The following is a 50,083-nucleotide window of genomic DNA, read 5'->3' as shown; positions in this document are numbered from 1 at the left end:
TGCGGTGTCGGTGCCGGACGAGGTGGCGCTGGTGTTCGGTGCGTCCTCGTGGACGTACGCGGAGCTGGACGCGCGGGTGAACCGGCTGGCGCGGTTGTTCGTGGCGCGGGGTGCCGGTCCGGAGCGGGTGGTGGCGCTGGGTCTGCCGCGTTCGCTGGAGATGGTGGCGTCGCTGTTCGCGGTGCTGCGCAGCGGTGCGGCGTACCTGCCGCTGGAGCTGGACTACCCGGTGGACCGGCTGGCCTTCATGGTCGAGGACACCGCCCCGGTCTGCCTGGTGACCAGCTCCGCCGCCGTGGACCGGATGCCCGAGGCTCCCGGTGTCGAGCGCCTGCTGCTGGACTCCCCGGAGACCGAGGCCGAGCTCGCCGCCCTTCCGGCGACCCCGCTCGGCCTCACCGTCGACATGGACTCCGCCGCGTACGTGATCTTCACCTCGGGTTCCACCGGGCGTCCGAAGGGTGTCGTGACGCCGTACCGGGGTCTGACCAACATGCAGTTGAACCACCGGCAGGAGATCTTCGACCCGGTGGTGGCCTCGGCCGGCGGCCGGCGTCTGCGGATCGCCCACACGGTGTCGTTCTCCTTCGACATGTCGTGGGAGGAGCTGCTCTGGCTGGTCGAGGGCCACGAGGTGCACGTCCTGGACGAGGCCCTGCGCCGCGACGCCGAGGCCCTCGCGGCCTACTGCGCCGAGCACGCGGTGGACGTCATCAACGTGACGCCGTCGTACGCCCAGGCGCTCGTCGACCGGGGACTCCTGGACGAGGGGCGGCACCGCCCGGTGCTGGTCCTGCTGGGCGGCGAGGCGGTGGCCGAGACCCTGTGGTCGAAGCTGCGCGACACCCCCGGCGTGATGGGCTACAACCTGTACGGTCCGACCGAGTACACCATCAACACCCTGGGCGGCGGCACGCTCGACTCCGCGACCGCCACGGTGGGCCGGCCGATCTGGAACACCGTCGCGCACGTCCTGGACGGCCACCTGCGGCCCGTCCCGGTCGGTGTGCCGGGTGAGCTGTACGTCTCCGGCGTGGGCCTGGCCCGCGGCTACCTGAAGCGCCCCGGTCTGACGGCGGAGCGGTTCGTCGCGGACCCGTTCGGCGAGCCGGGCGGGCGGATGTACCGCACCGGTGACGTGGTGCGCTGGCGGGCCGACGGCCTGCTGGACTTCCTGGGCCGGGCGGACGACCAGGTGAAGATCCGCGGATACCGGGTCGAGCCCGGTGAGATCGAGGACGCCCTCGCGGCCCACGAGGACGTCGCCCAGGCGGCGGTGGTGGTCCGTGAGGACACCCCCGGCGTGAAGCGCCTCGCCGCCTACCTGGTGCCAGGTGAGGGTACCCTTATCGAGGCCACCGAGATCCGGCGTATGCTGGCGTCCCGGCTGCCCGAGTACATGGTGCCGTCGGCGTTCGTCGTCCTCGACGCGCTGCCGCTGACCGTCAACGGCAAGCTCGACCGCAAGGCCCTGCCGGAGCCCGGTGCCGAGGACTACACGTCGTCGGGATCGCAGCGCGAACCCCGGTACCCGAGCGAGAAGGCGGTGCACACGGCGTTCGCACAGGTGCTCGGCATGCCCGCGCTCGGCATCGACGAGAACTTCTTCGACCTCGGCGGCCACTCTCTGCTCGCGATGTCGCTGCTCCAGCGGCTGCGTGCCGAGTTCGAGGGTCACATCGGTCTGGCCGACCTGCTCGCCAGGCCGACCGTCGCGGCCCTGGCCGACTTCCTGGTGGACCGGCTGGTCCACGACGCCCTCGGAGCGGAACCGGGTGACGGTACCGCCTGCTCCGGCTGACCGTCCCTTCCCCTTCCCACGACTCACTAGGAGAACCAGATGAGCGCCACCAACCCCTTCGAGGACGACGACGCCCGCTACCTCGTGCTCGTCAACGAGGAGAACCAGCACTCCCTGTGGCCCGCGTTCGCCGAGGTCCCGGCCGGCTGGACCACCGTCCACGGCGAGGACACCCGCCAGGCGTGCACCGAGTACATCGACGCCAACTGGACGGACCTGCGTCCGGCGAGCCTGATAGCCCGGACCGAGGCCGCGGCCTCCTGACCGCCCCGGGAGGGGACGGCCGCGTGCCGTCCCCTCCCGTCCCGTTCCCCCCGCAGACACCCGACGGATGGCCATCGCGTGAGCACCCATCAGCCAGAACCCGCCGCCGGCCCGTCCGACGGCCTGACCGCCGAGCAACTCGCCGACGAGGAACTGGAGCCCGGTGCCCTCTCGGCCGAACGCCGCCGCCGGGCCCGGGCCCTGCTCCGGGGCTCCCTGAAGCCCCACCGGGTCACGGTGGCCGCCGCCATGACCGCCGCGGCGATCCGCCAGCTCGCCCTGCTCGCCGTGCCCTGGTGCGTCCAGAAGGCGCTCGACGAGGGCCTGGAGAAGCACGACAGCGGCGCCCTGATGAGCTGGGCCGGCGCCACCGCGCTCGCCGCCCTCGTCCAGTTCGCCGGCCTCTACGGCTGGCAGTACTGGGCCGGCTACGCCGACGCCAAGGTCGGCGCCGACCTGCGCGCCCGCCTCCTGCACCACCTCTCCGGCCTGGACCGGGCCGCCCTCGCCTCGCGCGGCCACGGCGACCTCGCCATGCGCGCCACCCGCGACACCGACCTCGTCCGCGAGTGGGTGCACGGCCTGGCCGTCTGGGTCGTCCTCGGTGTCACCTTCCTCACCGTGCTGCCCCTCATCGCGGCGCTCGACCTCAGCCTGCTGCTGGTCACCCTCGGCACCCTGCCCTTCCTGGTCTGGGTCAACCTGCACTTCCCGCGCCGCTTCGCCGCGGCCAGCGGCGAGCTCGCCAAGGCCCACGGCGACCGCGCCGACGCCGTCGCCGACCTGCTCCAGATCGGCACCGGCCTGCGCGGCACCGGCGGTCACCGCCCGCTGGTCCACCGGCACCACGGCGCCAGCGCCGAGGTCACCGAACGGACGGTCATCGCCGCCCGCATCGAGGCCAGCTGGGCGGCCGTCGGGCCGTTCGTCCCCCGCCTCGCCGTCGCCGCCGGCGTCGGCTTCGGCGGACTCGCCGTCCTCGACGGCCGGCTGACCATCGGCGGACTCACCGCCTTCACCAGTTGGATGGCCATCGTCACCCTCGCCACCCGCGTCCTGGTCGACCGCCTCCTGGAGCGCGGCCAGGCCGACGTCGCCGCCGCCCGCATCGACGAGGCCCTCTCCATCCGCCCCGTCGTCGCCGAGCCGCCCGCCGGGAAGGCCCTCGACCTGCCGGCGCACGGCACCCTGGCGTTCACCGGCGTCACCGCCGTCCGGGACGGCCGCACCGTCCTCGGGCCGGTCGACCTCACCGTCCGGCACGGCGAGTTCGTCGCCGTCTCCGGGGCCACCGGATCCGGCAAGAGCACGCTGCTGCGCCTCGCCGTCCGCCTCGACGACCCCGACGGCGGCACCGTCGCCTACGGCGGCACCGCCCTGCGCGAGGCCCGCCTCGACCAGGTCCGCGAGCGCATCTCCTACGTCGCCCAGCGGCCGGTGCTGCTCTCCGGCACCGTCGCCGACAACCTGCGGCTCGGCCGCGACATCGACCCGGAGACCCTGTACGAGGCGTGCCGCACCGCCGGCATCCACGACCAGCTGACCGCCATGCCCGACGGCTACGAGACCGAACTCGGCGAGGGCGGCACCGCCCTGTCCGGCGGCCAGGTCCAGCGCCTGGCCATCGCCCGCGCCCTGCTCGGCGACCCCGCCGTCCTGCTGCTGGACGACTCCACGTCGGCGCTGGATACCACCACCGAGAAGATCGTCCTCGACCGGCTGCGCACCTGGGCCGGCCAGGACCGCACCGTCCTGTTCGCCACCCACCGCACCGCCGTCCTGGACACCGCCGACCGCGTCGTGACCCTGGAGTCCCCGCGCGGCAGCGCCCCGGACGAGGACGGCGCCGCCCCGGAAGGCCCCGCCGCCGTGACCACCCCGGACGCCATGGAGGTGGCTCGTGGCTGAACAGCCCCTGCTCAAGGACGAGGCCGACGAGCGCGCGGTGCTCCGCCGCGCCTGGCCCTACCTGCGCCCGCACCGCGGCCGCCTCGGCATCGCCCTCGGCGTCGGCCTGGCGGACTCCGCCGCGCTGGTCGCCGTCGCCCCGCTCATCGGCCTGGCTGCCCGCGCCCTGCTCGACCGCGACCGCGGCGGCCTCGGCCTCGCCGTCGCCCTGCTGGCCGGGCTCGGCCTCGCCCAGCTGGTACTGGCCCGGGTCGGCGAACTGCTGCTGATCAAGGGCGGCGAGGACGTCGTCCGCACCCTGCGCGAGCAGGCGGTGGAGAACCTGGCCACCGCCCCCCTGCGCTTCCTGGAGACCCACCGCAGCGGGGAACTCCTGCGCCGGGCCACCGGCGAGGTCGCCGCGCTCGCCGCGTTCGTCCGCATGCACCTGCGCAACCTGGTCTCCTCGGTGGCCACCCTGGCCTTCACCCTGGTGCTGCTGGCGAGCTACTCGTGGCTGCTGCTGCTCGTCCAGATCGCCGTGTTCCTGCCGCTGACCCTGCTGGTGACCCGCTGGTTCCAGCGCGACGCCGCCTCCGCGTTCGGCGGCAAGGCGACCGCCGAGGCGACGGTCGCCGCCACCTTCTCCGAGACGCTGACCGCCCGGGAGGCCCTCCAGACCTCCCGCGGCCTGGCGGGCTGGACGAAGCGCTTCGACCGCGAGAACCGGCACGCGGTGCACGCCGCCCGCCGCGCCCTGCGGGTGGAGAACCGGATCGACCTGGTCAGCCTGATCGAGGGCGTCGCCCTCGTGGTGCTGCTGATGGTCGGCGGCTGGATGGTCACCCGGGACACCGCGAGCGTCGTCACCGTGGTGGTCTTCGTCGTCGCCAGCCGCAACCTGTTCGACTCCTTCGCCGACATCTCCCAGCTCGTCGGCGAGGTGCAGACCGCCCGCACCGGCCTCGCCCGGCTGCTGGACCTGCTGGCCGCCACCACCCCGGACCGCCGCCCCGCCCGGGCGGAGGGCCTGGCCACCCGCGGCGACCTGCGCTGCACCGCCGTCGAGTTCGGCTACCGCGCCGAGGGCCTGGACCTCCACGGCCTGACGCTGGACTTCCCGCAGGGCAGCCGCACCGGCGTCGTCGGTGAGACCGGCTCCGGCAAGACCACGCTCTCCAAGCTGCTCTGCGGCCTCTACCGGCCCGACGGCGGCTCGGTGACCTTCGCCGGCACCGACCTCACCGACATCCCGGAGGAGCAGCTGCGCCGCCGGATCGTCCTGGTGCCGCAGGAGGTCCGCCTGGTCTCCGGCACCATCGCCGACAACCTCGCCCTGGTCCAGGGCGAGCCCGACCGGGCGCGCATCGAGCGGACCGTGGACGAACTGGGCCTGCGGGAGTGGCTGGAGGACCTGCCCGGCGGCCTGGACGCCGAGGTGGGCCAGCGCGGCGGCAACCTCTCGGCGGGGGAGCGCCAGATCCTGGGTGTGGTCCGGGCGGTCCTGGCGGACCCGGCGGTCCTGGTCCTCGACGAGGCGACCGCGGACATCGACCCGGTGACCGCCGCCCGCCTGGAGCACGCGCTCGACGAACTGCGCTCCGACTGCACCCTGGTGGTGATCGCCCACCGGCCGGCCACCATCGCCCGACTGCCCCGGGTGGTCCGGTTGGACGGTGGTCGCCTGACGGGTGACGAAACGGCAGGTGGGAGCGTCGAATCCGGTACCCCGACTGGTCTCGGAGTTCGAGGTTAGGCTAACCTAATCAAATGATCGCCCCGTGCCGCCGTCCCGGCTCCCCCCGGAACGGCGGCACGGGCCTGTCCGGGCCTGCAGACACCTCGACGGAATGGGCTGACCGATGAACACCGACACGGCACCGCCGCGCATGCGGATCGTCCGCCATCCGCTCAAGTACCGCCTGCTGGAGGTCAAGCAGGTCGTCCGGGTCACGCCGGGCACCGTGCGGGTCACCTTCGCCGGCGACGCACTCGACGGCTTCTGCGAGCAGGCCCCCACCGACCACGTGAAGCTCTGCTTCGCCTTCGAGGGCGACGACCTCCCGGTCGAGCCGATCGTCGAGAACGACACCTGGATGGACGCCCCCGAGGGCATGTCCGAGCCGCTGACCCGCGACTACACCATCCGCTCCTACCGCCGCGAGGCCAAGGAGCTGGACATCGACATGGTCCTGCACGGGACCGGCGTCGGTTCCAGCTGGGCCGCCGCCGCCGAACCCGGCATGAGGCTCGGCGTGTTCGGCCCCCGCGGTTCGGAGGAGATCCCCTTCGTCCACGACTGGTACCTCCTCGGCGCCGACGAGACCGCGCTGCCCGCGCTCGCCCGCTGGCTGGAGATGCTCCCCGCCGGCGTCAAGGTCCTCGCCTTCGCCGAGGTCCCCGGCCCCGAGCACGAGCAGCTCCTGACCACCGACACCGACGCCACCGTCACCTGGGTGCACCGCGGTGACGCCCGGTCCGGCAGCACCGACCTGCTGGAGCAGGCCATCCGCGCCGCCCGGCTGCCCGAGGGCATGGGCTTCGCCTGGGTCGCCGGCGAGGCCAACACCCTCAAGCCGATCCGCCGCTACCTGCGCAACGAGTGCGGCCTGACCAAGAACCAGGTCGACGTGGACGGCTACTGGAAGCGCGGGGTGGCCAACCACGACCACCACGAGGACGACCACCAGCCGCACGCATGAGCACCGACACACTCGACAAGCCGGCCCCGACCCGAACGGCCTCCGCGCCGCGCGGCCGGGCCGGCACCGCGCGCCGCACCGCCTGGCTGTTCGGGGCGCTCCTGCTGCTCGCGCTCCTCGCCCTCGCCGGCATCGCCGTCGGCGCCCGCTCGGTGGCCCCCGGCCAGGTCCTGCACGTCCTGCTGCACCACGAGCCCACCTCCGAGGACTGGATCGTGGTCCACCACTCCCGCATCCCCCGGACGCTGCTGGGCATCGCCGTCGGCGCCGCCCTCGGCATCGCCGGGGCCATGATGCAGGCGCTCACCCGCAACCCGCTCGCCGACCCCGGCCTGCTCGGCATCAACGGCGGCGCCGCAGCCGCCGTCGCCGCCGGCACCGCCCTGTTCGACCTGCGCTCCTTCGGGTCCTTCGTCTGGTTCGCCCTCGCCGGGGCGGCGGTCGCCGCCCTCGTCGTGCAGATCCTCGGCGGCGGAGGACGCGCCTCGGCCACCCCGGCCCGGCTCGCCCTCGCAGGCACCGCCGTCACGGCGGTGCTCACCGCCTTCGTCAACGGCCTGATCCTGCTCGACCCGCTCACCCTCAACCGCTTCCGGTTCTGGCAGGTCGGCACCCTCGCGGGCGTCGACTCCACGGTGCTCGGCCAGGTCGTCCCCTTCCTCGCGGCCGGCGCGGTGCTCGCCCTCTTCCTCGGTCGGCCGCTGAACGCCCTGGCGCTCGGCGACGACGCCGGGCACGCACTCGGCGCCAACCCCACCCGCACCCGCATGCTCAGCCTGCTCGCGATCACCCTGCTGTGCGGGGCCGCGACCGCCGCGGTCGGCCCGATCGCCTTCATCGGCCTCGCCGTCCCGCACCTCGCCCGCCACATCTGCGGGCCGGACCAGCGCTGGATCATGCTGCTGTCGGCCGTCCTCGCCCCGGTACTGCTGCTCGCCTCGGACATCATCGGCCGGCTCGCCCTGCACCCCGCCGAACTCCAGGTCGGCGTCGTCACCGCCTTCATCGGGGCCCCGCTCTTCATCGCCCTGGTACGCGGCCGGAGGATCGCCCAACTGTGAACAGCCCCACCACGGTCGAGCAGACCGCCGCGCCCGAGAAGAGCCGGACCACCCGGCCGCCGGGGGCCGGGCGGCCCGCCGTCCCGCTCCACGCCGTCCGGCTGCCCGGCGGCCTCTCGCTGCGCTGGCACGCCCGCGCCACCGTCGTCGGCCTGCTGATCCTCGCCGCGCTCTGCGGCGTGGTCGTCTGGTCGCTGACCGCCGGTGACTACCCGCTGCCCGTCTCCGACGTGGTCGACGTGCTCACCGGCGGCGGACGGCGTGCCGACCGCTACATCGTGATGGAGGTGCGGCTGCCCCGGCTGCTCACCGCGCTGCTGGTCGGCGCGGCCCTGGGCCTCGCGGGCGCCCTCTTCCAGACGCTCGCCCGCAACCCCCTCGGCAGCCCCGACGTCATCGGCTTCACCGTCGGCTCCGCCACCGGCGCCCTCGCGGTGATCCTGGTGATCGGCGGCAGCGCCGCGACCGTCGCCGGCGGCGCCGTGGTGGGCGGCATGCTCACCTCCGTCGCGGTCTACCTGCTGGCCCGGCGCGGCGGCACCCAGGGCTACCGCCTGGTCCTCGTCGGCATCGGCGTCAGCTCGCTGCTCTCCTCGCTCAACGCCTACCTGATCGCCCGGGCCTCCTTCAGCGACGCCCAGAGCGCCGCGGTCTGGCTCACCGGCAGCCTCAACGCGCGCGGCTGGGAGCACTGCGGGCCGATGGCCGTCGCGCTCGCCCTGCTGCTGCCCGCCGCCGTCCTGCTCGGGCGCCCGCTGCGGATGCTGGAGATGGGCGACGACGCGGCCTCCTCGCTCGGCGTCCGGACCGAGGGCGCCCGGGTCTGGCTCGTGCTGATCGGCGTCGGTCTGACCGCCGCGGCCACCGCCGCCGCCGGCCCGATCCCGTTCGTCGCCCTGATCGCCCCGCAGGCCGTCCGCCGCCTCACCCGGGCCACCGGGCCCAACCTGCTCGGCTCCACCCTCCTCGGGGCCCTGCTCCTGGCCGTCAGCGACCTCGCGGCCCAGCGCCTGCTGGCGCCCACCCAGCTCCCGGTCGGCGTCCTGACCGGCGTCGTGGGCGGCTGCTACCTGGTCTGGCTGATCCTCGGCCAGTGGCGCGCCAAGCGCGGCTGACCCCGGCCGGAACGTGAACGGCCCGCTCCCCGACCGCGTCGGGGAGCGGGCCGTTCGTCATGAACTCAGCCGCCGAGCAAGGCCCGCGTCTCGTCGCTCACCTCGGGCAGCGCGCCCCGGTCCGCCCAGGTCCAGTCGTCGTGCTCGGTGAGGACGACCGGCTCGTGCTTCCCGACGGTGACGGCGAAGGTGAACTGGCGGGTCGTCACTCCGCCGCCGGAGGAGTAGTCGAAGGCTCCGGCGTAGCCGGTGACCTCGGCCACGTCGAGGCCGGTCTCCTCCAGGACCTCCCGCTCCAGCGCCCGCCCCAGCTCCTCGCCCGGCTCCACACCGCCGCCGGGCAGCTCCCACAGGCCGCCGAGGAAGTCCTCGGGCCTGCGCCGCAGCAGCAGCACCCGGCCGTCCCCGTCGGTGATCACCGCACCGACGACGAACTTCCCGATGCCGGCGCTCGCGGCGTCGGCCAGCAGCCCGGGGACGAAGCCGGGTTCGGCGGTGAAGAGGGAGGTCACAGCAGCTCCTCGTGGTGGTCGATCACCTTGCGGACCGCGCGGACGTGCCGCTCGGCCGGGGGAGGATCCTCCTCACGATGCCAGACCGGCAGCTTGATCGTGTGCCGTTCGCGACCTCGCCCGCGGTGGTCCGGACAAACGCGGCGGGCCCGGTGGAGTGGTCCACCGGGCCCGCCGTCGTCGGGGTGCCGGGCTCAGATCTCCCGGGTGAAGACCCGGGAGTGGCGGGCCGGGTCGAGGCCGGCCGCCCACTCGGCGGGGGCCGCCGCTGCGGTGATCTCCCGGAAGCCGTGGCGCAGGAACAGCTCGCCGCCGCCGGTGGTGGCGGTCACCAGGGCGCGCAGGCCCCGGCGGCGGGCCTCGGCGAGGACGGCCGTCACCAGGAGCGAGCCGAGGCCCGCGCCCTGACGGCCGGTCCGCACACAGAGGTTGTGCAGCAGCCCGGTCGACGGCCGGCCGGCCTCGGGCGCCAGCGCGCGCAGCGCGACGCACGCGTCGAGCCGGCCGGGCGCCGCCCCGTCCTCGGCGCGGACCATCAGGAAGGTGTCGCCGGCCCGCCGGTAGGCGTCCGGCGTGCGCTCGCGCAGCGCCCCGGAGCGCATGAACGGGACGGAGAGCGCGTAGAGCGCCGGCGCGTCCGTGCCCGCGGCGCGGACCGCCCGCAGGACCGCGGACGGGCGCAGCGTCGCTGTCACCGGGCCGTACCGCGGCGTACGGGGGCCAGCGGGACGACCAGCGGGGTGCCGGTCTGCGGGTCCTCGATGATCTGGCAGGGCAGGTCGAAGACCTGCTCGACCAGCTCGGCGGTGACGATCTCGGCGGGCACGCCCTCGGCGACCACCGCGCCGTCGCGCATGGCGATCAGGTGCGTGGCGTACCGGGTGGCCTGGTTGAGGTCGTGGAGGACCGCGACCAGGGTGCGGCCCTGCTCCTGGTGCAGGCGCGCGCACAGGTCGAGCACCTCGACCTGGTGGGCGATGTCCAGGAACGTGGTCGGCTCGTCGAGCAGCAGCAGCGGGGTCTGCTGGGCGATGGCCATGGCGAGCCAGACGCGCTGGCGCTGGCCGCCGGAGAGCTCGTCGACGAAGCGGTCGGCGAGGGTGTCCACGTTGGTCGCCGCCATGGACTCGGCGACGATCCGCTCGTCCTCCTTCGACCACTGCCGGAACAGCCCCTGGTGGGGGTAGCGGCCGCGGGCCACCAGGTCGGCGACGGTGATGCCGTCGGGCGCGGTGGAGCTCTGCGGCAGCAGGCCGAGCCGGCGGGCCAGCTCCTTGGCCGGCAGGGCCCCGATCTGCTCGCCGTCCAGGAGCACCCGCCCGGAGGCGGGCTTGAGCAGCCGGGCGAACGCCCGCAGCAGGGTGGACTTGCCGCACGCGTTGGGGCCGACGATCACCGTGAACGAGTTGTCGGGCACCGCCACCGACAGGTCGGTGGCGATCGCCCGGTCGCCGTACCGCAGCGTCACCTTCTCGGTGTGCAGCCGCTCGCCGGTGGTGGTCACTTCTCCTCCAGAAGGTCGGCGGTGCTCAGCACGACGGCGCACTTCTCGGCGGCCCAGCGCAGGGCTTCGGTGTGCTTCTCGGCGGAGAAGTCGGCGACGGCGTCGCCCACCACGAAGGCCTGGACGTCACGGCTCCATGCGTCGGCGGCGGTCATCATGACGCCGATGTGGGCGTAGACGCCGACGATCACCAGCTGGTCGCGGCCGGACTTCTCCAGCAGGCCGGCCAGCTCGGTGCGGGCGAACGCGCTGTACTTCCACTTGAGCAGCATGACGTCCTGCCCGGCGGGCGCGACGACGGCCGGCACGCCCTGCGCCTGCTCGTCGGCCGGCAGCCCCGGGCCCCAGAAGTCCAGCTGGAGGCCGCGCTCCTCGGGGGTCTGGCCGCCGCGCTGGTGGGAGTAGATCACCGGCATGCCCAGCGTGCGGGCCCACTCCAGGATCCGGGCCGTGTTGGCCAGGGCGGGGGCCAGCGGGGGGCCCTCGGCGGGGAACGCGCCGAGGAAGTAGTTCTGCAGGTCGTGGACGAGGACGGCGGCCCGCGCCGGGTCGACCTGCCACGGCACCTTGCGGGGCGGGAGGTCCGCGGGGCCGGGCAGTTCGTAGGGGGCGATGGCAGGCAGTGCCATTCGAGGAGCGCCTTTCTGGGCTAGCGGGAGGTGGTGCGGAGGTCCTTCTTGCTGACCTTGCCGACGCCGGTGCTGGGGAAGGCGTCGACGAACTCGACGCGGTCCGGCACCTTGTAGCCGGCGAGCCCGGCCGCGCGGACGAAGCTCTTGAGGTCGAGCGCGCGGGGCCGCTCGGCCTCGGGCCGCAGGATCACGTACGCGCAGCTGCGCTCGCCCAGGTACTCGTCCGGGACGGCGACGACCGACACGTCGTGGACCGCGGGGTGGGCGAGCAGGACGTTCTCGACCTCCTCGGCGGCGACCTTCTCGCCGCCCCGGTTGATCTGGTCCTTGGCCCGGCCCTCGACGACCAGGTGGCCGGTGGGAGTGCGGCGGACGAGGTCCCCGGTGCGGTAGAAGCCGTCGGCGGTGAAGGACCGTGCGTTGTGCTCGGGCGCCCGCCAGTAGCCGCGGATGGTGTACGGGCCGCGGGTCAGCAGGTGGCCCGTCGTCCCCTCGGGCACGTCGACGTCCTCGTCGTCGACGATCCGGATCTCGTCGTCGGGCGAGATCGGGCGGCCCTGGGTGGTGAGGAGGGTCTCCTCGGTGTCCTCGGGGCGGGTGTAGTTGACCAGGCCCTCGGCCATCCCGAAGACCTGCTGGAGCCGGCAGCCGAGCGCCGGGCCCAGCCGGCGGGCGGCCTGCTCGCTGAGCTTGGCGCCGCCGACCTGGATGAGTTCGAGGCTGGACAGGTCGTGGCCGCTGCCCGGGGCGGCCTGCGCCCAGGCGAGGGCCAGCGGGGGCACCACACCGGTGATCGTGACGCCCTCGCGGGCGATCAGGGCGAGCGCGGTGCCCGGGCTCGGCTCGGGCGCCAGCACGACGCGGCCGCCGGCGTGGAACGTGCCGAGCGTGCCCGGCGAGCTGAGCGGGAAGTTGTGGGCGGCGGGCAGCGCGCAGAGGTACACCGTGGCGGGTGACAGCTCGCAGATGACGGCCGACTCGCGCACGCTGTACAGGTAGTCGTCGTGGCTGCGGGGGATCAGCTTGGGCAGCCCGGTGCTGCCGCCGGACAGCTGGAGGAAGGCGAGGTCGCCGGCGTGCGGCGGGTCGGCCGGCGCGGTCGGGGCGTCGGCGCGCAGCTCGGCGAGCGGGGTGAACCGTCCGGGATCGCCGACGACGAAGACCTCCCCGAGACCGGGCACCGCCGCGCACACCTCGGCGGCCAGTTCGCGGTGGTCGAAGCCCTCGTGGCGGTCGGCGACGAAGAGGGCCTTGGCCTCGGCGAACTCGCAGAAGTACGAGATCTCGGCCCGGCGGTGCGCCGGGAGGGCCATTACCGGGACCACGCCGGCCCGCATCGCGCCGAAGAACACCTCGAAGAACTCGGCCACGTTGGGGAGCTGGAGGACCACCCGGTCGCCCTTGCGAAGCCCGCGGGCGAGCATCCCGGCGGCGATCCGGCCGGCGCGCGCGTCCAGTTCGGCGTAGCTCCAGTGCCGGTCGCCGTCGGTGACGGCGATCCGGTCCGGGGTCGCGGCGGCGTGCCGGCCGATCACGGTGTCCAGCGTCTCACCGGTCCAGTACCCGGCCGCCCGGTAGCGGTCGGCGGCGTCCTGGGGGTAGAGGCTCATTCGGCGTTCTCCAGTCCGACGGCGTGCAGGAAGGTCCGGAACTTCGCGGCCGTCTCGGCCAGTTCGTGTTCCGGGACGGACGCGGCGACGACCCCGGCACCGGCGAACAGCCGCAGCAGGTCGCCGTCCGCCTCGGCGCAGCGCAGGGTGACGACCCATTCGCCGTCGCCCGAGGCGTCGCCCCAGCCGACCACGCCCGTGTAGAGGCCGCGGTCGAAGGGTTCCAGTGTGCCGATCAGGTCCCGGGCCCGGTCGGTCGGGGTGCCGCACACGGCCGGGGTGGGGTGCAGGGCCAGCGCGAGGTCCAGGGCGCTGGTGGAGGGGTCGCGCAGCGTCCCGGTGACGGTGGTGGACAGGTGCCACATGGCCGCGGTGCGGATCAGGGACGGCCGCTCGGGGACGACGAGGTCGTCGCAGTGGGGTGCGAGCGCGCGCCGGACGGCGTCGACCACGAAGGCGTGCTCGGCGAGGTCCTTGGGGGAGCGGGCGAGCTCCTCGGCGCGGCGCCGGTCCTCCACCGGGTCGGTGCTGCGGGCGGCGGACCCGGCGAGCGGGTTCGACACGACGTGCCGGCCCCGGCGGGAGAGCAGCAGTTCGGGGCTGGCCCCGACCAGGGTGGCGGTCCCGCCGGCCGGTACGGCGAAGGTGTAGCCGTTCGGGTCGCGGTCGAGCAGCCGGCCGACCATGGCGGGGATGTCGGTGCCGCCGGGGGTGGTGAGTTCCAGGGTGCGGGCGAGGACGACCTTGGCGAGGTCGGGGTCCGCGTTCATGAGCCGCACGGCGCGGGCGACCGCGTCCCGGTAGCCCTCGGGCGCGGGGACGGGGCGCCGGGTCCACGCGCTCTCCGCGGTCCGGGCCGGCCCGGGGGCGGCGGTGAGGCCGGCGCGTATCGGGGCGGCGCGGTGCACCTGCTCGGGGATGAACAGTTGGGCGGGCCGTCCGGGTGAGAAGGGGATCGCCCCGACGACCAGCGGGTCGCGGCCCTCGGCCCGGGCCGCCGCCAGCAGCCGGCCGGCCTCGGCGGGGTCGGGTACGGGCCGGTGCACGCCTTCGGCGAGCAGGGTCCGGGTGGGGCCGGCGAGGAAGGCCCGGTCGGCACCCGGCCGGTAGGAGGCCAGAAGCTCACTGCCGTCCACCGGGGTCGCGACAGGGGACCGGGCTTCGGAAGCCGTGGTCATGGTGCTCCGTTCTGCCGGTGCCGGGGGCACCGGGTGGTGGGACTCGAAGGGGGCGGGCGATTCCGGGATCGCCCGGTTCGGGGTCAGGCCCGCAGCGTGGCGCCGCCGTCGACGTAGAGGTCGTGCATCGTGACGTGCCGCGCGCGGTCCCCGGCGAGGAAGAGGACCGCCTCGGCGATGTCCTCGGGCGTCGCGATCCGGCGGAGCGGGATCCCGGCCCGGTAGCTGGCGAGGTCGCCTTCGATGACCCGGCGCTCGCTCTCGTCGTCGGTCCACAGCGCCCGCTGCATCGGGGTGTCGGTCGAGCCGGGCGAGACGAGGTTGCAGCGCACGCCGGAGCCGGCGAGCTCCAGGCCCAGGCAGCGCATGAACATCGTGGTGGCCGCCTTGGAGGCCGCGTACGCCGCCATGTTCATCCGGGGCACGCCGGCGGCGTTGGACCCGACGGTGACGATGCTGCCCCGGCCGCGGTCGGCCATCCGGCGGCCGACGGACCGGCAGGTGTGGAACACCCCGGTGGTGTTGACGGCGAAGGTGTGCTGCCAGTCCTCGTCGCTGATGCCCAGTGCGGGGCCGGCGTGCAGCACGCCCGCGACGTTGACCAGGATGTCGAGCGGTCCGTGCTCCTGCTCCGCAAGGTCCACCAGCTTCTCGACCGCGTCCGCGTCGGTGACGTCGAGCCGGTGCACCGAGGGGTCGGACGGGGAGCGGTCGCTCGCGACGACCCGGGCCCCGCGGTCGGCGAGCATGCGGGCGACGGCGGCTCCGATGCCCTGGGCGGCGCCGGTGACCAGGGCGGTCCGGCCGGCGAACTCGTCGGTGGATATCGAGGTCATCGGTCACCCCACCGTCGTGGCGGCCGACTTGCCGGTGTCCCGGCCGGTGCGGCGCGGTCTGGGGACACGGCTGGTGGTGGGTGGCATGGACCTTCTCCCTGGGGCGGAGCGCGGCGGCTGTCGGACGGGCTTGCGAAGCGGTGAGGTAAGGTTAGCCTAACCGCATCGGGGGTACGTCGGGGACCGTCCCACACGTCCTGAGGTACGGCTCCCCGGGCTCAGCTCCGCTCCACTGTTCTTCCGGCTCCCGCCAGGGCCGACGGCGACCCCGTCCACCCGGCCGGGGGCCCGCCCGCCGCCTGACGGAGCGTGACCTCCGGCGCGACGCCGGGTGCGACCGCGCGACGTCCGGCGCGGTGGGACGGCCGCCGGGCGCGGCCCGTGCGGCGCCGCCGACCGGCTGACATCCGTGCGGGTCGGGCGGCGGCTGCCCCGGGCCGCTGCGACCATGACCCGCATGGCATCCAGGGCAGCGGGCGCAGGGACGTCCCAGAAGTCGTCGAAGGCCGGGACCGTGCTGCTGACGCTCGCGGCCGGACAGTTCCTGATGGCGCTCGACAGTTCGGTCATGAACGTCTCGATCGCCACGGTCGCCGAGGACGTCGGCACGACGGTGAGCGGGATCCAGGGCGCCATCACGGCCTACACGCTGGTGATGGCGATGTTCATGATCCCCGGGGGCAAGGTCGGCGCGCTCATCGGCCGCAAGCGGGCGTTCCTGATCGGCAGCGTCATCTACGGCTGTGGCTCCCTGACGACCGCCGTCGCCCCGAACCTGCCGGTGCTCCTGCTCGGCTGGTCCTTCCTCGAAGGGGTCGGGGCGGCGCTCATCCTGCCCGCGATCGTGGCGCTGGTCGCCGGCAACTTCGGCGTCGAACGCCGCCCCGCCGCCTACGGGCTCGTCGCGGCGGCCGGGGCCGCGGCAATCGCCGTCGGGCCGCTCATCGGCGGCCTCGCCACGACGTACTTCTCCTGGCGCTGGGTTTTCGCCGGGGAGGTCGTCATCGTGGTCGGCATCCTCGTGCTCGCCCGCCGCATCGCGGACGCGCCCACCGCCGGGCGTGAGCGGATCGACCTGGTCGGCGCCGCGCTCTCCGCCCTCGGCCTGGGCGTCTTCGTCTACGGCGTGCTCCGGTCGAGCACGTGGGGCTGGTTCCTGCCGAAGCCCGACGCGCCCGCGTGGCTCGGGATCTCCCTCGTCGTCTGGCTGATGCTCGCCGGCCTGCTCCTGATCCGGCTCTTCCTGTCCTGGGAGGCCCGCCTGGTGGAGCGGGGCGCGGAGCCGCTGGTGGATCCGGCCCTGCTGCGCAACCGGCAGCTCACCGGCGGTCTGACGATGTTCTTCTTCCAGTACCTCGTCCAGATGGGCGTGTTCTTCGTCGTCCCGCTCTACCTGTCGGTCGCCCTCGGCCTGTCCGCGCTGAAGACCGGCGCCCGCATCCTGCCGCTGTCGCTGACCCTGCTGGCCGCCGCGATCCTGATCCCGCGGCTGCTCCCGGACGTCTCGCCGCGGCGGGTGGTGCGGCTCGGGGTCCTCGCGCTCTTCGCGGGAGCGGTGGCGCTGCTGGCCGCGCTCGATGCCGATGCGGGTGCGGAGATCGTGACCGTGCCGCTCCTGCTGATCGGGCTCGGCATGGGGGCGCTGGCGTCCCAGCTCGGGTCGGTCACCGTGTCCGCCGTGCCGGACGAGCAGAGCGCGGAGGTCGGCGGCGTCCAGAACGCCGTCACCAACCTGGGGGCCTCGATCGGCACGGCCCTGGCCGGGTCGATCCTGATCGGCGCGCTCACGTCGTCGTTCGTCGCCCACATCGAGCAGAATCCGGCCTTCCCGGCCGACGTCCGGAGCCAGGCGGTGGTGAATCTGGAGAGCGGCGTGCCCTTCCTGTCGGATGCCCAGCTCACGACCGTCCTCGCCGACACGGGCGCCACCTCCGAGGCCACCCGGGCGGCGTTGGACGCGAACGAGGCGGCGCGGCTGGACGGCCTCCGCGCCGCGCTGGCCGTCCTGGCGTTCGCCGCGCTTCTCGCGCTGTACTTCACCCGGCGGATCCCGGTGACCCAGCCGGGCGCGCCGAAGGCGTCCCACGGCGCGGCCTGATCTCCCGGCGTCCGGAGGTCCCGGCTGTCCGGGGTCCCGGCGGCTTGACATACCGGCCCGACGACCCGGCGGTTCGGGCGGGACGCCGGGAGGGGCCGCGCGTCAGCCGGCGTCGCTCCCGGCGGCCGGCTGCGAGGGCGCCGGCCGGTTCTGCGCGGTCGGCCACTTGAGCTCGATCTCGATTTCGATCTCGCCGTCACCGACCTCCACCTCGACCTCGCTCCGCAGCTCGTCGGGGATGCGCAGGGTGAGCGTCCCGGGGCCGAGTTCGAGCTCGGCGTTGCCGCCGTGCTTCAGCGCGGCCGCGAGTGCGGTGAGCAGACCGGCGGCTTCGAGACGGGTCAGCGAACGCTTCTGTTCGAACTTGAGGTCCTTCACGGATCTCTCCCGTCCGGCGGTGCGGTGCCGAGGGAGCGTCGCCGGTCGCGGCGTCCGGAGGGGCACCTCCTCCCTCCAGCCTGCGCGCCCCCGGCGGCCGGTGCCACCTCGGGCCGGCCGCGTCAGCCGCCCCGGACCTCGGGTCCCGGTCCCGGCCCCGGTCCGGGCTCCGGCTCGGGCGGTCGGGGCCGGGCGAAGGCGAGGGCGAGGATCTCGCGCCAGTTCGGCGCGGGCCGGGCGGGCGGCGGGCCGGGGCGGTGGCGCGGTACCAGGACCCGCAGCGCGCCCGGGCGGATGCCGCAGACGACGGGGGCGGGCAGGAGCAGCGCCTCCCCGTCGACGGCGACCGGGAGGAGGTCCGCGTCCGACTCGACGACGACCCGGTGGCAGGTCAGCACCCGCAGTCCCGCCGCCCTGCCGCTGCGGAGCGCGACCTCGGCCGCCTGGGCCGCGTTGGTCACCCGGATCCCGACGACACCGAGCACGCCGAGGTCCAGTCGTGGCCGCCGGCCGCCGGTGACCGGTTCGGTGCCCGCGTAGGGGTTGTTGCTGACCAGGAGCGCCTGCTGGGCGTCCAGCCGCCCGCTCTCGGTGCGGGCGTCGACGCGGTGACCGGCGAAGCCGAGCAGCAGGTCGGGCAGCGCGTCCAGGGCCGCGCCCGCCTTGGCGTCGCGGTACTCGGGGCGCTGCACGATCTCCGCGTAGACGCCGAACGAGGCCGTGTTGACGAAGGCGCGGCCGCCCACCGTCCCCAGGTCGACGCGCAGTTCCTCCCCGTCGGTCAGCGCGTCGAGGCAGCGGGCCGGGTCGGTGCGGTCCAGGCCGAGGTCCATCGCGAAGTGGTTCCGCGTCCCGGCCGAGACGACCAGGAACGGCAGGCCGTGTTCGGCGGCGACCTCGGCCACCCTGGCCTGGGTGCCGTCGCCGCCCGCCACTCCGAGCAGGTCCGCCCCCTCCGCCACCGCCCGGCGGGCCAGCGCGGCGACGTCGACCGGCACCGAGGTGTCCAGGAGGACCACCCGGGCGCCCAGCGCCTCGGCCTTCTCGACCAGCCCGAACCGGCCGACCTTGCCGCCGCCCGACTTCGGATTCATGATCAGGAACGGGTGGCGGGGGCGCGGTCCGGCGACCGCGCGCATACCGTCGGGCCGGCGCACCAGACGCACGGCGGACCGCGCGCTCGCCGCGGCGGCGGCCCACAGCACGATCGCGGCCAGCGCCTCCGGCCACAGGCCCGCCCGGGCGTAGAGCACGACGAGGGCCGCGGGTGCGCCCACCATCAGCAGGAGACCGCACACCCGGACGGCCCCGTGGTGGGACACGGCCCACCAGATGCCGGCCGCGGTGAGCGCCGAACCGACCACCGCGGTGACCAGCAGGAGCACGCCGTCGGGGCCGCCCCCGGCGACCAGCACCACCAGCGCGCCGAGGGCACAGACCACGGCCAGCCGGGCCGACAGCCGGGCGCGCCGGGGCACGGCCGAAGGGGGTGCCATCCTCCTCACCTCCTCCGGCCTGCTCCGGCCTTCCGACCCCGGCCGCCCGGACGGCCGCTCCGGGGTCATCCTGCGGTCGCCCTGTTCAGACGACCGGCCCGCCGTGGTCGCGGTGGACCGCGCAGAGGCCCCAGATGACGAAGGCACTGATGGCGATCACGGTGATGGACCAGACCGGGTAGTACGGGACGGAGAGGAAGTTGGCGATGATGAGCAGTGCTGCCAGGGCCACACCGAGGATCCGGGCCCAGAGCGAGGCCCGGAACAGGCCGAGGCCGATGCAGATCGCGATCACGCCGAGGATCAGGTGGATCCAGCCCCAACTGGTCAGGTCGAACTTGAAGACGTAGTTGGGGGTCTGCACGAAGACGTCGTCCTCGGCGATCGCCATGATCCCTCGGAAGATGCTCAGCGCGCCCGCGAGCAGGAGCATCACGGCCGCGAAGGCGGTCAGGCCGCCCGCGAAGCCGGAGGAGCCGCTGTGGCCGGCGTGCACGGTGCCGGTGGGTGCGGACATGGATGCCTCGATTCGTACCGTCGGATTGGGGTCAGCCCTGGGAACCGGCGTCGATCTCGGCCACGGCGATGGCGAAGCCGAGGGCCTCGGTGATGTGGCCGGCGGCCGACATCACGCGGGCGGTGCCCACCACGGGGGCGATGGCCACCAGGACGTCCTGGACCTGGTCGGCGGTCACGTCGGACTCCATGGCGGGACCGAGGTGGGCGAGGTAGGACATCGGTGGCGCGTCCATGGCCACGAGCGCGGCGATGCGGGTGAGGAGGAGCATGTCGGTGGGCAGCCCGCAGCGCTCGATCGAGTCGAGAGTCATCGCGGCGAGGGTGTCCAGGACAGGAGTTTCGGACGATGTGGTCATGCCGGGTCATCTCCTGGGGGATCGGGTGCCGACGCTGTCGACCCGCAGGGAAAGCGGGTTCCGGCGCGTCGCACCCCCGTGCTTCCGACCCTAGGAGCTTTCCGGTGCGGGTGCACCTTCGCGCGGTCCGGCGTGCGGGGGGTGGCCGGCCGGGTGCGCGCCGTGGCGGCGCCGCCAGAACGGCTGGTCGGCCCAGCGTTGTTCCTGGCGGTAGGACAGCGCGTGGTTCCCGGTGTAGGCGGCGGCGATGCCGTCCAGGAAGTCGGTGTACCCGGCGAGTGCGGCGGCGGTCCGGCCCGGGTCGGTCAGGCAGTCGGCGACGGCCCGGCCGGCGCGGGCACCGGTGTGCAGCGCGGTGAGGATGCCCTGGGAGGAGAGCGGGTCGAAGGCGAGAGCGGCGTCCCCCGCGGCGACCCAGCCCGGGCCGGCGGCGGGCTCCAGCCGCAGCCCGTGGGCGGGCGTCCAGCGGGGGAGGAGGGCCGCGGCGGGGTCGTACCCGGCGACCCGGCGCCGGACGTGGTCGGTCCGGGTGACGCCGTGCCAGAAGCCCTCGGGGGTGCGGAGTGCCGGGTCCGCGAGGTCGGGGTCGGTCAGGTGGGCGACCAGGCGGCCGGCCGGGACGAGGGTGGTGTACCACCAGCCGTGCGGCACCGCCTCGACGAGCGTGCGCGCCTCGCGGTCCCCCGTCCGGCGTGCGCCGACCTCCTCCCCGCCTTCGCCGTTCTGTCCGCTCCCTGCGCTCGCTGCGCTCTCGGGACGGCGGACGCCGAACACGGTGTAGACGGCGACGAGGCGGTCCTGCCGGTGGCGCAGGCCGTGCCGGCGGCCGATGACACAGCGGCGGCCCGTGGCGTCGACCGTCCACCGGCTGCGCAGCTCCCGCACGGCGCCGTCGTCCCGGTCGCGGACGACCAGACGGCCGCCGTCGCGCCGCCCCAGGACGCCGGCCCGCCGGACCTCGGCGCCGGCCGCGACCGCCGCGTCCCGGAGGAACGCGTCGAATCGGAGCCGGTCCAGGTGCCAGCCGTGGCCGTACGGGTCGAAGAGGTGACTGCGGCCGTGCAGGGCCGCCGAACCCCAGGCGGCGAAGGTCCCCGTGGAGCGGGGGTGCCCGGCGGCCAGGAAGGCGTCCAGCAAGCCGAGATCGCGCAGCAGCGGGCGGGCGGCGGGCGGCAGGAACTCGCCGATCCGGAACCCGGCTCCGCCGCTGCGGCGGTCGCCGCCGGGGCCCGGCAGGCCGGTCCCGGCGGGGCCGCCGTCGTCGAGGAGCACGACGCGGTGGCCGGCGCCCGCCAGGACCAGCGCCGCGACGGCGCCCGCCGGGCCCCCGCCGGCCACGGCGGCGTCGACGTCCCCGGGCGCGCGCCGGACAGCGGTCATCGGCGGCGCCGGAGGCGTACGACCTTGTCGATGTAGCCCGCCGACACCTCCTCGTCGGGCTGCTCGGCCAGGGTGACTGCGCTGGCCAGCGCGGACCCGCCGAGGTCGGGGTCGGCGCCGAGCGGCACGTGCAGGGTGACCAGGTTGCGGGTGGCCGGCGGGGCGGGCTCGCGGGGGAAGGAGACCTCCGACTCGACCAGCATCTCGGCCGGGAACCGGGGGTCGTCCTCGACACCGGGGCGGCGCTCGACGAGACCGAGCCTGCCGAAGTCCTTCACCATCGCGTTGATGGTGTTGAGGTAGCCGGAGGGCAGCCAGCGGAGCCAGGTCCGCCGCTTCTCGAAGGCCGCCAGCCGCTCCGCGACCGGACGGGAGGTGTCGACCACGACGTCGTAGTCCTCCTCGGCGAGGACGTGGTTGGGCACCCGGGCTGGCCAGAAGGTGGGGAGGTACGGGTCGTACTTGGGGCCGAAGCCGGGTGAGCCGTAGCCGTACCCGGAGAGGCAGCTGGCGGTGTCGGTCTGCCACGGCACGGCCATCCACCGGGTCAGGTCGCCCGGGCCCTGGGCGTAGAGCGGACCGCCGACGGAGAGCGCGATCTCCGGGGTGAGCTTCGGCCCGTAGGACGCCGGTCGCGGGGCCCCCGGGTCGCGGTGGCGCACCCGGAACGGCCGGCTGTACAGCGTGGTGTGCCGCATCGGCCAGGTGAGTTCGCACCCGGGGTGGAACGCGTCGGCGAGGCAGAAGGACAGAGCGGCCCGGTCGAGGGCCTCGGGCCGCCGGGCGAGCGGGAGTTCGTCGAGGGACCGGGGCGGGGATGCCTGCGGGTCGTGGTCGGCGGTGAAGTCGCCGTCGGCCCAGCGGTCCAGCAGGCGGTACTGCAGGGGGGAGAGCGTCACGTGCTGGCGCTCGGAGTCCGGGGGCAGGTTCATCGCGTCGCCGTAGATCGACGGCCACGGTACGGGCGACATACCGTCCCGGTCGTACGCGCGCATGGTGGCCCAGACCTGCCGGCGCAGTTCGCGGTGGGCGGGCGAGGGGTCGGCCAGCTCCGCGAGCCGGCCGGGGGCGAGGAAGTTCGCGAACCCGCCGTGCCCGAACTGGACGGCCAGACCGTGGTTGACCCACTGGAGGCCGCAGAGGCGGCGCAGCACGGGCAGCACGTCGCGGGTGAACGACACCTGCTGCGGGGCGGGAAGCAGGCCGGCGGTGACGAAGGCGTCGCGCACCAGGTCGTGCATGGTCCGTACCGAGGTGAGTTCGGGCGCGTAGTTGGGCGGTGTGGTGACCACCCAGGCGGGCTCGACCGGCACCGTCCGCCCGTCGATGCGGACCTCGGCGGTGACCGGGCCGTCGGAGACGTCGTCGTGCCAGCCGTCGTTGTTGGCGAAGGTGTCGGCTGGGGTGTCGGTGGCCGAGGCGGAGACGCCGCGCCCGCCGAGGAAGAGCAGCCGGCCGCTGTCGTCGGTGCGCAGCTCGCCGAGGTAGACCGGCCGGTCGAGGAAGGTGCCGGTGTCGAAGCGGTACTCGGCCAGGCCGGAGCGGTTCCGGCCGCGCACCGAGCGCGGGCCGGGGTCGATGACCAGGCGGCCGCGCTGCGCGGCCGGGACCTTGGGGTTGCGCAGCAGGCTGTCGTCGGCCCGCTCCGCCTCGGGGATGTCGAGGGCCAGCTGGAACTGGTACCAGGCGGCCTTCGAGTTGGCGACGTGGACGGTCCACCGCAGGTCCGCGTTGTCGGCGGTGAGTTCGGCGACCGGCTCGCCGGCGGCGTTGTAGCCGTACACGCGGAAGCGGACGGCCTGGCGCTTGAGGGCGCCGGCGGCGTCCTTGTAGCTGCCGGTGGGCAGCGCGGGCGCGTCCTCGGTCTCCGGGGCGAGGACGTACTCGTCCGTGCTGTCGCCGACCCGTGCCACGCCGATCGCGGGGTGCACGGCGGCCCGGACGATCCGGGTGTCGCGTCCGGGCGGCGGGGTGAGCTGGGGGCGGGCGGGGCCGGGTTCGGTCGCGGGGATGCCGTTCACGTCGCGGCGCCGCGCGGCCGAGGCCAGGTAGACCGTCCTGCGGGCGTCGGAGATGCTGCCCACCGGGCGGTGTTCGGCGAGGCTGTGCCACGGGTTGAAGGCGAGGTTCTCCCCGTAGGCGGCCTGGCCGCGGGCGCGGACGTCCTGCTTGTGGAGGGCCAGCCGGGCCACCCGTACCGGCCGGCCGTCGGACTCCTCCCAGCGGACGGTGGCCCGGTCCAGGGGCATCCGGGGCGGATCGTCGCGGAACTGGAGCATCAGGTCGAAGGCCGCCGGGCCGGCCGCGAGCCGGTGCCGCAGGTCGGCGCCCAGGTACCCGGGGTCCTCGTCGGCGGGTACCGCGTCCGGGTCGCCGGGCTCGCATCCGGCCGGCACCAGGCGGTACTTGACGAAGCGTTCGAGACCGAAGGAGTAGGGCAGCACGCTCCAGTACGTGGCCGTCAGGACGCTCTCCTCGATCTTGGCCATCGCGTCGAGGATCTCCCGGGTGACGGGGTGCTCCCGCAGGTACGGTTCGTAGTCGCCGTCGACGACGCCGGCCCGGGTGAACTCGCACATGTCGCGCGCGGTGTCGACGAAGAAGACGTCGTGGTTCTGCAGCAGCAGGTCCTGGGTGTCGGCCCCGGACTCGCCCTCCAGCAGTTTCGGGCCGGGGACCTCGTACAGCTTGATGCCGACGCCGAGGGTCGTGCGCAGGTCGGGCCGGCCGGGCACGGTGTCGCCGGAGAACCGGACCCAGGCGGTCAGTCCGTCGGTCCGCTCGTGGGCGGCCTGGAGGAAGCCGACGCGCAGCTCGGGCGGGAGGTCGGGGTCGACGGTCAGCACGCCGCGGGCCGCCCCGTGCGGCTTGAGGAACACCGGACGCTGCGCGGGGTCCTGGCCGCGGGCGATCCGTGCGCCCTGGGTCCGGTCCACGAACATGTCCCGCAGCGCGGCCGTGGGGTCGTCCGCGCAGCCGGGCGGTTCCGGCTCCCCGGGGCCGGGGGTCGCGCCGGGGGAACCGGGTGTTCCGATCATGCTGTGCTCCCGTCAGTGCGGCGGCCTGCCGGCGGTCCGGCGGGCCGGCCGTCCACGTCCTGGATCCAGCGTGCACGAACATGTCCGGGGCGGGCACCGGGGTACCGCCAAACCGGCTAGGCCCGGCGGGGGTCCGGCCGGGGGCTTCTCCGGTGCGCCCCGGGTCGCGGTCCGGGGGACATGACAGGCCGTTCCGGCCATCCGGTGGTCGTCCTCCGGTCATTCGGCGGCCGGGGCGGGTGGATGGCGTGCTTCCTTTTCCGAATCGGGCGCTCCGTTCGTGGATGGCTGCCATGCTTCCTCCCAGAACGATGTGACATGTCACATGGGTGCCCTCGACGTCCGTCGAGGGCACCGTTACGAGGGAGGGAATCCGATGAAGCGTCTTTCCGCCGTCCTGGCCGGCGTGGCAGCCCTGGCCGCACTGACCGGCACCCAGTCCGCGTCCGCCGTCACCGCACCCACCGGTCCGGTCGGTGCCGTCGTCACCTGCGGGAGCCCGGGTGCGCCCGGCTTCCTCCAGACCCGGGCGTGTATCGAGGTGACCGGTAACCAGGTCCGCTTCTACGGCAACGCCTACCCGACCAACCCGAGCTGGGTGGCGCAGAACGTCGGCTTCCGGCTGTCCGGCAACGCCGTCAGCCTGCCCCCGCAGCCGCCGATCACGCCGAACGTCCTGGTGCCGGTCGGAGGCCGCTCTGTCGGCGACATCGTGATCACGGTGCCCTGCGGCACCGCGGTGAACGCCGAGTTCAGCGTCGACCAGTTCGGCTGGCCGCCGTCGGTGGCGACGGCCGCGACCGTCGTCACCTGCTGACCCGCCCGCCCGGCCGCTGCGGTTGACCGCTCGGCCGGCCTGTGACCCCCGTCGCCCCGGGCCGCCTTCACGTCCCGGGGCGACGGGCCTGTTCGGGGTCCGTCGCCCCAGGACGTGAAGGCGCCCCGGGCCGCGGTGAAGCCCGGTGGCCGCGGTGGTCCGCGCCCCGGGCGGGGCCGCTTCCGGCCCGATCGGCCCTTCCGTCCCGTTCGGTGCGCGGGTGCTCGGGCTAGAACTCGTCGGCGCCGTTGCGCAGCTCCGGGGTCCAGTAGCCGGTGGCCCAGACTGCCGGGTCGACGGCGATGCCGGCCGGACCGGGGGCCTTGACGATGGCCTCCCCGCCCCCGCCGCCGAGGGTGACGGTGAAGGACGTCACGGCCTCGTTGGTCTCGTGGACCCCGCCGCCGGACAGCTTGACGACCGCGTAGGCGGGGGTGCCGGCGTCGACGACGACGGGCACGGCGGGCTTGCTCCCGGCGACGGCGGGGACGCTCTCGCGGTGGCTCTCCAGGAACCGGATCCGGGGGAAGTCGACGAGCCGGCAGCCGCGGCCGGAGAAGTTCCTCGCCGTCAGGACGAGGTGGGTGTACGGCGGTCCGCCCTGGAGGGCGGCGGTGATGCTGACGTCCTTCGTGGTGCAGGCCGGGACGGAGGTGCCCGCCGGTGCGGCCGAAGTCGGGGAGCCGGTGGCGGGCGTCGCACCCGCGGGGGAGCCTCCGGCCCCGGTCTTTCCCGCACCGGCGTTCGGGGCCGGGGCCGTGGCCGACGCGCTTCCGCCGGTGCCGCCTCCGCCGCCGGGTCCGGCCGCCGACTGCGCGGGGGAGGGTGCCGCTGCGGCGGGCGCGGTGCCGGAGCCGTTCCTGCCGCAGGCGGTCAGGGTCAGGGCGAGCGCGGCGGTGCCTGCGGCGGCCAGGGCGGTGGTGCGGTGGAGGGTGCGCATGGTGGATCCCCGCTGTCGGTGGTGTGGTGACGCACGGTCCGGTGGGACCGTGGACGACCATGCACCGTGATCCGCCCCCGCCGCCAGGGCCGGCCGCCGATCCGGGGCGCCGCGACGTCCCGACTCCCCTGACGTGAGGAAACGCTTCCGCCCGGAACGGCGGGTCGGGGCGCTGCTGGGCGGCGGCACGGCAGTGGCGCCGGTCGCGACGACGGTCCGGGACCGCCGGGGACACGACGAGGGCCCCCGACGCGGTCGGGGGCCTCGTGGTGCGGTGCGGCGTCAAGTGCTCGGCGGGGGCGGGTGTCCGGCCCCCGCCGGGGAGATCAGCAGCGGACGTTGCGCTCGCAGTCGACGAGCCGCTGGATGTAGGCGTCCAGCGCCTGGGCGCGGGCCTCGGTGACGTTGGCCTCGCGGTAGTGGCCCTGGTGGCGGAGCCTGTCGGCCTGGGCGTGGAGGTTGCGGGCCTGGGCCCGGAGCTCCTCGATGTTCACCGAGACCGACGAGCCCCGGGTGGCGGCCGAGGCGGACTCGGCGGGCGCCACGGAGAGGAGCAGGCCTCCCGCGAGTACGGCGGTGACGGCGAGCGCGGACATGCGGCGACGCATGGTTCCCCCTGATTTTCCTGATGTTTTCCGACATGACGGTCATCCGTCGAACTGATGACCGGTCAGTAGTGTAGAAGATCGTGTCCGATGCTCGGACACCACCCACCGCTCAGCCGGACGACCGGCCCGCCGAACCCGTCCGCACCGCCCCCGCACCGGCCACCACCACCAGGGCGACCGCCAGACACTGCCCGGCCGACAGGGCCTGCCCGAGGACCAGGAACCCGGCCAGTGCCGCGATCGCCGGGGACAGGCTCATCAGCACCGCGAAGGTCGCCGCGGGCAGGCGGCGCAGGGCCAGCAGTTCCAGCGTGTACGGCAACCCCGAGGACAGCAGTGCCACGGCGAGCCCCGGTCCCAGGACCCGCGGATCGAGCAGCGCTCCGCCCGCGGAGGCGACCCCGAGCGGCAGGCTGACCAGCGCGGCCACGGCCATCGCCAGGGCCAGCCCGTCCAGCCGGGGGAACCGGGCCCCGGTCCGGGCGTTGCACACGATGTACAGCGCGCACAGCGCACCGGCGCCGAGCGCGAACCCGGCGCCCGCCGGGTCGAGCCCGTCGAAGCCGTCCCGCCCGAGGAGGAAGACGCCGACGAGCGCCAGCCCCGCCCACAGCAGGCTGACCGGTCGGCGCGCGGTGACGACGGACAGCAGGAGGGGGCCGAGGACCTCCAGGGTCACCGCCGGGCCCAGCGGGATCCGGTCGATCGCCTGGTAGAACAGGATGTTCATGCCGCCGAGCGCGACCCCGAAGGCGCCGACCAGCGCCCAGTCCCCACGGCTGTGGCCGCGCAGCCGGGGCCGGCAGACGGCCAGCAGCAGGACGGCGGCGATCGTCACCCGCAGGGTCACCACGCCGAGAGCCCCGACGCGCGGGAAGAGCAGGGCGGCGACGGCGGAACCGAAGTGCACCGACAGACCGGCCGCCACCACCAGACCGATGCCGCCGAGGCTGCCGAGACCGGCGCCGGCCGGCGCCGGGGCCGCGCCGGGCGCTCCCGCGGCTGCCGGTGCCGCCGCCCCCGCGGCTGCCCGTGCCGCCGCTCCTGCCGTGACCGGGTGGGACCTCGTGTTCGTCATGTCTCCACGCTAGGAAGCCGTCCGCCTCGCGGGAAATGCCGATCGGACCGCGGTTATGCTTGCCGCGCATGACCATGGAGCTGCGCCACCTGCGAGCCTTCCTCGCCATCGCCGAGGAGGGCACGATCACGCGCGCCGCGGCCCGCCTGCACATCGGCCAGCCCGCGCTCTCGCGGACGCTGCGCCGACTGGAGGACCACCTCGGCGTACGCCTGATCGACCGCTCCACCCACCACCTGGAGCTCACCCCGGCGGGCCGGGCGTTCCGCGACCGGGCCGCCGCCGCGGTGGCGGCCGTGGAGGCGGCCCTCGATCCCCGCGCCCTGACGGTCCTTCCGCTGCGCCTCGGCCACCCCTGGGCCGCGCTCGGCGACCACACCATCCCGTTGCTGCGCCGCTGGGACGAGGAGCACCCCGACGTGCCGTTGGAGCTGCGGCGCATCGACGACCGGACGGCCGGGCTCACCCGGGGCAGGGTCGACGTCGCCCTGCTGCGCGGCGAGGTGGCGACGCCGGGCCTGGTGACGGAGCTGCTGCTGGAGGAGGAACGGGTCGCGGTGGTCCCGGCGGACAGCGACCTCGCCGAGCGCGACGCCCTCACGCTGGCGGACCTCGCGGCGTGGCCTCTCGTGCTGAACACGGTGGCGGGCACGACCACCCTGGACCTCTGGCCCGCCGCCGTACGCCCGACGGTGACGATCGAGGTCACCAACACGGACGAGTGGCTCACGGCCGTCGCGGTGGGCCGGGCCGTGGGCGTCTCGACGTCGGCCACACCCCGACTGCACCGGCACCCCGCCCTCGCCTACCGGCCGCTGACCGACGCACCGCCGGTGCCCCTGCTGCTGGCCTGGCGGCGCGGAGTCCCGGCGCACCCGGCGATCCCGGACCTGGTCCGGTTGACCCGCGAGCTGCTGGCCGACCGCTGAGGGCGGGCGTCGGGAGGTGCCGTCCGGGGCCCATATCTGCTCCGCACACGCATGATTGACACATCGTGAGACGGCTGATCCTGCACCCCGTCAGGGGGATGACGTGGCGACTTTACCTCCCTATGGTCTAGTCCATGTTGAACGCATCACTGAGATCCGTGTGCGGGGCGGTGGCCCTGGCACTGGCCGCCGCCCTCGCCGCCGCAGGACCGGCCGAGGCCGCGCCCAACCCGCCCGCCCAGCGGCTGAGCTGGGCGGACTGCCCGCCCGACCCCTCGTCCGCGCCGGTGGACCCCCGCCTGCGCTGTGCCACGCTCCGCGTCCCCCTGGACTACCGGGCGCCGTCCGGGAAGACCATCGAGATCGTGGTGTCCCGGCTGAACACCGCCAAGCCGGGACTGCGCCGGGGCGTCCTGGTCCACAACGGCGGCGGCCCGGGCGTGGCCAGCCTGCACATCCCGAGCAGCCGCGTGAACGACTACCCCCAGGACGTGCTGGACCGCTACGACCTGGTCAGCTTCGACCCGCGCGGCGTCGGCTACAGCACCCCCGTCACCTGCGGGCGCACGGCCGCACAGAACCCCAACGAGCTCGTCTTCCCGTTCCCCGGCCCCGACGGCTCCATCGCCCCCAACGTGCGGTTCGCCCGTGAGGTCGCCCGGGACTGCCTGGCCAACGGCGGCGAGCTGATCCGGCACCTGAACACGGCCAACACGGCGCGCGACCTCGACCGGATCCGTGCCGCCCTCGGCGAGCCGCGGATCTCCTACCTGAGCGCGTCCTACGGCACCTACCTGGGCGCCGTGTACGCGGAGCTGTTCCCCGGGCGCACCGACCGGGTCGTGCTCGACGCCAACGTCAGCCCCAACGTCACCTGGCAGGAACGTTTCGCCCTCCTGGATCAGGCCAGCGAGGCCCGCTTCGGCGACTTCGCCGCCTGGGCGGCCGCGCGCGACGCCGACCTCCACCTCGGCGCGACGCCCGCCGCCGTGCGCCGGAACTACCTCGCCCTCGCCGAGAAGCTCGACCGCACCCCGGTGACGCACCCGGTGGCCGGGCCGGTCAACGGCGGCCTGTGGCGCGCGATCTACCGCTTCGACGCCTACCACGCCGCGTTCTTCCAGGAGATCGCCGACTGGTGGATCTACCTCGCCGCCGACGGCAACGCCCCGGTCCCGTACTGGTGGCTGAACCGGACGACGCCCGGGATCCCCGCGGACAACGACGTGGCCGCGCTCTTCGCCGTGGTCTGCAACGACAGCCCGGCGCCGCGCAGCACCGCCCGCTACCAGCGGAACGTGACCGCGAGCCGGGCCGCGTACCCGATCCTGGACGGCCTGGGCGCCAACATCTGGCCCTGCGCGTTCTGGACCGAACCGCTCGAACCGCAGGTCCGGATCACCGACCGGGGGCCCGCCAACGTCCTCCTCCTGCAGACCGCCCGCGACGCGGTGACCCCGTACGAGGGAGCCCTCGCCATGCGGTCCACGCTGGGCCGGCGCGCCAGGATGGTCACGGTCGACGGCGGCAACCACGGCGCCTACGACCCCGGCACCCCGTCCTGCGCGGTCACCGCGGCCAACCGCTTCCTGGCCGACGGCGTCCTGCCCGCGCGCGACCGGTTCTGTGCCGTGGACCCGGTGGCCGCTCCCGCCGGAGCGGCCGCGCCGAGGTTCGCGCGCCCCGGAGTGCAGGCCCTCGCCTGACGCCCCGGCGCCGAGCTCCGGCCTGACGTCGCCGCCGGACCGTCCGCCCCCCGTGCGGTCGGCTCCCCGGCGTCCGGCCGGGGTGGCCGCGCCGGGCGGGACCCCGAACGGGGCCCCGCCCGGCGCGGACCGCCGTCAGCTCGCGATGCCGCAGTACTGCTGCTGCTTGCCGATCGCGCGGTACACGCAGTCCGCCGTCTCCACCAGCCGCAGCACGGCCTCGCGGTTGCGGCTGGTCTCCCGCCCGATCACCTCGTCCGGCGGGTAGAAGCCGCTGCTGCCGTTCGGCCCGGGGTACATCTCGAAGGTGTAGGCGAAGACCCGCTGCACGCCCCACAGCCAGTCGTCGATCGAGCCGTCGGTGATGTAGAGGTCGCTCGACTGCTCCGGCGTGTAGCCGTTGGTGCCGGCCAGGGTCCGGCCCAGGGTGGCGAAGGTGTTGTACTCGTCGGCCGTCATTCCGGTGGTGGTGTTGGCCGTGGTCCAGCCGAAGGGCCAGAGCACCAGCTCGCTGTACGTGTGGAAGTCGATGGCGGCGGTGATCTGCTGCTTGCCGCCGACGACCCGGGTGCGGACGAAGTCCGCGACCACCTTGGCCTCCTTGGCGGACTCCGGGGCGCTGCCCCGGTAGGTCTCGCTGGAGGTGGATCCGGAGGAGCCGCCGCAGCAGCCCCACTTGTAGTTCCAGTTGCGGTTGAGGTCGGTGCCGACGTTGCTGCTGCCGGAGTTCGGCTGGCGGTCCTTGCGCCAGCTGCGGTAGCGGCCGGTGGCGATGTCGTACTCGCCGCCGTCGGGGTTGAGATCGGGGACCACCCAGATCTCGCGGCTGTTGACGGCGTTGGCGATCCGGCCGTCGGAGGCGTACTTGTCGCCGAACTCGTGGAGCAGGTACAGGGCCATCTCGACGGTGAGGTGTTCGCGGGCGTGCTGGTGGGCGGTGAACAGCACCTCGGGTTCGTTCTCGTCGGTGCCGACGTTGTCACTGATCTTGACGGCCACGATCGGCCGGCCCTCGTACGAGGTGCCGATGACGCGCTTGCTCATGATGGCGGGGTGGGCGGCCACGACGGCGTCGATGTCGGCGGCGGCCTCCGCGTAGTTGTGGTAGCCGGAGTCGGCGGACGGGAAGTCGTACACCGACGCCCCCACGCCCTGCTCGCCGGGTTCGGCGCCGTACAGGGGGCCGGGCAGCAGGACGGGGGCCCAGCCGAGCGCCCGGAGGCGGGCGGCCTCGGCGGGGGTGGCGGTGACGGTGACCGAGTCGGGCCGGACGGCGTCGACGGAGGCGCCGGTGGCGGCGACGGCGGTGCGCTCGGCGACGGTGCGGGGCCCGTCGAGGCGGTACTGCCGGGCGGAGTCGGCCGCACCGGCTCGGTCCGCGACCGCGGACGGAGCGGCCACCGGGTTCGCGGCGGCCTGGACGGTGAGCGGGGAGGCGAGTGCGAGGGCCAGCAGGACGGCGGTGGCCGCGGCGGGCTTCCCTCGGCGGGGCAGTCGCATGACTGTCCTCCTGTGGGGGATCCGTAGGGACGGAACAGGGGAGGAACTGCGGCGCGCGCCAGCATGATGGTGCGTCAATGTCATGCTTTCGTCAAGGAGTTGGGGTAGGGAGACCTCGCTGAGTCCCGCGGAGAGCCGCCGGGACGGACCCGGGCGCGCGCGGCGCTCCGCAGGACTCAGCGGGTCGCGGGGGCGACGCCGCCGATCTCCACCACCCGGGCCCACCCGGGCGGGACGTCCGGCCGGTAGCCGGGATCGTCCTCGCGCCACGAGGTGCCCGCGCGCCCCCGGGAGAACAGCCCGATCACCGTCCGGCACGCCGGCCGGGCGTCCGGCCACGGTGTCTGCCCGTCGGTCAGGACGACGAGCACGTCCGGACGGGGCCGCGCCCGGAGAGCCGCGGCGAAGCCCGTCCGCAGGTCCGTCCCCCCGCCGCCCACCAGGGGGATCCCCTCGGCCCGGCACAGCTGGTGCACCGCGCGGGCCGCCGCGTCGCACGGCAGCACGGCGACCAGGTCGCGCCGTCCGCCCACGGCCCGCGCGATCGCCGCCACCTCCAGGAGCGCGCTCCCCAACTCGGCGTCGCTGACCGACCCGGACGTGTCGATCACCACGGACACCTGCGGCGGCCTGCGCCGCAGGCTCGGCAGCACGGCGCCGGGCACCGACGCCGAGCGCCGCGACGGCCGGCCGTAGCTGTAGTCCTGGCCCGCGCCGGTGCCCGAGGCCGCGGAGCGGACCGCCGACCCCAGTAGCTCCCGCCACGGCTGCGGCGCGTGGAACGCCTCCGTCGCCCACCGCCGCCACCCCTTCGGCGCCGACCCCGGACGGCCGTTGATGCCCTGGGCCACCCGGAACCGCACCGCGTCCCGTTCGTGCGGACCGAGGCCGTGTGCCCCGTCCGGCCCGAGGTCCCACGTCCGGTCCAGCCCGTCCGCGCCGCTGCCGCAGTCCAGCCACGCCACGTCCTGCATCTGCGGTCCGAGGCGGAATCGGCGCAGGTAGTCCTCCATCAACTCGCCCTCGGGCAGCCCCAGGGCCGCCGGCTCGACCGCCCCCTCCGGCCGGACCAGCCCGTCCCCGAACACGTCGTCGTTGATCTCGCAGTCCGCGGCGATGTTCATGCGCAGCCGCTCGCCCGGACCGGTCAGCCCGCGCTCCCGCGCGACCCGGTCGCTGCGCCCGTGGTGGTCGCGCAGCAGGTGCGACACCTCGTGCACCCAGACACCGGCCAGCTCCTCGACCGGTGTCAGCGCGACGAACGCCGGCGAGACGTAGCACCGCCAGTGCCGGTCGACGGCCATCGTCGGGACCTGCCGTGACTCCACGACGTGGAGGGCGAACAGGGCCGTCGCCAGGTAGGGGCGGACCCGGGCGGCGTGCAGGCGGGCGGCGAACAGCTTGTCGAGGTCCAGCGCCGTGGGTGCCCGCGGCGCGGTCGTCGGCCGTTCGGTCACCGGGGCGGGCCCGGCCGCCGACCCGGCTCCGGGCCCGCCCGCCGGGCCGGTGTCGGGCGCGATGTCCCAGGCGGTGTCGGGATCGTCGTTCCGGAGGGTTCCGGGCGTGGCCTCGGGCACGCTGTCCCAGGCGGTGTCCGGATCGTCGTCCCACGCGGCGTCACGGGCGGTGGCGGGCGCGATGTCCCAGGCGGTGTCGGGTGCGGTGTCCCGCACGGGCGTGCTCATCGGCCCGCCTTCGCGGCGGACGCGGCGGCCACCCGCCCGGCCGCGCGGTCGGCCCGTCGGGACAGTGCCACCGCCCCGGCGAGTCCCTCGATGGACGCGGGCACGTCCCAGTCCTCCCGGCGCAGGGCGGCGAGCGTGGTCGCGGGCACCACCACCAGGTCCGGAGCCCCGGTCTCCACCGCCCGGACCAGCAGCGCCCAGGCGGCGTCCCAGCGGGACCGCTCCGGGCGCCGGCGGACCGCCGCGACCACGCCGTCGAGGACGGCCTGCCGGAGGTCCCCCCGTTCGGGCAGCTCGGCGCCCACGGGGTCGGCGAGCAGCGCCTCGGGATCGGGCAGGTCCATCCGGTCCACGCTCGCCAGGAGCTCCAGGCCCGGTCCGTCCCCCACCGTGCCACGGACCAGCAGGGACAGCACCTCCCGGTCGGATCCGGCGGCGGTCGCGAAGGCGATCAGCCGGAGGGTCATCTCCCAGCTCCGCGGTGACGGCCAGGCGCCGCCGCGCCGGGTCTCGTTCTCGGGCAGCCGGTGGACCAGTGCGGGGCGGGCGGTCAGCAGCCCGCACACCGCGCGTCGGGCGAAGTCCACGGCCCCGGTGAGGCGTTGGGGGTCGAGCCGAGGCAGGGTGGCCCGCGGCCAGGTCCCGCCGAGGCCGCGGATCACCACCTCGGGATCGTGGGTCCACTGGAGATGGACGAACCGGTTGGCCAGCGGCGGGCTGAGCTCCCAGCCGTCCGCCGCCGAGGAGCGCGGGTTGGCGGCGGCCACGATCCTGACGCCGGGCGGGAGCCGGAGCGCGCCGATCCGCCGTTCCAGGACCAGCCGCAGCAGGGCCGCCTGGACGGCCGGTGGCGCGGTGGACAGCTCGTCCAGGAAGAGCAGTCCTCGTCCGGCCCGGACCAGACGGACCGCCCAGTCCGGTGGGGCCATGGGGACGCCCTGCTCGGCGGGGTCGTCCCCGACGACGGGCAGCCCGGAGAAGTCGGACGGCTCGTGCACGCTGGCGATCACGGTGGTGAGCGGGAGGTCCAGGGCTTCGGCGAGCCGGGTCAGCGCTGCCGTCTTGCCGATCCCGGGCTCGCCCCAGAGCAGTACCGGCAGGTCGGCGGCGACGGCCAGGGTCAGGGCTTCCAGCCGGGTGTCCGGGCGCGGTTCGGTGGCGGTGTCGCCGAGCAGGGTCAACAGGTCTGCGGCGACGTCGAGTCGAGAGGCGGCAGGGGCTGTGGCGGGCATGGTGGACAGGGGTGTGGAAACAGGCATGGGTGACGACCTTCCGGTTCACGGCGGGTGGGTGGGCGAGGTGCTGGGGCGGGTCAGCGGGAGTCGGCGTGGCGCGGGCGCGAGCGGCGGCCGCGCGAGCGTCGGAGGCCCGGCCGGCCGACGTGCTCCGGCCGGGAACCGACCAGGCCGGCGCGGAACAGCCCGTAGACGATGCGCCGTCGGGCCGCCTCCTCCAGGTCGTCCCGCAAGGCACCGTCGCGCAGCAGCGCTTCGGGCCCGAGCAGACCCTCGACGACGGCCAGGGCACCGGCGGTGTCGCCGTGGGCGAGGCGTGCGCGGACGTCGTCGAGGTTCTCCGGGTGACGGTGCGCCCGGTCGATGACCTGGAGACAGGGGAGCGGCGTGCCGGTCAGGGAGGCCAGCAACTCCTCCCTGCGGATCTCGGCGGGGTCGTGGTCCAGCGGGACCAGCACCCCGCCGACCAGCCCGATCCGGTGGAGGGCTCCCCGGCACTCCACCGGGTGGGGTGCCCCGGCGGGGTCGGGCGCCCCCGCCGGGGCAGGGGCGGGCCGGTGGCCCGGAGCCAACGCCGCGGCGACCAGGGGGTGCAGGCGATCGGGCCGGATCAGCCCGGCCCGGAGCAGCTCCGGGTCCGGCAGCACCCAGGTCGCCGCATCGGGCAGTACCGGCAGCCCGGCGGCCCGGTCGGCGGTGGACGGAGTCACGGTGAGCCCGACCCCGTCGGCGAGCAGGTCGAGGACCAGCCGCTGCCGTGAACCGAGACGAACGGCCACGGCCCCGGGGGGCCGGCCCTCGGCGCGGAGCAGGATTCCCGCCTCCGCCGCCCACCGGTCCACGGCGCAGGCGAACCTCGGGGGCACCGGGATCCGGTCCGCGGGCGGCCGATCGGCGCCGGCCCGTTTCCCTAGCTCGTGGGCCCGGCGGGCGTCCCAGAGGTGTCGGTGCAGGTCGAACCGGAACCTCCGATGCGGGTGGGGGTGTGGATGCGGATGTCGGCGGTCGCGGGACCCGGCGCGGGACGCGTCCCACAGCGCGAGGCCGATCCGCTGGCCGGCATCCGCCCAGGCCGGGGGAGTCCGGACCACGAGCTGCACCGCGCCCGCGCCGTACCGTGCCAGCGGCACGGTCAGCCCGGGGCGCAGCAGCCCGTCCGGGGCGACCCTCGGCAGGTGCCAGCGCAACAGGTCCGGCGCCAGGTGCCGCAGATCGCCGCGGACCAGCGCCGCGAGATCGCTGCCGTGGGCGCGTGCGACGGATCGCAGGTCCAGGTCGACATCGACACCTGCGGCCGCACACGCCCCGGCCCAGTCACCGACCAGGCGGCGGGCGGTCGAAGTCTCGATCATGGTGGGCGGCACGGCGAACTCGCGCACGCGCTGCCAGAAGGAAAGCCGGGTGTCCCCGTTCGCGGTTCGAGTGAGCATCAGCACTCACTTCGCGCGGACGGGACCCCCGATCTGGAAGGAGGAGTCATCATCGCGCCGACCCTACTGCGCGCCCGCTCGGCCCCGCACCTCGTTTTCCGCCGGCCCGTCAGCGGGGAGGCCGACGGGCCGGTGGCCGCGGTGTGACCGTGTCACGAGGCGCGTGGGTCCGCGCCCGGCGGTGCGGGCGGGGGCGGCGACAGGGGTTGCGGTGCGGGGGGCGCCGTCGGCATCGGGGGGATCCGGGGGACCGGCGGATCCGCCGCCTCCGGTTCGTCGGACAGCAGCGGGATCCCGTGGCGCAGGTGCACCGCGCCGGGCAGGTCGTAGGTGAGCCGACGCTGTGCGACGGTCTGCCGTTCGACGGTCAGCGCGCCGGTGACGGTGCAGTTCCCGGCCCGGATCTCCGCCAGACGGGTGCGGCGCACCACGGCCACCACGCCGTCCAGCTCGATGACGAGGGCCAGCGCCATCCGGACCGAACCGACCGGGGTGCCGTCCACCAGCAGGTCGACGTGCGGGCTGTTGGTCGAGGTGATGCGGTGCCTGGCCAGCGCCACGACCTCCTCGGTGTCGGGGGCGGCCCGGGTGCGCCGGGCAGCCGATGTCAGGGCCGCGTACCGGCTCCAGCCGGAGGCGGCGCACTCGAACAGGTTCCGGCCGAGCAGGCCGTCCAGCGCCGCGGCCACTTCGTGTTCGACGGCCCGCCCGGCCGCGCCGGTGAACCGGGGGACACCGCGCATCAGGGCATCGACGGTGCCTTGTTCGCGCAGGGCCCCGGTGAGCGCGTCCACGGCGCTGCCGGCCTCCGCCGAGAACAGCAGGTCCCGCGCGGTGGCCGGGTCGGTCAGGGTGGCGCCGGTCATTCCTCCTCCTCGTGCTCCTCGACGCGGTGGGTGCCGGGATCGGATCGCGGCTCCAGCCGGACGGTGCGGGTCGGGCCCGCCGGGTCGTCGGTCTCGTCCACCCGCGGCCGGGGTGGTTCACCGGGGGCGGGCTCGACGGCGACGTGCCCGGAGGCCCAGCGCGGGCCCCGATGTCGGCCGAGGACGTAGGCCCCGGCGGCGGCGGCCAGCACGGCCGCACCACCGGCTGCCGGGCCGACCACCCAGGTGGTGGGCGTCGCGTCGTCCGCGCCAGGGTCGCCACCCGCGCCAGGGTCGCCACCCGCTCCCGGGTCGCTGCCCGTGGCCGGGTCGCTGCCCTGGCCGGGCGCCAGGATCTCGAACGCGGCGTCGTCCGCCATGGCCGGGTAGGCCGGGCACACCGCGTGCAGGGTGTAACGGCCCGGCCGGGCGTCGTCGGCGATCCGGGTGGTCGTGGTGAACCGTCCGCCGTCGTCGGTGGCGACCCGCCGCCAGGTGGTGCCGTTCCAGGACAGCTCGACCTCGGTGCCGTGGCAGGCGAAGCCGGCGCCGGTGACCGCGACCGGCTCGCCCACCCGTCCGCTCGCGGGGGCGGCGCGCAGCTCGGGCCGGCCGTCCCGGGATCCGGTCGAACCGCTCCCGCCGGGAGGGGTCACTGTGAACGTCGCCTCGGCGTGGTACGGGGAGTCGGGGCCGCAGGACGCCGTCACCGGGTGCTCGCCCGGCGGCGTGTCGGCCGGCACGGTGAGCGGACGGCTGAAGGAACCGTCGGCGGCGGGTGCGCCTCGCGCGACCACCTGTCCGTCCCACCGCACCACGACGAGTGCGCTCTTCGTGCAGTGGAAACCGGTGCCCCCGGCGGTGAACTGCCGCCCGGCGGGTCCGCTCGCCGGCTCCAGGGCCAGGGTGGAGGTCACCTCGTCCCCCGTCGCCTCGACCGTGAACGTCGCCGTCGCGGACACGGTCACCGCCGCGGCGGCGGGCGGGGGCGCGGCGGCGGGGCCGGGCGCGGAGACGACCGGGCCGTCGTCGGGCGGTTCCGGTGTGCCGGGTGACGACGGTGTGCCGGGTGACGGCGGAGCGGTACAGCGGGCCGTCACCTCGTGGGCACCCGGAGAGGCGTTCGCGGGGACGTCGACGGTTCCGGTGAAGCGGCCCTTCGACCCGACCTGGGCCGTTCCGGCCGGTGAGGAGTCCCAGGCCAACTGCACGGTGGCGGTCCCGGGGAGGCACGCCCGGAAGCCGTCGCCCCCGACCGTCACCCGGGTCTTCGCCGGGCCGTGGTCCGGGTCGAGGCGCACCGTTGCCCGGGCCTGCGCGGCCGGGGCGAAGAGCACGGAGACGACGGCGACCACCGCGCCCAGCAGCGCCGCGGCCAGGGCGAGGAGCACCGGCCGGCCGGTCCCTAACGGCAATCGCCGGCCGCCTCCGGGGCGGTTCCGGGCACGGTGGGGCCGGTGGGGCCGGTGCGCGGGGGGCCGGGCAGGGCCGGAGCCGCTCGCGCCGGCCGAGCGGGGCAGGTGTCGGGTCATCGCCGACCGTCCTTCTACGAACCTTCTCCCATCATCCTCCGCCCACGGTCACCGCACCATGCCCACGGACGGCGCCCACCGACGATGCCCACGGACGGTCACCGGACCGGGCCCGCCGATCACGGGCGCCGTCACGGCGCGTGCCCGCACCCGACCCCCGACGGCCCGTGGAGTCCGCCCTACCGCCCGCCCTACCGCCCGTCCGTGCGGGCGTGACGGCGGTAGTGGTCGAGGACGTCCTGGCGCAGGAGCGCGCCGAAGCCGGCCGACTCCAGACGGAGCCCGAGCTGGGCCTCGGTGAGGCCCAGGGCCCCGGCGGTGGCCGGGAGGTGCCAGTCGTGGGCGGCGAGCCGGTCGAGGAGGTGACCCCGGCGGACCTGGCTCTCGGAGAGGCGGAAGGACTTGAGGTAGGCGATCCGGCCGTCCTCGTCGGTGATCGCCTCACCGATGTGGTTCTCCCGCTTGGGCCGGAAGTCCGGCAGGAAACGGGAGAGGGTGAAACGGTCGAGCCGGTACACCGTCCGGCGCCGGTAGTCGGCGTCCAGCAGTCCGCCCGCCATGGCCGTGTCGTGGAACTCCGCCCAGGCGCGCTCCTGCTGCTCGACGGCGGCCCGGAGCGCGGCCGGGGAGTCGACCGGACCGGCCGCCCGCAGGTCGGCCCGGAAGTCGGGGACCGGCGTGCTCAGGACGCCGTAGTGGTGGATCAGTTCGCCGTAGAGGTCGAGGAGCAGGCTCCGGTGCAGCGCCCGGTAGTCGTCGGGGTGCGGGACGGCGAACGCGGCGGCGAGCGCGTCGGCGACGTAGAGCACGACGCCGCACTGGCCGGGGTGGATCTCGAACTGCCGCAGGGCGTCGGCGAGTCCGCGGACCTGGGCGCCGCCGTACGCCTCCTCGGCGCGCGGGGACAGCCCGCGCCGCAGGGCGTGCTCGGACCACTGCTCCCAGGAGATTGACGGGCCGCCGAAGTGCAGGGAGAGGTAGCCTTCGAGGGCGAGGTGGAGGGGCAGGAAGCGCAGGCGGGTCCGGTCCGCCCGCTTGGTCATCCGGCGCGGTGCGTGCACCTCGACCAGCTCCGGCGGGGTCCCGGGCGACGACGTGTCGAGCCGGGTCCCGTACGCCGCCGCCGGGGTGCCGTCCCCGCTCCAGTCCGCGACGAAGCCGTGCGGGACGTACGAGCTGTACGTGTCGCGGCGGCCCACCGCGACGGTGGCGAACTCGTCCTCGTAGAGCTCCTGGCGGAGCCGGAGACCATCGACCGGCTCGTCCCGGACCAGCGGCACCAGCCGCACGCCGCCCCACACCTGGGCGGGCCGGGTGTCGAGGCCGGCCAGGTCGAGCCGGAACGCCGGCGGAACGGTGGTCATCGGCCTGCTCCCGCCGCGAGGAACCGCTCGGTGCGGACGGCCAGGTGGTCCGTCAGCTCGGTGAGGTCGGTACGGCCCTCCGCGAACCGGGCGAACTCGACCAGCGCCGGCAGGTCCTCGGCGTCGCGCAGCCCGGCGGTGGGCACGGTCGGGGCGAGGCGCCGGACGTCGAAGTCCTCGGCGTCGTAGACCGGGTTGAGGTGCACGATGCTGGTCCGCCGCTGCGGGTCCAGCCGGGTACGCCAGACCCGCAGTACCTCGGCGGCCAGGCCGGGCGGCGCGTTGTCCCAGCCGTCCGAGACGATCAGCAGCCGCTGCGGTGCGGTGTCGAGGGCATCGAGGATCCGCCGGCCGAGCGGGGTCGGGCCCGAGGGACGGGCGAGCAGCGCGTCCGTGAGGCCGGAGGTCCACAGCGCGGTGTACTCGTCGGCGAGCACCTCCAGCAGGAAGTGGCTCGCCAGGGCGGCGGCGAGCGGCCGCCGACGCTTGGTGCCCGAGCCGTACGAGGAGAAGCTGTCGTCGAGGACGGCCGTGACCCGCCCCCAACTGCCCTCCCGCGCACCGGCGGTGCGTGCGGCCCGGAGGGCCGCGCCGCGCAGGGCACCGGTCAGCTCAGCCCGTCGGGCCGTCCGGTCGGCGGGCGGCAGCCCGAGCACGTACGAGGCGAGCCGGGTGAGCGGCATCCGGGACAGGTCCGTGCGGACGGCGTCGGCGCCGTGGTCGCGGGCGGACTCCTGGAGGCGCAGCCGCTCCAGGGCGGTCATCCGCGGGGCGATGCGTTCCAGGAAGGCGGCACGGGGGATGCCGTGCCGGTGGGCGAAGCCCTCGGCCACCGTGTAGGGAAGCTCGTAGAGGGCCGACTGCTGGTGGTGGGCACGCCGCCAGGCGTCGAGCAGCGGGGCCTCGAACCGGGCGCGGCGGCGCGGGGCGTACAGGAAGTCGCCGGTCTCCTCCGCCACGGTCCGCAGGTGGGTGTGGCGCAGCGCCAGCTTGAGGCCGGCGCGGTACTTCACGGCGTCGAACGCCTGGTCCGGGCGGGCGGCGAGCCAGTCGCGCACGATGGCGCGGGTGCGGCGGTTGTTGACCTTGGCCCGGCGCAGGCCGGCGATCAGCCGGTAGACCCGCTGCGGGGGCAGCAGCGCCAGCCGGCGTGCGATCAGCCGGCCCTCGGTGTGCCGCTGTTCGACGGTCGCGTCGCGGGCGCTCTCCAGCAGGTGCCGGACGATCAGTGCCGCGTTGTGGTCGTTGATGTCCAGGGCGAGCGCGGCGGCGTACGGTCCGCGGTAGTTGACGAGCATGTACGTGTGCAGGAAGTCGAGCGAGAGGCGCTGCTCGTCCGCGCCGCTGTGGAACTCGCGCTGGCCGGTGCCGGTGATGGCGGCGTTGACGAAGAGCAGCACGTCCTCGGCGGCGATCAGGTCGCCGTACGTCTCCACCGTTCCGCTCCCCGCCCCTGTGTGCTGCCGTCCGTGACCCCGGACCCGGAGTGCCGGCCGGGGAATGGGGGCGCGAACTGCGAATCAGTGCTGTAGAGGCGCGTTTCGGAAGTCGCACCGGAGTCCCGCGGCCGGCCCGTCGACCGTAGCAGAGGCGGCCGGGCGGGTTGCCACGGCCCGGAGCTGCGGGCCCCGCCTCCCGCCGCTCCCGGTGTCACGCTCTCTCGTCGCCGAGTCGCCGAGTCGCCGAGTCGCCGAGTCGCCGAGTCGCCGCGTCGCCTTCGGCGGGCCCGTGGGGGGCTCACGCCCAGGGCAGCGCGGCGCGGGTACGCCAGTACGCCTCGGCCGGTTCGGCCATCGGGGCCAGCTCGGCGAGCTGCGCCGATGTGAGGCCGAGCCCGGCGGCGGTGAGGTTGGAGGCCAGCTGCCCGGTGGTGGCCGCCCCCGAGAGCACGACGTCCGCCCAGGGCCGGGCGGCCGCGGCGGCCAGTGCGACGGCGTCGCAGGACGCGCCGGCGGCGGAGGCGAGGGCGCGCAGCGCGGCGGTGTCGGGGCCGGTGGCGTTGCGGTCGGCGAGGCGGCCGTTGGCCATACCCTCCTTGACCACCACCAGGAGGCCCGCCGCGTGGGCCTCGGCGAGCGCCGGCCCGGCGGACGGCTCCAGCACGTTCCAGGTCGACTGGACAGCGGCGAACAGCGGCCGGCCGTCGGCCTCGACCTCCAGCGCGGACCGGACGGTCGCGGCCTGCGCCGGGCCGCTGGTGGACAGACCCACCCGGACGCCCTCGGCGGCCAGCCCGGCCAGCCGCGTGTGCAGGGCGGGGTCGGTGAGGGCGGGGCTGTCGGGCGTGACGGAGTGCACCAGGTACACGTCCGGGCGCCTGCCCAGCAGAGTCCGGGTCTCCTCGACCTGACGGTCGAACACGGCTGTCGAGTGCTCCTTGACCTCGTGGGCGGGGACCCCGGAGGTCCGCCAGTCGGCGGTGTAGGTGTAGCCCCACTTGCTGCCGATCGTCACGTCGGCCACGTTCCCCGGCCGGGAGGCCAGCCACTCGCCGAGGAACTCCTCGGCGCGGCCGTACGAGCGGGCGGTGTCGAAGTACCGCACGCCCGCCGCGTAGGCGGCGTCGAGCAGGGTGTGGGTCCGGGTCCGGAGCGCCTCGACGGTGCGCTCGGCGGGCAGGTCGAGGTCGCGTCCGAGCGTGAGGTAGCCGGGCCGTCCGACCGCGGCCGTGCCCAGACCGAACCGTCCGACCGACGGCCCGGCGGTGGCTGCGGAGGCGGCGGGTGCGGTCGGCATGGTGGGGGCTCCTTCGGGGGTCGCGGCGGGCGGCGGAAGGTCACCGCGCCCGCACCGCACCCTATCCGCCGGCTCCGCCCGGACCGCCTCTGACCTGCGCCGCCCCGGCCGGCCCGGCGCTGCCCCTGCGCGGCAGGGGGCCGGCGCCGAGCAGGGGCAGCGCCGGGGCGAACGGGCGGTCCGTCACAGGCGGGCGACGGCCGGCCGACCCGTCCGCCCGCAGGCCCGGCCGCACCCGCCGCGCCGGCCCCGGGAGGGCGCTGCGCGGGATTCCCGGCGACAGGTCACGATCACCGGTGAATCCACGGCGGAACGGCCCCTGGACCGGCGGGAATCCCTTCTGGGGGCACGTCCTGCCTGACTAGGCTTCGAGCTGTGAAGATCGGAGTCAACATCCACAACTTCGGCCCCGGCACCGACCCGGGAGCCCTGCGGAGCTGGGCCCGCACCGTCGAGGACCTGGGGTTCGACCTGCTGATGGTCTCGGACCACCTCGTCATCACGCCCGACGTCGCCGCGCGGTATCCGGCCCCGTTCTACGAGCCCTTCACCACCCTGTCCTGGCTCGCCGGCGTCACCACCCGGATCCGGCTCGGCACGACCGTCCTGGTCGCCCCGTACCGGCACCCGCTGCTCACCGCGCGGATGGCGGCCAACCTGGACCGGCTGAGCGGTGGCCGGCTGGTCCTCGGTGTGGGGGTGGGCTGGGCACGGCAGGAGTTCGCCGCCCTCGGGATCCCGTTCGAACAGCGCGGCCGGCTGACCGACGACCACCTCCGGGCCGTTCGGGCGGCCTGGGCCGACACCGCCGACTACGGTGCCGGGCGGATCCCGGTCTGGGTCGGCGGGAACAGCGACGCCGGGTTGCGGCGTGCCGTGCGCTTCGGTGACGCCTGGCACCCGCTGCGGCCCACCATGCCGTGGCTGTGCGAGGCGGCGGTGAGGCTGAAGGCCGTCGCCGACGAACTGGGGCTCCCCGTACCGGCCTTCGCGCCACGGATCGCCCTCCGGCTCACCGGGGCACCGATCGTCGGCCCGGACCGGAAGGCCGGTGAGGGCACGATCGAGCAGATCACGGACGACCTCGACCGGCTGCGGCTGCTGGGCGCGGAGACCGTCGTCCTCGACCCCTATGACGGGGACCCGCGCACGACCTGCCACCCGGAGACGGGCCGGGAGGCGCTCGCAGCGGTGGCCGCACACCTCCACCGTCCTCACAGCCGAGACAGCCGAAACAGTTGAAGCAGCAGCCGACGCAACCCGACGGAGCAGTCATGACCGCACCCCACGACCTCGCCTTCCTCCGACGGGCCGTCGCACTCGCGGCCGAGGCCCGCGACGGCGGCAACCCGCCGTTCGGCTCGCTGCTCGCGGGCCCGGACGGGACGGTCCTGGCGGAGGACCGCAACACGACCCTCACCGATCAGGACATCACCGCACACCCGGAGTTGAAGCTGGCGCGGTGGGCCGCGCGGGAGCTGGACCCGGCCACGGCGGCAGGAACCACCCTGTACACCAGCTGCGAGCCCTGCCCGATGTGCGCGGCCGTCATCCGGCGGGCGGGCCTGCGGCGGGTGGTGTTCGCCCTGTCCGGCGAACAGCTCCTGGACATCAGGCCGGGCAGCGATCAGCCGCCCGTCCCGCAGGAGGGCCCCGCCCTGCTCGACGAGGCCCGGTCCGTCGTCGAGCCGTACTACCGCTGACCCCCGGCGTCCGGCCTCCGGCGCCCCGTTCACCTGCGACGGGGCGTGGGGGGTTGTCGGTCGGGTGCGGTAGTTTGTGCTCGCTCCGGGGAGGCAGCCGGGAAATGCAGGTGCCCGCGCGAGGGGTGCTGTGCTTGCCTGTGTCCTGTCGTACACAGGCAGCGGACCAGTTGCTTCCACGATCTCTACGCCGCTCTCAGGAGGCTTCCCATCAACGCCGTGATACGCAGGACCGTCCGCACCACCCTGGTCGCCGCCGCCTGCAGCACCGTTCTCGCCGCCGGGCTCGCCGCGTGCGGTACCGTCCAGCAGCTCACCGCCGCGGAGAAGGTGTCCGACGCCTTCGGGAAGCTCAACGACAGCAAGTCGTTCAGTGCGAAGTTCTCCATCGACGCGACTCCCGCGCAGATCGAGGCCTTCGGCACCGCCACCGGCGAGAAGGTCGACGCGGAGACCGCGGCCGCGCTCTCCGCCGTGAGCCTGGCGGTCTCCTTCAGCGCGGACAAGCCGCTCAAGGACGTCAAGCCGAGCAAGGGCGCCGACGGCAAGACCGTCGACGCGCTGTCGGACAAGTCGGTCTCCTTCTCCTACGCGCTCACCGGCAAGGGCGGCGCGTCGCTGGTCGAGCTGCGCCAGGTCGGCGGCAAGACCTACGCGCAGGCCGACCTCGCGGGCATCGCCACGCTGGTCGGCGAGGACCCGGCCCAGGTCAAGGAGATGACGGAGGGCCTGCCGGCGGCCCTGAAGGACGGCCTGACCGGGAAGTGGGTCACCTTCGACGCGGCGGCGCTCCAGGGCTCCGCGAAGTCGGCCGACGGCAAGGCGGGGGCCTCGCCCTCCGCCGCGCCCACGCTGGACCCGAAGGTCTCGGAGGGCCTCGCGACGTCGCTGAAGAACATCTTCACCAGTGACGTCTCCTTCGAGGACAAGGGCAAGAAGGACGGCAAGGACCTGATCACCCTCAGCGCTCCCGCCCGCAAGCTGGCGGACGACCTGCTGAAGGCCGTCGAGCCGCTGGCCAAGGAGCTTCCGAGCGGGGCCAAGCTGCCGAAGGCCGTCCCGAGTGACGTGCCTGACCGCAAGCTGGCCCTGGACCTCTACCTGGACGGCGGCGCGCTGTCCGCCGTGACCTTCGACCTCGCCCAGCTGGAGGAGAAGCCCACCCCGGGCGCCACGCTTCCGGTGCGGATCGCGTTCGGCAAGGACGCCCCGGCGGTCCAGGCGCCCTCCGGTGCCGCCGAGATCACCTCGGCGGACATCGAGGACATCTTCGGCGGCCTCCTCGGCGGCGGCCTCGGCGGTGCCTCCGTGGGCGGCGCGGACGACTCGGCCGGTGCGGCGGCGGCCACGCCGCTCACCGACTCCCAGGTGAAGGAGCTGACCAAGGGCGGTGGGCTGACCGAGGACGAGGTGCGCCTCTACAACAAGCTGGGCCTCGGCTACGAGGACATCAAGGACCTGGCCACCGCGGGCGCCTGACCTGACCTGACCTGACCAAGGCATGTCCGCGGTCCGTCCGTCCCGTTCGCCTCGTCCGCCGCACCCGGTGGGCGGGGCGGACGCGTGTCCGGCCGGTCCGCCGGAACGCGCCCGCCCCCGGGCCGGAGCAGGAATCGGCCCGGAACCGGTCGTCCCGGAAGCAATCCTGTGATGGTGTGGTACCCCGTGTCCGAGTCCAGGGGAGGCCACCGTGTCCCGAACGCCGCAGCAGATCTTCCAGAGCTACGTCTACGCGGGTTCCCTGACCCGGAACGCCGACGCCCTGGCCGAGAACTTCACCGAGGACGGTGTCCTCGAAGCGCCGCTGATGCCGGGCGGCGCCGCTTTCCCCAGGAAGCTGGTGGGGCGCGAGGAGATCCGTCGGACGATGGCGGCCTACTACGAGCGGGAGTCGGAGGGCGGCCGGTTGCCGAACCTGGAGAAGTCCGGGTACGTGCTGCACGTGACCGCCGATCCCGACGTGTTCATCGCCGAGATCGACACGGTCTTCGACGGGCCCGGTGACGGGGGAGGGGGCGACGAGACCGTCTCGCTGGTGCAGATCTTCCGCGTCCGGGACGGGAGGATCGCTCGCCTGCGGGACTACTTCGCGCCCGAGTTGATGAGCTGAGGACGTTCGAGCACGCGTCACGCCGGCACGCTCACCGCCGGGGCCCGCGCAGCCGGGGCGGTCACCGCCGGTCGTCGCGGGGAAACCCGCTGGCGAACCGTCCGCTCTCCAACGATCATGGAACGCATGAGCGACCTCCTCCCGACCGACCCGACCGAGACCGACCGGCCCGCACGATGGAGCCGGGCGACCGTCTACCCCGACATGTGGGCCGATCCGGACGACGACCCCCGTGCCCGGGACCAGACCGGTCCGGACGGCGAGCTCGCGACGCTGCTGAACTTCCTGGCGGACTACCGCACCACCCTGCGGATGAAGTGCGAGGGCCTCGACGCCGAACAGCTCGCGCGCCGGTCGGTCCCGCCGTCGACGATGTCGTTGCTCGGTCTCGTCCGGCACCTCGCCGAGGTGGAACGGGACTGGCAGAACTGGATCACCGACGGTGAGCCGCTGCCGAAGCTGTACGGCAGGCGCGACGCGGACTTCGACGAAGCCGTCGCCGAACAGGCCGTGGTCGACGGCGCGCACGCCGATCTGGCGCGCGAGCAGGCCGCGACCGATGCCGCCCTGGCCGGGCACCCGGACCTCGGCGAGCGCCTGGGGAAGGACGGGATCGCGGTGCGGGAGCTGATGGTCCACCGGATCGAGGAGTACGCCCGACACTGCGGGCACGCCGACCTGCTGCGCGAGTGCGTCGACGGGAGGGTGGGCCAGTAGCTCGTGCGACGGGCGGACCGGGGGCGGCGTCCTCTCCTTTGGCCCGCCGGCGCGCCTCCGCGTCGTCGTGTCCCCACGTCGCCGTGCCCGGTGTCCCCGTGCCGGCTGTCTCAGTCCCACCGGACGCGGAACGTGGTGGACAACGACCTCAGCGCGTCCAGCTCGGCGGCCAGTTCCGGCGCGGACACCTCGATCCGCTGCCCGTCCACCAGCGGCTCGGAGCTGTAGATCTTGCGCAGCGAGAAGTCCCAGCCGGAGGCGTCCCCGGGAACGCCCGGAGCGCTGCCGGCCGTGACCTTCAGCCGGTGCGGCTCGTACCGGATCATGGCACTCTCCACCCGCGTGGCCTCGCAGGCGTCGAGCGCGGACCACAGCTGCGGATCGGTCAGCCGAGCGAGCCCGGCCGGGGCGAGGTCCGTGCTGTCGAGCAGCCGGCGGGCCAGGCGGCGGACCACCGAGACCGGACCCACGTTGTCCCACGAGGTGTGCAGCCGTGCTTCCGCGCAGACCAGGCCGACCAGCGAGGCGGCGGTCTCGCGGTCGGCCGACACCGCGGCGTCCTTGAGACGGAGTCGGCCCAGCAGGGCGGCCGGATCGGCGTCCAGGCGCCCGGCGGCACGCCCACTGCGCACGTAGGAGTCGAGATGGTCGAGATTCAGCAGGTTGGAGCGGTTGGTGAGCGGTGAGGGCGGCTGCGCGCCGAGTGCGGCGACGACGGCTCGGGCGCTGATCCCGTGCTCCTCCAGCACCGGACGGATCGGGTCGGCCCGCAGCAACTGCAGGCCGATCGCGTGGTGGTCGAGGCCGGAGAGGCCCTCGAAGGTGTGGCTCAACGGCAGGTGGCCGATGTCGTGCACCAGCGCCGCGACCCGCAGGAGTTCGTCCTCCGGTCGGAAGTGCGCGACCAGGGCGAGCACGCCGAGGGTGTGTTCGAGCCGGGAGTACGACTGCAGGGTGCTGATCGTCGAAGCCCCGCCGTGTGCCACGAAGTGCAGGCGCCGCAGCGGTTCGGTGCGCAGCAGGGCGACTTCGACGGGGTTCAGCCGGACGGGGATCCGCCACAACGGGTCGGTGAACACGGGTGACAGGCCCACCACATGGGTCGGGGCGGGTGATGCTGCGTCAGTTCTGGTTTCCTGCAACGATTTCTGATCCATTAGGCCGACCATCCGGTCACTCTACGGGAGGACGCCGGGCTTGGGCAGTCAATTGATCGCCCGGTCACCGGCCGTGCGGCGTGGCGCCGACCTGCAGGTTCGGCGCCACGCCGCCTCGTGCGTCACCCTGTGCGTGATCCCGGTGCGGCACAGGCGACTCGGACCCTACGGGCGCCAGACGGTGGCCAGGTGGGAGGGGTAGAGACTTCCCGCCGACCGGAACAGCGAGAGCCCGACGACCAGGCCCGTGTTGTTGATGAACAGGGTGGTGTTGGTGGTACCGGTGGGGTCGAGGTCCGTGAGGGTGCCGTCGGCGGCCCAGATCTTGCCCGCCTGGTACTGCCGGGCCGGGATGCCGTCCCACGAGTAGCCGATCGCGGTGCCGGAGTCGTTGATCCCGACGGCGGTCGACTTGGCGCCCGACGAAGCGGCGAGGGGGAGAGGGGTGAGGGTGCCGGTGGGGCTCCACTTCGCGGCGGACGTCTGGCTGGAGGTCGGGTTCGGCTGGTGCTGGCCCACGACGGTGCCGGAGCCGTTGACGGCGACCGGCAGGGTGTTCGCCCCGAGGTCGAGGATCGCCCCGTTGGGCGACCGGACCAGACCGTGCCGGACGGTTCCGGTCGACTGCGGCCGGTCGGCCCATCCGATCACCGTGCCGGCGTCGTTGATCTGGACCGGCACGTCGCCGACCCCGCCGGTCGGACCGGTCTGGAACGGGGTCGGCGTGCCGGTGGAGCTCCAGATCACGCCGCGGTACGTGCCGCTCCCCGTGGAGGAGCGGCCGATCGCGACTCCGGCGCCGTTGATGTCGACGGCCTCGCTCCTGGTGCCCCCGGGCAGCGGGGCGAGGGCGACGACGGTGCCGTCCGGGCGCCAGGCCACGGCGTGCTCCTCGGCGCCGTTGCTGGAGACCCCGACCACGGCGCCGCCGGAGCCGATCGCCGTGGGCTTGCTGTACTGGTCGCCGGGCAGCGGCGGCAGGACGGTGGGTGTGCCGTCGGCGGCCCAGCGGACGGCCGTCGCCCGGTAGCGGTCCCGGGAGGCGGGCCAGGAGATGCCGATGGCGAGGTTCGCGTCGTTCACCCCCAGGGCCTGCGCGAAGTCCTCGCCGGACAGCGGGGGGAGGGTGGTGGGGGCGAGGTCGGGGTTCCAGCGGATGGCGCTGGTGTCGTTGCCCTGGCCGGACCCGTAGGCGTAGCCGACGACGACGCCGTTGTCGTTGACCCCGGTGGGGTCGCTGAAGGACCGGGCGGGCAGGCCGGTCTGCAGGATGGTCGGGGTGGGGGCGGTGGCCGCGGCGGGTGCGGCCGGCGTCGCGGGGGCGGCCCCCAGCAGCGCTCCGGCGGTGAGGGCGGCGGTGACGGCGATCGCCGTACGGCGGCCGGTCCGGAAGTCCATGGCACGGGTTCCCTGTCTACTCGGCGACATGTCGGCCCGGTCCGGCGGCGGTTGCGGCGGACGGGCCGGTGGTGCGGTGGTACGGGGCGGGCCGTGCTTGCTCGCCGCCGGTACGGACACCGGGCACACCGGGGCGGTGGTACCGCCCGCTCGCGGGTGGCCGGTGGTCGGGCCGCGCGCCCGGCGACGAACTGTCTTGGCCGCG

43 protein-coding genes are annotated in these 50,083 nt (G+C 74.8%); 16 read left to right on the top strand and 27 right to left on the bottom strand.

The genetic code is table 11. The annotated features are described in order from the left end of the window. From PUR61_RS29260 to PUR61_RS29230, 7 genes are all read left to right on the top strand, one after another. The coding region (locus PUR61_RS29260; RefSeq protein WP_329882491.1) for a non-ribosomal peptide synthetase at nt 1-1,801 on the top strand (1,801 nt) is incomplete at its 5' end. Nucleotides 1,802-1,840: 39 nt separating this feature from the next. After that, a complete protein-coding gene (locus PUR61_RS29255) occupies nt 1,841-2,065 on the top strand; it encodes an MbtH family protein (protein ID WP_329882490.1) in 225 nt (74 codons plus the stop codon). A gap of 78 nt (nt 2,066-2,143) precedes the next feature. Next, nucleotides 2,144-3,973: an ABC transporter ATP-binding protein gene (locus PUR61_RS29250; RefSeq protein WP_329882489.1), complete on the top strand. Its 1,830-nt coding sequence runs from the start codon at nt 2,144-2,146 to the stop codon at nt 3,971-3,973. Next, entirely contained in the window at nt 3,966-5,708 is a 1,743-nt protein-coding gene (locus PUR61_RS29245; RefSeq protein WP_329882488.1) for an ABC transporter ATP-binding protein, read from the top strand. The genes PUR61_RS29250 and PUR61_RS29245 overlap by 8 nt, the downstream gene beginning before the upstream one ends. A 106-nt stretch (nt 5,709-5,814) precedes the next feature. Next, nucleotides 5,815-6,654 carry a siderophore-interacting protein gene (locus PUR61_RS29240; RefSeq protein WP_329882486.1) on the top strand — a complete coding sequence of 280 codons (840 nt, stop codon included), beginning with the start codon at nt 5,815-5,817 and terminating at the stop codon, nt 6,652-6,654. Next, nucleotides 6,651-7,715 carry a FecCD family ABC transporter permease gene (locus tag PUR61_RS29235; protein ID WP_329882485.1) on the top strand — a complete coding sequence of 355 codons (1,065 nt, stop codon included), beginning with the start codon at nt 6,651-6,653 and terminating at the stop codon, nt 7,713-7,715. The genes PUR61_RS29240 and PUR61_RS29235 overlap by 4 nt, the downstream gene beginning before the upstream one ends. Beyond that, nucleotides 7,712-8,830 carry a FecCD family ABC transporter permease gene (locus PUR61_RS29230; protein WP_329882484.1) on the top strand — a complete coding sequence of 373 codons (1,119 nt, stop codon included), beginning with the start codon at nt 7,712-7,714 and terminating at the stop codon, nt 8,828-8,830. The genes PUR61_RS29235 and PUR61_RS29230 overlap by 4 nt, the downstream gene beginning before the upstream one ends. Nucleotides 8,831-8,895: 65 nt before the next feature. Here the strand turns inward: PUR61_RS29230 and PUR61_RS29225 are convergent, their stop codons facing one another. From PUR61_RS29225 to dhbA, 7 genes are all read right to left on the bottom strand, one after another. Then, complete coding sequence (locus tag PUR61_RS29225; RefSeq protein WP_329882483.1) at nt 8,896-9,342, bottom strand: NUDIX hydrolase; 447 nt, start codon at nt 9,340-9,342, stop codon at nt 8,896-8,898. A gap of 194 nt (nt 9,343-9,536) precedes the next feature. Continuing rightward, nucleotides 9,537-10,037 carry a GNAT family N-acetyltransferase gene (locus PUR61_RS29220; protein WP_329882482.1) on the bottom strand — a complete coding sequence of 167 codons (501 nt, stop codon included), beginning with the start codon at nt 10,035-10,037 and terminating at the stop codon, nt 9,537-9,539. Next, on the bottom strand, nt 10,034-10,846 hold the full coding sequence (locus PUR61_RS29215; protein ID WP_329882481.1) for an ABC transporter ATP-binding protein: 813 nt from the start codon (nt 10,844-10,846) through the stop codon (nt 10,034-10,036). Before PUR61_RS29215 ends, PUR61_RS29220 begins: the two co-directional genes overlap by 4 nt. Next, entirely contained in the window at nt 10,843-11,475 is a 633-nt protein-coding gene (locus tag PUR61_RS29210; protein WP_329882480.1) for an isochorismatase family protein, read from the bottom strand. The genes PUR61_RS29215 and PUR61_RS29210 overlap by 4 nt, the downstream gene beginning before the upstream one ends. 20 nt (nt 11,476-11,495) lie before the next feature. Then, nucleotides 11,496-13,088 carry a (2,3-dihydroxybenzoyl)adenylate synthase gene (locus PUR61_RS29205; RefSeq protein ID WP_329882479.1) on the bottom strand — a complete coding sequence of 531 codons (1,593 nt, stop codon included), beginning with the start codon at nt 13,086-13,088 and terminating at the stop codon, nt 11,496-11,498. Beyond that, on the bottom strand, nt 13,085-14,266 hold the full coding sequence (locus PUR61_RS29200; RefSeq protein ID WP_329882478.1) for an isochorismate synthase: 1,182 nt from the start codon (nt 14,264-14,266) through the stop codon (nt 13,085-13,087). The genes PUR61_RS29205 and PUR61_RS29200 overlap by 4 nt, the downstream gene beginning before the upstream one ends. 83 nt (nt 14,267-14,349) lie before the next feature. After that, nucleotides 14,350-15,102 carry a 2,3-dihydro-2,3-dihydroxybenzoate dehydrogenase gene (gene dhbA, locus PUR61_RS29195; protein WP_329882477.1) on the bottom strand — a complete coding sequence of 251 codons (753 nt, stop codon included), beginning with the start codon at nt 15,100-15,102 and terminating at the stop codon, nt 14,350-14,352. 457 nt (nt 15,103-15,559) lie between these two features. On the opposite strand from dhbA, the gene PUR61_RS29190 reads away from it, so the two are divergent. After that, the gene (locus tag PUR61_RS29190) at nt 15,560-17,200 is read left to right on the top strand and encodes an MFS transporter (protein WP_329882476.1); all 1,641 of its coding nucleotides are present in this window, start codon (nt 15,560-15,562) and stop codon (nt 17,198-17,200) included. Between the two features lie 102 nt (nt 17,201-17,302). On the opposite strand, the gene PUR61_RS29185 is transcribed toward PUR61_RS29190, so the two are convergent. From PUR61_RS29185 to PUR61_RS29160, 6 genes are all read right to left on the bottom strand, one after another. Next, on the bottom strand, nt 17,303-17,578 hold the full coding sequence (locus PUR61_RS29185) for an amphi-Trp domain-containing protein (RefSeq protein WP_329882475.1): 276 nt from the start codon (nt 17,576-17,578) through the stop codon (nt 17,303-17,305). Between the two features lie 122 nt (nt 17,579-17,700). Further along, nucleotides 17,701-19,074 carry a diacylglycerol/lipid kinase family protein gene (locus PUR61_RS29180; RefSeq protein ID WP_329882474.1) on the bottom strand — a complete coding sequence of 458 codons (1,374 nt, stop codon included), beginning with the start codon at nt 19,072-19,074 and terminating at the stop codon, nt 17,701-17,703. Between the two features lie 85 nt (nt 19,075-19,159). Next, a complete protein-coding gene (locus tag PUR61_RS29175) occupies nt 19,160-19,591 on the bottom strand; it encodes a DUF7144 family membrane protein (protein WP_329882473.1) in 432 nt (143 codons plus the stop codon). A gap of 31 nt (nt 19,592-19,622) precedes the next feature. Further along, nucleotides 19,623-19,949 carry a carboxymuconolactone decarboxylase family protein gene (locus tag PUR61_RS29170; protein WP_329882472.1) on the bottom strand — a complete coding sequence of 109 codons (327 nt, stop codon included), beginning with the start codon at nt 19,947-19,949 and terminating at the stop codon, nt 19,623-19,625. 90 nt (nt 19,950-20,039) lie between these two features. Next, nucleotides 20,040-21,329: an FAD-dependent monooxygenase gene (locus PUR61_RS29165; protein ID WP_329882471.1), complete on the bottom strand. Its 1,290-nt coding sequence runs from the start codon at nt 21,327-21,329 to the stop codon at nt 20,040-20,042. Beyond that, a complete protein-coding gene (locus tag PUR61_RS29160) occupies nt 21,326-24,367 on the bottom strand; it encodes a LodA/GoxA family CTQ-dependent oxidase (protein WP_329882470.1) in 3,042 nt (1,013 codons plus the stop codon). The genes PUR61_RS29165 and PUR61_RS29160 overlap by 4 nt, the downstream gene beginning before the upstream one ends. A 376-nt stretch (nt 24,368-24,743) precedes the next feature. On the opposite strand from PUR61_RS29160, the gene PUR61_RS29155 reads away from it, so the two are divergent. Then, complete coding sequence (locus PUR61_RS29155; protein ID WP_329882469.1) at nt 24,744-25,184, top strand: hypothetical protein; 441 nt, start codon at nt 24,744-24,746, stop codon at nt 25,182-25,184. Between the two features lie 229 nt (nt 25,185-25,413). Here the strand turns inward: PUR61_RS29155 and PUR61_RS29150 are convergent, their stop codons facing one another. The 3 genes from PUR61_RS29150 to PUR61_RS29140 all read right to left on the bottom strand — a co-directional run bounded on the left by PUR61_RS29150 (nt 25,414) and on the right by PUR61_RS29140 (nt 27,810). Then, nucleotides 25,414-26,124: a DUF4232 domain-containing protein gene (locus PUR61_RS29150; RefSeq protein WP_329882468.1), complete on the bottom strand. Its 711-nt coding sequence runs from the start codon at nt 26,122-26,124 to the stop codon at nt 25,414-25,416. A 326-nt stretch (nt 26,125-26,450) separates the two neighbouring features. Continuing rightward, on the bottom strand, nt 26,451-26,732 hold the full coding sequence (locus tag PUR61_RS29145; RefSeq protein ID WP_329882467.1) for a hypothetical protein: 282 nt from the start codon (nt 26,730-26,732) through the stop codon (nt 26,451-26,453). A gap of 109 nt (nt 26,733-26,841) precedes the next feature. Next, a complete protein-coding gene (locus tag PUR61_RS29140) occupies nt 26,842-27,810 on the bottom strand; it encodes an EamA family transporter (protein WP_329882466.1) in 969 nt (322 codons plus the stop codon). A 68-nt stretch (nt 27,811-27,878) separates the two neighbouring features. Between PUR61_RS29140 and PUR61_RS29135 the strand changes: the two genes are divergently transcribed. Together PUR61_RS29135 and PUR61_RS29130 are read left to right on the top strand one after the other, a co-directional pair. Then, nucleotides 27,879-28,739 (top strand): LysR family transcriptional regulator, encoded by an 861-nt coding sequence (locus PUR61_RS29135; RefSeq protein ID WP_329882465.1) that lies wholly within the window; start codon nt 27,879-27,881, stop codon nt 28,737-28,739. Nucleotides 28,740-28,873: 134 nt separating this feature from the next. Then, entirely contained in the window at nt 28,874-30,445 is a 1,572-nt protein-coding gene (locus PUR61_RS29130) for an alpha/beta hydrolase (RefSeq protein WP_329882464.1), read from the top strand. A gap of 135 nt (nt 30,446-30,580) precedes the next feature. Here PUR61_RS29130 and PUR61_RS29125 read toward each other — a convergent pair whose 3' ends face one another. The 9 genes from PUR61_RS29125 to PUR61_RS29085 all read right to left on the bottom strand — a co-directional run bounded on the left by PUR61_RS29125 (nt 30,581) and on the right by PUR61_RS29085 (nt 42,793). Continuing rightward, nucleotides 30,581-31,945 carry a M14 family metallopeptidase gene (locus PUR61_RS29125; RefSeq protein ID WP_329882463.1) on the bottom strand — a complete coding sequence of 455 codons (1,365 nt, stop codon included), beginning with the start codon at nt 31,943-31,945 and terminating at the stop codon, nt 30,581-30,583. 176 nt (nt 31,946-32,121) lie between these two features. Next, a complete protein-coding gene (locus PUR61_RS29120) occupies nt 32,122-33,630 on the bottom strand; it encodes a vWA domain-containing protein (RefSeq protein WP_329882462.1) in 1,509 nt (502 codons plus the stop codon). Continuing rightward, a complete protein-coding gene (locus PUR61_RS29115) occupies nt 33,627-34,862 on the bottom strand; it encodes an AAA family ATPase (RefSeq protein ID WP_329882497.1) in 1,236 nt (411 codons plus the stop codon). Before PUR61_RS29115 ends, PUR61_RS29120 begins: the two co-directional genes overlap by 4 nt. Before the next feature lie 80 nt (nt 34,863-34,942). Further along, on the bottom strand, nt 34,943-36,295 hold the full coding sequence (locus PUR61_RS29110) for a hypothetical protein (protein WP_329882461.1): 1,353 nt from the start codon (nt 36,293-36,295) through the stop codon (nt 34,943-34,945). A gap of 152 nt (nt 36,296-36,447) precedes the next feature. Next, on the bottom strand, nt 36,448-37,161 hold the full coding sequence (locus PUR61_RS29105) for a hypothetical protein (protein WP_329882460.1): 714 nt from the start codon (nt 37,159-37,161) through the stop codon (nt 36,448-36,450). Continuing rightward, nucleotides 37,158-38,552 (bottom strand): hypothetical protein, encoded by a 1,395-nt coding sequence (locus PUR61_RS29100; RefSeq protein WP_329882459.1) that lies wholly within the window; start codon nt 38,550-38,552, stop codon nt 37,158-37,160. The genes PUR61_RS29105 and PUR61_RS29100 overlap by 4 nt, the downstream gene beginning before the upstream one ends. Before the next feature lie 332 nt (nt 38,553-38,884). Then, nucleotides 38,885-40,057 (bottom strand): ARPP-2 domain-containing protein, encoded by a 1,173-nt coding sequence (locus PUR61_RS29095; protein ID WP_329882458.1) that lies wholly within the window; start codon nt 40,055-40,057, stop codon nt 38,885-38,887. After that, a complete protein-coding gene (locus PUR61_RS29090) occupies nt 40,054-41,493 on the bottom strand; it encodes a hypothetical protein (protein WP_329882457.1) in 1,440 nt (479 codons plus the stop codon). The genes PUR61_RS29095 and PUR61_RS29090 overlap by 4 nt, the downstream gene beginning before the upstream one ends. 301 nt (nt 41,494-41,794) lie before the next feature. After that, on the bottom strand, nt 41,795-42,793 hold the full coding sequence (locus tag PUR61_RS29085) for an aldo/keto reductase (protein ID WP_329882456.1): 999 nt from the start codon (nt 42,791-42,793) through the stop codon (nt 41,795-41,797). A gap of 375 nt (nt 42,794-43,168) precedes the next feature. Here PUR61_RS29085 and PUR61_RS29080 point away from each other — a divergent pair, with 375 nt between their 5' ends. From PUR61_RS29080 to PUR61_RS29060, 5 genes are all read left to right on the top strand, one after another. Then, complete coding sequence (locus PUR61_RS29080; RefSeq protein ID WP_329882455.1) at nt 43,169-44,035, top strand: LLM class flavin-dependent oxidoreductase; 867 nt, start codon at nt 43,169-43,171, stop codon at nt 44,033-44,035. Between the two features lie 32 nt (nt 44,036-44,067). Further along, nucleotides 44,068-44,496: a nucleoside deaminase gene (locus PUR61_RS29075; protein WP_329882454.1), complete on the top strand. Its 429-nt coding sequence runs from the start codon at nt 44,068-44,070 to the stop codon at nt 44,494-44,496. Between the two features lie 219 nt (nt 44,497-44,715). Beyond that, the gene (locus PUR61_RS29070; protein ID WP_329882453.1) at nt 44,716-45,975 is read left to right on the top strand and encodes a hypothetical protein; all 1,260 of its coding nucleotides are present in this window, start codon (nt 44,716-44,718) and stop codon (nt 45,973-45,975) included. A 211-nt stretch (nt 45,976-46,186) separates the two neighbouring features. Then, the gene (locus PUR61_RS29065; protein WP_329882452.1) at nt 46,187-46,606 is read left to right on the top strand and encodes a nuclear transport factor 2 family protein; all 420 of its coding nucleotides are present in this window, start codon (nt 46,187-46,189) and stop codon (nt 46,604-46,606) included. Nucleotides 46,607-46,732: 126 nt separating this feature from the next. Beyond that, nucleotides 46,733-47,323 carry a DinB family protein gene (locus PUR61_RS29060; RefSeq protein WP_329882451.1) on the top strand — a complete coding sequence of 197 codons (591 nt, stop codon included), beginning with the start codon at nt 46,733-46,735 and terminating at the stop codon, nt 47,321-47,323. 110 nt (nt 47,324-47,433) lie between these two features. Here PUR61_RS29060 and PUR61_RS29055 read toward each other — a convergent pair whose 3' ends face one another. Both PUR61_RS29055 and PUR61_RS29050 read right to left on the bottom strand, forming a co-directional pair. After that, a complete protein-coding gene (locus PUR61_RS29055; RefSeq protein ID WP_329882450.1) occupies nt 47,434-48,417 on the bottom strand; it encodes an HD domain-containing protein in 984 nt (327 codons plus the stop codon). 228 nt (nt 48,418-48,645) lie between these two features. Beyond that, nucleotides 48,646-49,878, bottom strand: a complete 1,233-nt coding sequence (locus tag PUR61_RS29050) for a hypothetical protein (RefSeq protein WP_329882449.1) — start codon at nt 49,876-49,878, stop codon at nt 48,646-48,648. Between the last annotated feature and the right edge of the window lie 205 nt (nt 49,879-50,083).

This window comes from Streptomyces sp. BE20 (genome assembly GCF_036322525.1).
Taxonomy (GTDB): Bacteria; Actinomycetota; Actinomycetes; order Streptomycetales; family Streptomycetaceae; genus Kitasatospora.
Note: the sequence above shows the minus strand (reverse complement) of the source record. Positions and strands in the feature narration are given on the sequence as shown.

Excerpts from the sequence above, each read along its gene's own strand:
- PUR61_RS29155 (WP_329882469.1), top strand. The coding sequence starts at position 24,744 with ATGAAGCGTCTTTCCGCCGTCCTGGCCGGCGTGGCAGCCCTGGCCGCA.
- PUR61_RS29110 (WP_329882461.1), bottom strand. The coding sequence starts at position 36,295 with ATGCTCACTCGAACCGCGAACGGGGACACCCGGCTTTCCTTCTGGCAG.
- PUR61_RS29075 (WP_329882454.1), top strand. The coding sequence starts at position 44,068 with ATGACCGCACCCCACGACCTCGCCTTCCTCCGACGGGCCGTCGCACTC.
- PUR61_RS29115 (WP_329882497.1), bottom strand. The coding sequence starts at position 34,862 with ATGCCCGCCACAGCCCCTGCCGCCTCTCGACTCGACGTCGCCGCAGAC.
- PUR61_RS29145 (WP_329882467.1), bottom strand. The coding sequence starts at position 26,732 with ATGCGTCGCCGCATGTCCGCGCTCGCCGTCACCGCCGTACTCGCGGGA.
- PUR61_RS29165 (WP_329882471.1), bottom strand. The coding sequence starts at position 21,329 with ATGACCGCTGTCCGGCGCGCGCCCGGGGACGTCGACGCCGCCGTGGCC.
- PUR61_RS29060 (WP_329882451.1), top strand. The coding sequence starts at position 46,733 with ATGAGCGACCTCCTCCCGACCGACCCGACCGAGACCGACCGGCCCGCA.
- PUR61_RS29190 (WP_329882476.1), top strand. The coding sequence starts at position 15,560 with ATGGCATCCAGGGCAGCGGGCGCAGGGACGTCCCAGAAGTCGTCGAAG.
- PUR61_RS29170 (WP_329882472.1), bottom strand. The coding sequence starts at position 19,949 with ATGACCACATCGTCCGAAACTCCTGTCCTGGACACCCTCGCCGCGATG.
- PUR61_RS29235 (WP_329882485.1), top strand. The coding sequence starts at position 6,651 with ATGAGCACCGACACACTCGACAAGCCGGCCCCGACCCGAACGGCCTCC.
- PUR61_RS29240 (WP_329882486.1), top strand. The coding sequence starts at position 5,815 with ATGAACACCGACACGGCACCGCCGCGCATGCGGATCGTCCGCCATCCG.
- PUR61_RS29105 (WP_329882460.1), bottom strand. The coding sequence starts at position 37,161 with ATGACCGGCGCCACCCTGACCGACCCGGCCACCGCGCGGGACCTGCTG.
- PUR61_RS29150 (WP_329882468.1), bottom strand. The coding sequence starts at position 26,124 with ATGCGCACCCTCCACCGCACCACCGCCCTGGCCGCCGCAGGCACCGCC.
- PUR61_RS29200 (WP_329882478.1), bottom strand. The coding sequence starts at position 14,266 with ATGACCACGGCTTCCGAAGCCCGGTCCCCTGTCGCGACCCCGGTGGAC.
- dhbA (WP_329882477.1), bottom strand. The coding sequence starts at position 15,102 with ATGACCTCGATATCCACCGACGAGTTCGCCGGCCGGACCGCCCTGGTC.
- PUR61_RS29135 (WP_329882465.1), top strand. The coding sequence starts at position 27,879 with ATGACCATGGAGCTGCGCCACCTGCGAGCCTTCCTCGCCATCGCCGAG.
- PUR61_RS29175 (WP_329882473.1), bottom strand. The coding sequence starts at position 19,591 with ATGTCCGCACCCACCGGCACCGTGCACGCCGGCCACAGCGGCTCCTCC.
- PUR61_RS29130 (WP_329882464.1), top strand. The coding sequence starts at position 28,874 with ATGTTGAACGCATCACTGAGATCCGTGTGCGGGGCGGTGGCCCTGGCA.
- PUR61_RS29120 (WP_329882462.1), bottom strand. The coding sequence starts at position 33,630 with ATGAGCACGCCCGTGCGGGACACCGCACCCGACACCGCCTGGGACATC.
- PUR61_RS29210 (WP_329882480.1), bottom strand. The coding sequence starts at position 11,475 with ATGGCACTGCCTGCCATCGCCCCCTACGAACTGCCCGGCCCCGCGGAC.
- PUR61_RS29160 (WP_329882470.1), bottom strand. The coding sequence starts at position 24,367 with ATGATCGGAACACCCGGTTCCCCCGGCGCGACCCCCGGCCCCGGGGAG.
- PUR61_RS29140 (WP_329882466.1), bottom strand. The coding sequence starts at position 27,810 with ATGACGAACACGAGGTCCCACCCGGTCACGGCAGGAGCGGCGGCACGG.
- PUR61_RS29050 (WP_329882449.1), bottom strand. The coding sequence starts at position 49,878 with ATGGACTTCCGGACCGGCCGCCGTACGGCGATCGCCGTCACCGCCGCC.
- PUR61_RS29125 (WP_329882463.1), bottom strand. The coding sequence starts at position 31,945 with ATGCGACTGCCCCGCCGAGGGAAGCCCGCCGCGGCCACCGCCGTCCTG.
- PUR61_RS29095 (WP_329882458.1), bottom strand. The coding sequence starts at position 40,057 with ATGACCACCGTTCCGCCGGCGTTCCGGCTCGACCTGGCCGGCCTCGAC.
- PUR61_RS29085 (WP_329882456.1), bottom strand. The coding sequence starts at position 42,793 with ATGCCGACCGCACCCGCCGCCTCCGCAGCCACCGCCGGGCCGTCGGTC.
- PUR61_RS29180 (WP_329882474.1), bottom strand. The coding sequence starts at position 19,074 with ATGGCACCCCCTTCGGCCGTGCCCCGGCGCGCCCGGCTGTCGGCCCGG.
- PUR61_RS29205 (WP_329882479.1), bottom strand. The coding sequence starts at position 13,088 with ATGAGCCTCTACCCCCAGGACGCCGCCGACCGCTACCGGGCGGCCGGG.
- PUR61_RS29255 (WP_329882490.1), top strand. The coding sequence starts at position 1,841 with ATGAGCGCCACCAACCCCTTCGAGGACGACGACGCCCGCTACCTCGTG.